General features: G+C 53.4%; 63 protein-coding genes and 1 tRNA gene (2 of these 64 running past the window's edge). 17 read left to right on the forward strand and 47 right to left on the reverse strand.

Translation table 11 applies throughout. The features are described from left to right. On the forward strand, positions 1–891 hold the 3' portion of the coding sequence (locus OKX01_RS16630) for an EpsG family protein (RefSeq protein WP_264672088.1). Its footprint begins 186 nt before the window's first position; the window shows 891 of its 1,077 coding nt (coding positions 187–1,077); its start codon lies off the left edge, out of view; its stop codon occupies positions 889–891. On the opposite strand, the gene OKX01_RS16635 is transcribed toward OKX01_RS16630, so the two are convergent. Both OKX01_RS16635 and OKX01_RS16640 read right to left on the reverse strand, forming a co-directional pair. Beyond that, the gene (locus OKX01_RS16635) at positions 892–2,079 is read right to left on the reverse strand and encodes a glycosyltransferase (protein ID WP_264672089.1); all 1,188 of its coding nucleotides are present in this window, start codon (positions 2,077–2,079) and stop codon (positions 892–894) included. It abuts the gene before it with no gap. Positions 2,080–2,084: 5 nt separating this feature from the next. Next, positions 2,085–3,497: a mannose-1-phosphate guanylyltransferase/mannose-6-phosphate isomerase gene (locus tag OKX01_RS16640; protein ID WP_264672090.1), complete on the reverse strand. Its 1,413-nt coding sequence runs from the start codon at positions 3,495–3,497 to the stop codon at positions 2,085–2,087. 344 nt (positions 3,498–3,841) lie between these two features. On the opposite strand from OKX01_RS16640, the gene OKX01_RS16645 reads away from it, so the two are divergent. Next, positions 3,842–4,600, forward strand: coding sequence for a glycosyltransferase family 2 protein (locus tag OKX01_RS16645; RefSeq protein WP_264672091.1), 759 nt, complete (start codon positions 3,842–3,844; stop codon positions 4,598–4,600). 4 nt (positions 4,601–4,604) lie between these two features. Next, positions 4,605–5,465 carry a glycosyltransferase family 2 protein gene (locus OKX01_RS16650; RefSeq protein ID WP_264672092.1) on the forward strand — a complete coding sequence of 287 codons (861 nt, stop codon included), beginning with the start codon at positions 4,605–4,607 and terminating at the stop codon, positions 5,463–5,465. On the opposite strand, the gene OKX01_RS16655 is transcribed toward OKX01_RS16650, so the two are convergent. Then, positions 5,462–6,733 (reverse strand): exopolysaccharide biosynthesis polyprenyl glycosylphosphotransferase, encoded by a 1,272-nt coding sequence (locus OKX01_RS16655; RefSeq protein ID WP_264672093.1) that lies wholly within the window; start codon positions 6,731–6,733, stop codon positions 5,462–5,464. The two genes, OKX01_RS16650 and OKX01_RS16655, sit on opposite strands and share 4 nt — an antisense overlap. 265 nt (positions 6,734–6,998) lie before the next feature. Here OKX01_RS16655 and OKX01_RS16660 point away from each other — a divergent pair, with 265 nt between their 5' ends. The 6 genes from OKX01_RS16660 to rfbD are packed head-to-tail and all read left to right on the forward strand — an operon-like array spanning position 6,999 to position 12,966. After that, the gene (locus tag OKX01_RS16660) at positions 6,999–8,270 is read left to right on the forward strand and encodes an O-antigen ligase family protein (protein ID WP_264672094.1); all 1,272 of its coding nucleotides are present in this window, start codon (positions 6,999–7,001) and stop codon (positions 8,268–8,270) included. After that, complete coding sequence (locus OKX01_RS16665) at positions 8,267–9,502, forward strand: flippase (protein ID WP_264672095.1); 1,236 nt, start codon at positions 8,267–8,269, stop codon at positions 9,500–9,502. The genes OKX01_RS16660 and OKX01_RS16665 overlap by 4 nt, the downstream gene beginning before the upstream one ends. A gap of 53 nt (positions 9,503–9,555) precedes the next feature. Further along, positions 9,556–10,620: a dTDP-glucose 4,6-dehydratase gene (gene rfbB / locus OKX01_RS16670; protein ID WP_264672096.1), complete on the forward strand. Its 1,065-nt coding sequence runs from the start codon at positions 9,556–9,558 to the stop codon at positions 10,618–10,620. Beyond that, complete coding sequence (rfbA, locus tag OKX01_RS16675; RefSeq protein ID WP_264672097.1) at positions 10,617–11,498, forward strand: glucose-1-phosphate thymidylyltransferase RfbA; 882 nt, start codon at positions 10,617–10,619, stop codon at positions 11,496–11,498. Before rfbB ends, rfbA begins: the two co-directional genes overlap by 4 nt. Continuing rightward, positions 11,485–12,033, forward strand: a complete 549-nt coding sequence (gene rfbC / locus OKX01_RS16680) for a dTDP-4-dehydrorhamnose 3,5-epimerase (protein ID WP_264672098.1) — start codon at positions 11,485–11,487, stop codon at positions 12,031–12,033. The genes rfbA and rfbC overlap by 14 nt, the downstream gene beginning before the upstream one ends. 6 nt (positions 12,034–12,039) lie before the next feature. Continuing rightward, on the forward strand, positions 12,040–12,966 hold the full coding sequence (gene rfbD / locus OKX01_RS16685; RefSeq protein ID WP_264672099.1) for a dTDP-4-dehydrorhamnose reductase: 927 nt from the start codon (positions 12,040–12,042) through the stop codon (positions 12,964–12,966). A 314-nt stretch (positions 12,967–13,280) separates the two neighbouring features. Here rfbD and OKX01_RS16690 read toward each other — a convergent pair whose 3' ends face one another. The 10 genes from OKX01_RS16690 to OKX01_RS16735 all read right to left on the reverse strand — a co-directional run bounded on the left by OKX01_RS16690 (position 13,281) and on the right by OKX01_RS16735 (position 21,770). Further along, complete coding sequence (locus OKX01_RS16690; RefSeq protein WP_094197897.1) at positions 13,281–13,703, reverse strand: F0F1 ATP synthase subunit epsilon; 423 nt, start codon at positions 13,701–13,703, stop codon at positions 13,281–13,283. A 12-nt stretch (positions 13,704–13,715) separates the two neighbouring features. Then, positions 13,716–15,137, reverse strand: coding sequence for a F0F1 ATP synthase subunit beta (gene atpD / locus OKX01_RS16695; protein WP_042486019.1), 1,422 nt, complete (start codon positions 15,135–15,137; stop codon positions 13,716–13,718). A gap of 44 nt (positions 15,138–15,181) precedes the next feature. Next, positions 15,182–16,090, reverse strand: coding sequence for a F0F1 ATP synthase subunit gamma (gene atpG, locus OKX01_RS16700; protein WP_094197899.1), 909 nt, complete (start codon positions 16,088–16,090; stop codon positions 15,182–15,184). 94 nt (positions 16,091–16,184) lie between these two features. Next, the gene (gene atpA, locus OKX01_RS16705; RefSeq protein WP_094197900.1) at positions 16,185–17,726 is read right to left on the reverse strand and encodes a F0F1 ATP synthase subunit alpha; all 1,542 of its coding nucleotides are present in this window, start codon (positions 17,724–17,726) and stop codon (positions 16,185–16,187) included. Positions 17,727–17,761: 35 nt separating this feature from the next. Next, positions 17,762–18,301 (reverse strand): F0F1 ATP synthase subunit delta, encoded by a 540-nt coding sequence (locus OKX01_RS16710; RefSeq protein ID WP_094197901.1) that lies wholly within the window; start codon positions 18,299–18,301, stop codon positions 17,762–17,764. A 14-nt stretch (positions 18,302–18,315) separates the two neighbouring features. Next, positions 18,316–18,786 carry a F0F1 ATP synthase subunit B gene (locus tag OKX01_RS16715; protein WP_009464119.1) on the reverse strand — a complete coding sequence of 157 codons (471 nt, stop codon included), beginning with the start codon at positions 18,784–18,786 and terminating at the stop codon, positions 18,316–18,318. A 154-nt stretch (positions 18,787–18,940) separates the two neighbouring features. Next, positions 18,941–19,183, reverse strand: a complete 243-nt coding sequence (atpE, locus tag OKX01_RS16720) for a F0F1 ATP synthase subunit C (RefSeq protein ID WP_003805001.1) — start codon at positions 19,181–19,183, stop codon at positions 18,941–18,943. A 104-nt stretch (positions 19,184–19,287) separates the two neighbouring features. Beyond that, entirely contained in the window at positions 19,288–20,169 is an 882-nt protein-coding gene (gene atpB / locus OKX01_RS16725; RefSeq protein ID WP_094197903.1) for a F0F1 ATP synthase subunit A, read from the reverse strand. A 55-nt stretch (positions 20,170–20,224) separates the two neighbouring features. After that, positions 20,225–20,710: an ATP synthase subunit I gene (locus OKX01_RS16730; protein WP_230019341.1), complete on the reverse strand. Its 486-nt coding sequence runs from the start codon at positions 20,708–20,710 to the stop codon at positions 20,225–20,227. A 283-nt stretch (positions 20,711–20,993) separates the two neighbouring features. Next, entirely contained in the window at positions 20,994–21,770 is a 777-nt protein-coding gene (locus tag OKX01_RS16735) for an enoyl-CoA hydratase (RefSeq protein ID WP_094197904.1), read from the reverse strand. Between the two features lie 34 nt (positions 21,771–21,804). On the opposite strand from OKX01_RS16735, the gene OKX01_RS16740 reads away from it, so the two are divergent. From OKX01_RS16740 to ttcA, 3 genes are read left to right on the forward strand one after another with little or no spacing between them, the layout of a single operon-like run. After that, the gene (locus OKX01_RS16740) at positions 21,805–23,580 is read left to right on the forward strand and encodes a M61 family metallopeptidase (RefSeq protein ID WP_249460339.1); all 1,776 of its coding nucleotides are present in this window, start codon (positions 21,805–21,807) and stop codon (positions 23,578–23,580) included. A gap of 50 nt (positions 23,581–23,630) precedes the next feature. Next, positions 23,631–23,990 (forward strand): dihydroneopterin aldolase, encoded by a 360-nt coding sequence (folB, locus tag OKX01_RS16745; protein WP_094197906.1) that lies wholly within the window; start codon positions 23,631–23,633, stop codon positions 23,988–23,990. A 56-nt stretch (positions 23,991–24,046) separates the two neighbouring features. Then, a complete protein-coding gene (gene ttcA, locus OKX01_RS16750) occupies positions 24,047–25,102 on the forward strand; it encodes a tRNA 2-thiocytidine(32) synthetase TtcA (protein ID WP_094197907.1) in 1,056 nt (351 codons plus the stop codon). A 135-nt stretch (positions 25,103–25,237) separates the two neighbouring features. Here ttcA and OKX01_RS16755 read toward each other — a convergent pair whose 3' ends face one another. From OKX01_RS16755 to hemA, 6 genes are all read right to left on the reverse strand, one after another. Then, on the reverse strand, positions 25,238–25,444 hold the full coding sequence (locus tag OKX01_RS16755) for a hypothetical protein (RefSeq protein WP_264672100.1): 207 nt from the start codon (positions 25,442–25,444) through the stop codon (positions 25,238–25,240). Between the two features lie 94 nt (positions 25,445–25,538). Beyond that, on the reverse strand, positions 25,539–26,120 hold the full coding sequence (locus tag OKX01_RS16760) for a UbiX family flavin prenyltransferase (RefSeq protein WP_264672101.1): 582 nt from the start codon (positions 26,118–26,120) through the stop codon (positions 25,539–25,541). Beyond that, complete coding sequence (gene grxD / locus OKX01_RS16765; protein ID WP_094197909.1) at positions 26,117–26,443, reverse strand: Grx4 family monothiol glutaredoxin; 327 nt, start codon at positions 26,441–26,443, stop codon at positions 26,117–26,119. Before grxD ends, OKX01_RS16760 begins: the two co-directional genes overlap by 4 nt. A 21-nt stretch (positions 26,444–26,464) precedes the next feature. After that, positions 26,465–27,331, reverse strand: coding sequence for a peptide chain release factor N(5)-glutamine methyltransferase (prmC, locus tag OKX01_RS16770; protein ID WP_264672102.1), 867 nt, complete (start codon positions 27,329–27,331; stop codon positions 26,465–26,467). Positions 27,332–27,333: 2 nt separating this feature from the next. After that, the gene (gene prfA, locus OKX01_RS16775) at positions 27,334–28,413 is read right to left on the reverse strand and encodes a peptide chain release factor 1 (protein WP_125277953.1); all 1,080 of its coding nucleotides are present in this window, start codon (positions 28,411–28,413) and stop codon (positions 27,334–27,336) included. A gap of 98 nt (positions 28,414–28,511) precedes the next feature. Next, complete coding sequence (gene hemA / locus OKX01_RS16780) at positions 28,512–29,786, reverse strand: glutamyl-tRNA reductase (protein WP_094197912.1); 1,275 nt, start codon at positions 29,784–29,786, stop codon at positions 28,512–28,514. 296 nt (positions 29,787–30,082) lie between these two features. On the opposite strand from hemA, the gene OKX01_RS16785 reads away from it, so the two are divergent. After that, positions 30,083–30,158: transfer RNA gene (locus OKX01_RS16785), tRNA-Phe, on the forward strand. Positions 30,159–30,349: 191 nt separating this feature from the next. Further along, positions 30,350–31,627, forward strand: a complete 1,278-nt coding sequence (locus OKX01_RS16790; protein ID WP_264672103.1) for a tyrosine-type recombinase/integrase — start codon at positions 30,350–30,352, stop codon at positions 31,625–31,627. Between the two features lie 283 nt (positions 31,628–31,910). Here OKX01_RS16790 and OKX01_RS16795 read toward each other — a convergent pair whose 3' ends face one another. From OKX01_RS16795 to OKX01_RS16810, 4 genes are read right to left on the reverse strand one after another with little or no spacing between them, the layout of a single operon-like run. After that, the gene (locus OKX01_RS16795; protein ID WP_264672104.1) at positions 31,911–34,592 is read right to left on the reverse strand and encodes a toprim domain-containing protein; all 2,682 of its coding nucleotides are present in this window, start codon (positions 34,590–34,592) and stop codon (positions 31,911–31,913) included. A gap of 6 nt (positions 34,593–34,598) precedes the next feature. Further along, positions 34,599–34,787: a hypothetical protein gene (locus OKX01_RS16800; protein ID WP_264672105.1), complete on the reverse strand. Its 189-nt coding sequence runs from the start codon at positions 34,785–34,787 to the stop codon at positions 34,599–34,601. Next, positions 34,774–35,058: an ogr/Delta-like zinc finger family protein gene (locus OKX01_RS16805; RefSeq protein WP_319802192.1), complete on the reverse strand. Its 285-nt coding sequence runs from the start codon at positions 35,056–35,058 to the stop codon at positions 34,774–34,776. Before OKX01_RS16805 ends, OKX01_RS16800 begins: the two co-directional genes overlap by 14 nt. A gap of 4 nt (positions 35,059–35,062) precedes the next feature. Continuing rightward, a complete protein-coding gene (locus tag OKX01_RS16810) occupies positions 35,063–35,257 on the reverse strand; it encodes a hypothetical protein (RefSeq protein ID WP_264672106.1) in 195 nt (64 codons plus the stop codon). A 22-nt stretch (positions 35,258–35,279) separates the two neighbouring features. On the opposite strand from OKX01_RS16810, the gene OKX01_RS16815 reads away from it, so the two are divergent. Both OKX01_RS16815 and OKX01_RS16820 read left to right on the forward strand, forming a co-directional pair. Further along, on the forward strand, positions 35,280–35,735 hold the full coding sequence (locus tag OKX01_RS16815) for a helix-turn-helix domain-containing protein (protein ID WP_264672107.1): 456 nt from the start codon (positions 35,280–35,282) through the stop codon (positions 35,733–35,735). A gap of 243 nt (positions 35,736–35,978) precedes the next feature. Further along, positions 35,979–36,932, forward strand: a complete 954-nt coding sequence (locus tag OKX01_RS16820; protein WP_264672108.1) for a toll/interleukin-1 receptor domain-containing protein — start codon at positions 35,979–35,981, stop codon at positions 36,930–36,932. 141 nt (positions 36,933–37,073) lie between these two features. On the opposite strand, the gene OKX01_RS16825 is transcribed toward OKX01_RS16820, so the two are convergent. After that, entirely contained in the window at positions 37,074–37,445 is a 372-nt protein-coding gene (locus OKX01_RS16825) for a hypothetical protein (RefSeq protein ID WP_264672109.1), read from the reverse strand. Between the two features lie 91 nt (positions 37,446–37,536). Here OKX01_RS16825 and OKX01_RS16830 point away from each other — a divergent pair, with 91 nt between their 5' ends. Continuing rightward, positions 37,537–37,677, forward strand: coding sequence for a hypothetical protein (locus tag OKX01_RS16830; protein ID WP_264672110.1), 141 nt, complete (start codon positions 37,537–37,539; stop codon positions 37,675–37,677). Positions 37,678–37,761: 84 nt separating this feature from the next. On the opposite strand, the gene OKX01_RS16835 is transcribed toward OKX01_RS16830, so the two are convergent. The 23 genes from OKX01_RS16835 to gpM all read right to left on the reverse strand — a co-directional run. Then, positions 37,762–38,787 (reverse strand): contractile injection system protein, VgrG/Pvc8 family, encoded by a 1,026-nt coding sequence (locus tag OKX01_RS16835; RefSeq protein ID WP_264672111.1) that lies wholly within the window; start codon positions 38,785–38,787, stop codon positions 37,762–37,764. A 13-nt stretch (positions 38,788–38,800) separates the two neighbouring features. Further along, the gene (locus OKX01_RS16840; protein ID WP_226349135.1) at positions 38,801–39,232 is read right to left on the reverse strand and encodes a phage tail protein; all 432 of its coding nucleotides are present in this window, start codon (positions 39,230–39,232) and stop codon (positions 38,801–38,803) included. Positions 39,233–39,242: 10 nt separating this feature from the next. Then, on the reverse strand, positions 39,243–42,407 hold the full coding sequence (locus OKX01_RS16845) for a phage tail tape measure protein (protein WP_264672112.1): 3,165 nt from the start codon (positions 42,405–42,407) through the stop codon (positions 39,243–39,245). A gap of 23 nt (positions 42,408–42,430) precedes the next feature. Continuing rightward, complete coding sequence (locus OKX01_RS16850) at positions 42,431–42,547, reverse strand: GpE family phage tail protein (RefSeq protein ID WP_115634321.1); 117 nt, start codon at positions 42,545–42,547, stop codon at positions 42,431–42,433. A gap of 14 nt (positions 42,548–42,561) precedes the next feature. Continuing rightward, entirely contained in the window at positions 42,562–42,885 is a 324-nt protein-coding gene (locus OKX01_RS16855; protein WP_264672113.1) for a phage tail assembly protein, read from the reverse strand. Positions 42,886–42,906: 21 nt separating this feature from the next. After that, positions 42,907–43,416 (reverse strand): phage major tail tube protein, encoded by a 510-nt coding sequence (locus OKX01_RS16860; RefSeq protein WP_264672114.1) that lies wholly within the window; start codon positions 43,414–43,416, stop codon positions 42,907–42,909. A 12-nt stretch (positions 43,417–43,428) separates the two neighbouring features. Next, entirely contained in the window at positions 43,429–44,613 is a 1,185-nt protein-coding gene (locus OKX01_RS16865; protein WP_264672115.1) for a phage tail sheath protein, read from the reverse strand. A 111-nt stretch (positions 44,614–44,724) separates the two neighbouring features. After that, positions 44,725–45,489: a DNA adenine methylase gene (locus OKX01_RS16870; protein WP_264672116.1), complete on the reverse strand. Its 765-nt coding sequence runs from the start codon at positions 45,487–45,489 to the stop codon at positions 44,725–44,727. Positions 45,490–45,667: 178 nt separating this feature from the next. Next, a complete protein-coding gene (locus OKX01_RS16875; protein ID WP_264672117.1) occupies positions 45,668–46,096 on the reverse strand; it encodes a phage tail assembly chaperone in 429 nt (142 codons plus the stop codon). Positions 46,097–46,108: 12 nt separating this feature from the next. After that, entirely contained in the window at positions 46,109–48,562 is a 2,454-nt protein-coding gene (locus tag OKX01_RS16880) for a phage tail protein (protein ID WP_264672118.1), read from the reverse strand. Next, entirely contained in the window at positions 48,559–49,173 is a 615-nt protein-coding gene (locus OKX01_RS16885; protein WP_264672119.1) for a phage tail protein I, read from the reverse strand. Before OKX01_RS16885 ends, OKX01_RS16880 begins: the two co-directional genes overlap by 4 nt. A 2-nt stretch (positions 49,174–49,175) precedes the next feature. Beyond that, a complete protein-coding gene (locus tag OKX01_RS16890) occupies positions 49,176–50,105 on the reverse strand; it encodes a baseplate J/gp47 family protein (protein WP_264672120.1) in 930 nt (309 codons plus the stop codon). Then, on the reverse strand, positions 50,102–50,452 hold the full coding sequence (locus tag OKX01_RS16895; protein ID WP_264672121.1) for a GPW/gp25 family protein: 351 nt from the start codon (positions 50,450–50,452) through the stop codon (positions 50,102–50,104). The genes OKX01_RS16890 and OKX01_RS16895 overlap by 4 nt, the downstream gene beginning before the upstream one ends. Next, on the reverse strand, positions 50,449–51,084 hold the full coding sequence (locus OKX01_RS16900; protein WP_264672122.1) for a phage baseplate assembly protein V: 636 nt from the start codon (positions 51,082–51,084) through the stop codon (positions 50,449–50,451). The genes OKX01_RS16895 and OKX01_RS16900 overlap by 4 nt, the downstream gene beginning before the upstream one ends. Before the next feature lie 67 nt (positions 51,085–51,151). After that, positions 51,152–51,610 (reverse strand): phage virion morphogenesis protein, encoded by a 459-nt coding sequence (locus tag OKX01_RS16905; RefSeq protein ID WP_264672123.1) that lies wholly within the window; start codon positions 51,608–51,610, stop codon positions 51,152–51,154. Then, the gene (locus OKX01_RS16910) at positions 51,603–52,109 is read right to left on the reverse strand and encodes a phage tail protein (protein ID WP_264672124.1); all 507 of its coding nucleotides are present in this window, start codon (positions 52,107–52,109) and stop codon (positions 51,603–51,605) included. Before OKX01_RS16910 ends, OKX01_RS16905 begins: the two co-directional genes overlap by 8 nt. Continuing rightward, on the reverse strand, positions 52,093–52,362 hold the full coding sequence (lysC, locus tag OKX01_RS16915) for an Rz1-like lysis system protein LysC (protein ID WP_264672125.1): 270 nt from the start codon (positions 52,360–52,362) through the stop codon (positions 52,093–52,095). The genes OKX01_RS16910 and lysC overlap by 17 nt, the downstream gene beginning before the upstream one ends. A gap of 261 nt (positions 52,363–52,623) precedes the next feature. After that, positions 52,624–53,424 (reverse strand): N-acetylmuramidase family protein, encoded by an 801-nt coding sequence (locus OKX01_RS16920; RefSeq protein ID WP_264672126.1) that lies wholly within the window; start codon positions 53,422–53,424, stop codon positions 52,624–52,626. After that, complete coding sequence (locus OKX01_RS16925) at positions 53,421–53,792, reverse strand: hypothetical protein (RefSeq protein WP_264672127.1); 372 nt, start codon at positions 53,790–53,792, stop codon at positions 53,421–53,423. The genes OKX01_RS16920 and OKX01_RS16925 overlap by 4 nt, the downstream gene beginning before the upstream one ends. Before the next feature lie 13 nt (positions 53,793–53,805). Further along, on the reverse strand, positions 53,806–54,297 hold the full coding sequence (locus OKX01_RS16930) for a hypothetical protein (protein ID WP_264672128.1): 492 nt from the start codon (positions 54,295–54,297) through the stop codon (positions 53,806–53,808). Beyond that, complete coding sequence (locus OKX01_RS16935) at positions 54,288–54,497, reverse strand: tail protein X (RefSeq protein ID WP_115634172.1); 210 nt, start codon at positions 54,495–54,497, stop codon at positions 54,288–54,290. The genes OKX01_RS16930 and OKX01_RS16935 overlap by 10 nt, the downstream gene beginning before the upstream one ends. After that, a complete protein-coding gene (locus tag OKX01_RS16940; protein ID WP_264672129.1) occupies positions 54,494–54,943 on the reverse strand; it encodes a head completion/stabilization protein in 450 nt (149 codons plus the stop codon). Before OKX01_RS16940 ends, OKX01_RS16935 begins: the two co-directional genes overlap by 4 nt. Positions 54,944–55,040: 97 nt before the next feature. Continuing rightward, a protein-coding gene (gpM, locus tag OKX01_RS16945) for a phage terminase small subunit (RefSeq protein WP_264672130.1) crosses the window boundary here: on the reverse strand, positions 55,041–55,469 show its 3' portion. It continues 234 nt past the right edge of the window; 429 of the gene's 663 nt are visible here — the last part of the coding sequence; its start codon lies beyond the right edge, outside the window — the gene reads right to left on this strand; it ends in the stop codon at positions 55,041–55,043.

Raw genomic sequence — 55,469 nt, forward strand, 5'->3', positions numbered from 1 at the left:
CCTTTATCCCGTGTTCTTATGGATATTGGCTATCACACTGATCCTGTTCTGTTATTTATTCTATCCAGTACACTGATCGCAACATTCTATTATCTTGCGTTCGATCGCTACAGTCGGCTCTACCAATGGCACCCGGTAGGTCTTTTTGCCTTTCTAGGCCTACCTATCGCATTTCTGGATAGCTTAGGGGTGATTCGTCAATTTATCGCCATCGCTATTTTTGTTTATGTTGCCAGCAACATCCATCGTCGCACATTAATTTCTATGGCCTGGCTGCTAATTGCAGCTCTGTTTCATAAATCAATCCTGGTCCTCTTCCCTCTGGTGATACTAAGACGTTGGCTATCCAAGCCGCACTCTTGGCTCATCTATGTGCTAGTGTGGGCTTGCTTCCTAACAGTAGGACCATTGCTAATTACCGCTGTCTCGCAATACACAGGCCTATACACCAGCTACTTTACCTTGCACCTCTCAAGCAGCGGCCTCAAGATTTATGCTTTACTTTCTTTGATATACCTCTTCTTTTTAATTAATAGAAAATATATATTAGAAAATAGCAATCACACCTTCTTATTCCATTGTTATTTTATTGGGATTCTGCTCTTCTCAGCAGCCCTTCCTTTTGGAATTCACATATCAAGAATAAGTTGGGCACTACTGGCTGTTCATCCCCTTTTATTCGGAATAGTATTTTACAAAAAAACCCCACTTCTACGCGGGGCTTTCATTACATCCTGTGCACTTACAATGAGCCTGTCGCTCTTTCTTGCACATAAAAATCCAGAACGGGATTTTTTGAACCAGTACCAGCCTTTTTTCCTTTTAGATAAATTCGAACGAGATTTTATCGTCGAGAAATCCTTACAAACAGAAATCCAGCGTCAAGACTGATTAAGTGCTGCTTCCAGACTCAAGACCTATGGCTGCTATCAATGCGTGCATCCTGCGAGCCTGTGAAGCCGGTGACAAATACAAATGAAAGGCCTCCAAAGCCAACTGGCGACGGCGTAAAAGCTCATCCGGATCCGCAAACAAGGCCGCCAATCCACGGACCATCTGACCAACATCCTTCACCACCTCAATAACACAACGGTGGCGATCCGAAGACAACACATCTTCGTAGCCCTCTGCTGCATTTGCCAAGCAAATAACCGGCAAGCCGTAGGACAACGCTTCAGCAACCTTGGTTTTCATACCACTTCCCCAAGCGACAGGTGCCAAATACACAGACGCACCACGGAAAAAAGCTTGCATCTGCACACTACTTGGCGACTCCAGCCTCTCAAAATGCTCTCCTGCCATAGAACATTTCGACAGGTTTGCCCCAGCAGCGGCAAAGCTCACCTCATGCCCCACAGCAGACAAGCGGAACTGCTCAGCAGCCTGAGCAAACATCTGTAATGCACTGACGTTGGGAGCAAAGCCAAAATGGCCGGTAAAAATAACGCGGGGACGTTGAGTAGGCCTTAAGTCGGCAGCAGATATACCGGCCTCGACGGTGATCGGCAAGATTTCATGTACTGCTGGCTGTCCATATCGAGCGATATACACATCCCGGTCTTTACGCGTAATAAACGAAATAAAATCCGCTTGTAAACAACGTTTTTCAGCTGCATGAATCTCGCAACTGTCTATTCTCCGCTCCAGCTTACGCAGAAAACTATTTGCCTCATGCTGCCTTCTCAAATCGTATTCTGAATTATCAGAAATAATACCGAACCGCTTGCCTGGCAACTGACGCTTCAACGTACTCAGAATGCGGCCACACCGAGAATTATGCAGGACAACCAGGTCAGCTTTTTGAGCATGCTGGGCAATCAGCCCAGCACTGGTTCCAAGAAAGGTAGGATTGAGCATCGCTCGGGAAACGATATCCGAACGTACCGTTTTCGGCACATAAACATATCGTACGTTGTCAGGCAACGTGACACTTTTCTCTCCGACCTCTTTGGAGATGACAGTCACTTCACTCACCTGGCCCAAGCCGGCAAATGCCGTCACTACAGAGCGCAAATAAAGCCCGCCACCAGACAGTTCCTGGACGCCATTTAAAGAAACAATCAGAACTTTAATGCTCACCGCTTTCACACCCGGCCATATGTATCTTCGAGACGAACAATATCGTCCTCACCCAGATAAGCCCCCGTCTGCACCTCAATCAGTTCCAGAGAAATCTTGCCTACATTCTCTAAACGATGAGTTGTTCCCAAGGGAATGTAAATAGATTCGTTCTCGGATAACAGATGCTGCTCTTCACCCCTGGTCACCAGGGCCGTACCTTTGACGACAATCCAGTGTTCGGAGCGCTGATAGTGCTTCTGCAAGCTCAATGCAGCTCCCGGCTTCACAACAATACGTTTGACCTGAAAGCGATCACCACTATCAATGCTGTCATACGAGCCCCAGGGGCGCACGACATTACGATGCGTATCGGCTTGGGCAACATTGGACTTTCTCAGATCCTCAACAACGTGTTTGATTTTTTCTACTTCCGAAGCCTGAGCTACCAGCACAGCATCTGCCGTTTCCACTATCTGCAGGTCTTGCAGCCCCAGACCGACAACCACACGATGCTCAGCTCGAATGCTGGTGCCCGAACAGCCATACGCATAGGCTTGACCCGACAGACGATTGTTTTCCTCGTCAGGCTCCTGGACTGCTGACAAAGCATTCCAGCTACCCACGTCACTCCAGGCCCCGCGAAACGCGGTCATCATGACCTTGTCACTTTTCTCCAGCACAGCATAATCGAAACTGTCTTCAGGGGTCTGGGCAAAGACTTCTGCATCTGGACGGAAAAACAAGCCATCCACCTGCCCTGCTTGGAACGCCCGGGAGACATGATCCAACATGTCAGGAGCCAAGGTCCCCAACTCGCTCAACAGTACATCTGCTTTGGCCAGAACCATGCCTGAATTCCAAAACACATTACGGTTGGCCAGCAACTGAGTGGCAAGCTCCAGTGACGGCTTCTCGATAAAAGCCTTGACCGGCACAGCAGATTCTTCACCCAGCTCATGCTCACTTTCTATATAACCGTAGGCAGTACTAGGGAAGGTAGGCTGCACGCCGAAGATCACGATTGCTCCCTGCTCGGCAGCAGGCACCGCTCGACGTATACACTCCTCAAACAACTGCCCGTCCGGGATAAAATGGTCTGCAGGACAAATCAGCAATAAGTCATCAGGGCCAACGGCCATTGCCGCCAACGCCACAGCAGGGGCCGTATTCTTGGCAACAGGTTCCAATATGATTTGGCCCAGCAAGCCCACTGCCTCCAGCTCATTGCTGATCAGAAAGCGATGCTCCTCGGAGCCAATACAGACCAAAGATCCACCCTGCATCAAGGGGCTCAATCGCTCCAGTGTCAACCTGAGCAAGCTGCGATCATGAATGACAGGAGCAAACTGTTTTGGAAAACTTTTCCGGCTAAGTGGCCATAACCGGGTTCCTGATCCACCACACAGCACTACCGGAGAAATCACAGGCTTAGTCATCAATTACCTACTTCAAAGTACGCTATATTATAAAGTCCGGCGGATTCCGTTCCTGCGTAGAAAACGCACCTCATCATAACCGGACTGTCCCGAAGGTCGGAGTATGGCATAGGCGCCCATTTACCACTTGTATCGATACACTCTTAATTGCATCCTTACCTGTAGACGCCCAATGACAGCCGTGTCGTTTTTTATGATTCAAATAGTGTTCTGGCACAACTCATCTCCACCTCAGCCCTGAAACACCACCTTACCGACCACCACTATTGCCAGATAAAGTGTGGCAGACCAGCAGGCGAGAAGTTTGTGACTCTTTGCCAAAGCGCCCTCACCCTCAAATATTCATGTCCTTAAAAAACGAATTCGCCCTTGTCAGTGTCATCATGCCAGCCTACAACGCTCAAGCTACTCTGGTCGATTCTGCTCGCTCTGTGCTCGAGCAAACTTACCCCCACCTTGAGCTTTTGATCATTAACGACTGTTCAACCGATAACACTAGTCAGGTGATGCAGGATCTAGCACAAGAGGATGCCAGAATCCGTTTAATACAGTGTGAAACTAATGGGGGCGTTGCGCGGGCCCGTAATGCCGGGATAGCGCTTGCCCAAGGACAGTACATCGCTTTTTTGGACTCAGACGACTTATGGCTACCTGAAAAGCTGGAAAAACAACTCGAGCTAATGCACGCCACCAAAAAACTGGTTTGCACTAGCGCATATTACCGGTTCCGAGAGCCTGGACAGTGGCTGAGCACCTCATCTCCTCCTCAATACACCAACTATCACCAACTTCTTCAAGGCAATGTCATCGGCAATCTGACCGGACTGTATGACTGCCATGCGCTGGGCAAATTTTATCAGCAGTCCATTCGCCACGAAGACTATCTCATGTGGCTGGAAATCACGCGCAAGGCAGGCACAGTCTGCGCAGTACCTGAACCTTTGGCTGCTTACCGGGTGGGCCATCCCTCACTATCATCAAACAAATTTAAATCGGTTCAATGGACCTGGGAAATCTATCGTAAGCACCTAGGCCTGTCTGCGCCATACAGCACGTATCTGATGCTGCACTACCTCAGCAAAGCCATCCTCAAAAGACTTTAATCCCATGAATGTTTCATCGCAGACCGCAGCCTGGGTAGACATACTGCTCGTCAATTACAACGGTGGTAGCCAAATTCTGGAGACCATAGCGAGTATCGAGCAGCACAGTACACCAGCTACTTATCGCATTACCGTCGTGGATAATGGCTCCAGTGATGATAGCTGTGATCAGATCGAACAACGCTACCCGCAGGTTCAATTGCTGCGCACAGGAGCAAACAACGGGTTTGGCAAAGGCTGCAATATCGGCGCACGCCACACCGATGCACCTCACATCCTGTTGCTTAATCCAGATGCTCAGTTGCTGTGCAATGTAATTGAAATCTTTCAGCAGTATTTGGCAATCCCCCGCTCGGGACCACAGCCCATCCTGGGAGGCTTATCTGTCGATAGCCAAGGCAGACCAAGCTATGCCTATGAGCACTTTCCCACGCCACTGTCACTAGCTCTCAAAGCGCTCGGGCTGGGGCGCTTGCTGACTCCTTCGTACACCCGCACAGAACCTCACCAGGTGGACTATGTTTCGGGCTCCTTGCTGCTAATCGGTCGCGAGCAATTTCAACAGCTTCACGGCTTTGACGAGTCGTTCTTTCTCTACTTTGAAGAGACAGACCTGCAATATCGAGCAAGGCAACAAGGCATTGCTTCCATCCATATTCCTGCCGCGCGTTACTTGCACGAGTCAGGCGGCACATTTACAGATGAGTCATTCCGGGGCCGTTGCTATAGCGACGGGATGCAAGTCTATCTAAACAAGCACTACAAGCACTGGGGGCCACTCTTACATCGCCTCTACCATCTGATCCACGGCACTTTGCAACCTCTGAAAAACTGGGTCAAGAAGCGCTTGTCATCAAGAACCTAACGTGCTCCAAAACCTGTAGCCATCGTCTTTAGTGTCAGAAAGGTAATGTAGAGATCCAGCATGATTGAACAGTTCTTAATATAGTAAAGATCGTGCTGAATCTTGACCCGGGTATCTTCTGCATTGGAAACATACCCATGACGAACCTGTGCCCAGCCCGTAATGCCAGGTTTGACGACATGACGATAACTATAAAAAGGAATCAGTTCGTCAAACTCCTTCACAAAAGAGGGTTGCTCGGGCCGCGGCCCGATCAGACTCATATCCCCGCGCAATACGTTGTAGAACTGCGGTAACTCGTCAATACGCAGTTTACGAATAATCCGCCCTACTCGCGTAATACGCGGATCATCTTCCCCTGCAAACTGCTCACATGCGTCCCGATCAAAACGCATGCTGCGCAGCTTGTATATGGTGAACGGACGGTTACCCTGCCCCACTCGCACTTGCGAGTAAATTGCCTTGCCCGGACTTTCCAATCGAATCGCCAATGCTGTCAGCAGGCACACGGGCACCACAACAACAGCGCTCAACAAGACAATCGTGTAATCGAAAACGGCCTTGCTTATCTCATATTGACGCGAAGGCAACAAAGAGCCGATATTATTCTCAGACATTCGATCAATCCGCACGCGTCCGGTCACCGACTCAAAAACCTGCCTAGCACTGTATACAGCAATCCGTTGCAATGCACAGCGAGTGAGAAAGCGTTCGCCATTTGCATCCAGACACGAAAAATCTGCCACAACCCCATCGAACCGCCGCCCGGTAAGATCAAAATCAGAAATATAACGAGCATCCAAACCTGGCAGCCCAGTCAGCAAGTCCGCCTCGCCACCCGGCAACACAGCTAATTTGACAATACGATATCGACTGGTCAAAAAATACTCAAGATGCAACCAGCACACGGACAAAACCCCGCTGCTTAGCAACAGAGCCCGCGATGCATCAAAGCGCAAAAAAAATGTCACCACATACAGCAGGATGTATACACAAAGCACCGTGGGCGCAATAAGCCACGCACTATGAGCCCCCGGATAGTCAGAGGAACTTTTATTAATACTTAGCTTGCTGACGACAAAAGCACAGCTGGTTAATATCCATGCTGTTAACTGCCCCACATCCGGATGAAGCAGAACGCGTGTTCCCCACAAGCCTAAGGCAGGGGTAACAACAGTCACCAACAGGCCGCACAACAGGGAAATAGGCAGAGACAGCAACAGCAACTCATGCAAGCGCTGAAATCGACGAATTTTTAACTGGCTCATTCTGAATCGGTGGTCCAATATTTCAAGTTGGAGTCAAAAAACATTATACGCATAGGGTGTTACAACTAAATATTGGTCGTATCGCGAAAACGCTTATATTTATCTAAATAAATGAGAATCACTACTATTAAAATAATTCCTAAGTTATCTCATCTTCACGATTGTTGCGGATGCTAAGCTTTGTAAATTGTAACCTACAGCAACCTTTTTCTGACCGTTTAAATGGTCAACATCCAATAAACCGACGCGTACAATACAGCCCACCATGCAACGACCTTCTTTCAATTTTGCCACATACGCAAATTTAGGTATTAACCTGGGTTTTTCACTGTTTTTCGCCAGTATCCTATCTACACGAAGTGTATATGCCGTTGCGGCAGGCTTATTGCTAGTGAGCTCGCTGCCATTGTGCTTTCAACGCCCCCTCCAACCCTACGCGGAAAACTCAGTTAACAGAGGGCTGAATGTACTGCTGCTCTTGATCTTCCTGAACGGGCTTACCATGTGGCTTTATCACGATGATGCCGTCCGTCAGCTTGACCTGATCAGCCGCTACCTGTTGCTACTGCCCGTTCTGTATGCCTTGAGCAAGGCGACACTCAAACCTGGCTGGATCTCAGCTTCCTTTGCATTGGGCAGCCTGTCTTGTCTATGGCTAGTTTACGCACAATTAGGAGGTGAACTTCACAATGGCAGGGTTTATGGCTATACCGGTGCAATTCAGTTTGGCAATATTGCCCTCCTGCTTGGGCTATTTTGCCTGACTGCTTTACTTGCGCAATGGCGCACCAAGGAGTTCAGACGTGGCCCTGGCGCTCTCTATGCCTTGGGGGCCCTCGCAGGCTTGTTCGCCTCTCTGGCCTCTGGAAGCCGAGGAGGATGGATTGCGTTACCCCTCGCCCTTGCCATACTGATTATCGGATACACACCCAAACGCTATGCCGTACGCGGCATCACAAGCTGTGCGTTGGTGGTACTCCTTGCCGGTGCCCTCCTGACACAAAGTTCCTTTGTTCAAGAACGATATAAGCTGGCTGCCCAAGACATTACCCAGTTCCAGGAAGGCAACGCCAATACATCAATAGGTGCTCGTCTAGCAATCTGGCAAGCCAACTGGGAACTAATCAAGCAACGTCCTATTGTGGCCTGGTCCAATATTGAATATCAAGAAGCACTAGAACAACTTACACAAAACAGAGCTGACGCTCCAATTATTCTCGGCCTGGCAAACTCACATAACAACTATATTGAAACATGGTTACATTTTGGAATTAGCGGCTTATTTCTTTTAATTTCTTTATTTTCTTTCTGCTTTTATCACTTTATCACAAATATTTTCCATAAAAACCCATTAATAAAGCAATCTGCCATTAACGGATCTATTCTTATAGTAGTTTATTCAATTTCCAATCTCACACAAAACATGATGGAAAGAAATAACACGTTATTATTTTTTCTATTATCTCTTTCCGTTTTTTGGAGTTTCATGAACTTCAATAAAAAAAATCATTCATCTGTTTCTTTATCCACACAATGAGTTTAATCAAAAACTCCTTCTGGAATTTAGCAGGGTATGCTGCTCCACTCATTATTGCCATTCCGGCGATGGGTGTTATCGCTCGTCTATTGGGAGTAGAGCAGTTTGGTATTTTCACCTTATTTTTTGCTGTCGTTGGCTACGCCAGTCTGTTTGACCTGGGCATCAGCCGTGCCGTCATTCGTTCCGTTGCAATAGAGCAAGACAACCCGGCAGGCATCCATAGCATCCTGGGTACCTCAACTATCCTGGTCGCGGCAAGCAGCCTGCTCGCATTGCTACTTATCACCGGACTCAATACCACGCTGGTGCAATGGCTTTCAATCAGCCCTGAATATCAGGCAGACAGTGCACGAGCTTTTTCCATACTAGCCGTGACTCTTCCTCTCGTACTACTGAGCTCGGTATGGTTTTCCTACTTGGAAGGCATGTCCAATTTTCGCCTTCTTAATATGCTCAGGACTCTCAGCGGAATTTTTCTCGCTATTTTTCCATTGATTGGCGTCTGGGTGCATGCTGATTTGAGCCACGCTGTCTGGGGGCTGTTCTTTGGCCGTTTACTAACTGCCCTGATCGCCTATATCTGGAGCTTACCCGGCCCATCTCGCAAGTATCTGTTGCAGTGGAAAACGGCAACAGCTTTTTCCCTTTTCCGTTTCGGCGGCTGGCTAACCGTCAGCAATTTAATCAGCCCCTTAATGGTGTATTTTGATCGCTTTTTGCTCTCTACAATGAATGGAGCCAAAGTCGTGGCCTTTTACACTGGGCCAGCTGAAGCGATCACCCGACTACTAGCCATACCTGGGTCAGTGGTCAGAGTCATCTTCCCCGTGCTCAGCGCACGCAGCGGCACTGGCAATGAAACGCGGTTATCCTACCTGCTGCTATGTGGTGTATGTGGCGTCATTTCACTAGCAGGCATTTTGCTGGCAAAGTGGATTCTGCTTTTATGGCTAGGACAAGACTTTCTGGGAGACGCCGTTCCTGTACTGCAGATTCTTTTGGTCGGTTTTTTCTTTAATGCCGTCGCGCAAATCCCGTATACCGTCATTCAAGCAGCAGGCCACTCACGCGTCACAGCCTTGTTGCACCTGGCCGAGATCATGCCCTATTTAGGGCTGCTCTATTTGAGTATCAACCAGTGGGGCGTCATCGGCGCTGCACTGGCATGGACGATACGAGTCGGCATAGATTGCCTGGCACTTGTTCTGTTGTCTAAACGATATCGCTAACTCTCACTATCCGAGTCTTATCTTTTGTCTAACCGCACTAACGAGATCACCTTATGCGCATTCTAGTCACCGGCGGAGCGGGCTTTATCGGCTCGGCAGTTATCCGTCACTTGATCCTGGATACGAATCACAGCGTCCTTAATGTTGACAAGCTAACTTACGCCGGGAATCTGGAATCAGTTGCTCCGGTAGCGAGCAATCCCCGATACCAGTTTGCTCATGCCGATATATGCGACGCCTCCCAGATGAGCCAGTTGCTCACGCAGTTTTGTCCTGATGTGATCATGCACTTGGCCGCGGAATCCCATGTTGATCGTTCTATCGACGGACCCGCTGCATTTATTCATACTAACATCATGGGCACTTACACCCTACTGGAAGCAGCACGACACTACTGGTCAAGCTTGCCGGTTGAGGATCAAGCCAGATTCCGCTTCCATCATATCTCTACAGACGAGGTGTATGGCGATCTGGATGGAACGGATAAATTGTTTGTGGAAACAACACCATATGCGCCCAGCTCGCCCTATTCTGCGAGCAAAGCCAGCTCCGATCATCTGGTCCGCGCCTGGCACCGTACTTATGGGCTACCCGTACTGATTACCAACTGCTCCAACAACTATGGGCCTTACCACTTTCCGGAAAAGCTCATTCCTCACGTTATCCTGAATGCCCTGAAAGGTAAGCCCTTGCCGATCTATGGCAAAGGCGATCAGATCCGGGATTGGCTATATGTCGAAGACCACGCACGTGCGTTAGTACTGGTGGCTACAACTGGCAAGGCGGGTGAAACCTACAATATTGGCGGCCATAACGAAAAACAGAACCTGGAAGTCGTACAAAGTATCTGTACTATTCTGGAAAAATTGGCTCCTGGCAAACCCAAGGGAATCAAACAATACGCCGATCTGATCTCTTTTGTCACAGACCGCCCAGGTCACGACAAACGCTACGCAATCGATGCAAGCAAAATTGCCAATGAACTAGGCTGGCAACCCAAAGAAACATTTGAAACAGGACTGCGCAAGACCGTGGCCTGGTATCTGGAAAACACGGACTGGTGGGAACGAGTACTTAGCGGCGACTACCGTCTGGATCGTATAGGAAACAAGGCATGAAAGGCATTATTTTGGCAGGCGGGTCAGGGACTCGCCTTCACCCCATCACCATGGGCGTATCCAAACAACTGCTGCCCATCTACGATAAACCGATGATTTTCTATCCTTTATCGGTTTTGATGCTGGCGGGCATCAGGGAAATCTTGATTATCTCCACCCCTGAAGACCTTCCTAATTTTCGCAAGCTACTTGGAGATGGTTCTCGCTACGGCTTGTCTCTGTCTTACGCCGAACAACCCTCTCCGGATGGATTGGCCCAAGCCTTTATTATTGGTGCCGACTTCATCGGCCAAGACAATGTCAGTCTGATTCTCGGAGATAATATTTTCTACGGATACGGCTTTAGCCAAATGTTGCGCGAAGCTGCAGAACGAAAAACAGGCGCAACTGTCTTTGGCTATCAAGTCAGTGACCCGGAACGCTTTGGCGTTGTCGAATTCGACGCCCAAGGTAAAGCGATTTCGATTGAGGAAAAACCCTCCAAACCCAAATCCAACTTTGCTGTAACTGGCCTGTATTTTTACGATAACCGGGTAGTCGACATCGCCCGTCAAGTCAAACCTTCTGCCCGCGGCGAGCTGGAAATCACAGACGTCAACAATGCCTACCTGGAGTCCGGCGAATTACACGTAAGCCTTTTAGGCAGAGGCTTCGCTTGGCTGGATACAGGCACTCACGAAAGCCTGCAAGAAGCTGGCACTTTCGTGCGCACAATTGAACATCGTCAAGGCCTGAAAGTCGCCTGCCTGGAAGAGATTGCTTTCAATCAGGGGTGGCTCAGTCGTGAACAGCTACACAAACAAGCCCAGACATTATCTAAAACTGGCTACGGCCAATACCTACTGAAACTGGCTGGAGCACAAAATGAAGGTGATTGAAACGGCACTGAATGGCGTCCTGATCATCGAACCACGTGTCTTTGGCGACGAACGAGGGTTCTTTAAAGAGACATTCAGTGTCGAACGGTATCGTGATCAAGCCGGTATTACATTGCCATTCGTTCAAGATAATCACTCCCGTTCGCAGCAAGGCGTTTTGCGTGGGATGCATTTTCAGCGCACCCGGCCACAAGGCAAGTTAGTCAGCGTAACACGGGGCACAGTTTATGATGTCGCGGTCGATATCAACCCCTCCTCACCTACATTTGGCACCTATGTCGGAGTAGAACTTAGCGACAGCAATCACCGCCAGCTATGGGTTCCCCCAGGCTATGCACACGGATTCTGCGTTCTGTCCGAAATGGCCGACTTCACCTACAAATGTACCGACTACTATTTCCCCCAGGACGAGGCCGGACTTGCTTGGGATTGTCCTGAAGTGGCAATAGCATGGCCAATCCCAAACCCGAAACTATCTGATAAAGATACACAGTATCCGGGCCTCCAAAAACTGGCGACACAGCAAAGAACCTAAGCTCCCATGTCACGCACCCTAATTCTTGTTACAGGAGCTCAAGGCCAGCTTGGACAATCCTTCCAGTGGATACACAAGTTCGGGCCTAAGAGCAGTGACCTGATTCTGCTCGGCCGAGATAAGCTCGATATCACCCAAACAGATTCAATCGCACGCGCCTTAGATCAGTACAAGCCAACAGTCCTAATCAATGCAGCGGCTTACACAGCAGTGGATAAAGCCGAGTCCGAACCAGAGACAGCACATCTGATCAACGGTATAGCTCCCGGCATTCTGGCCGCTGCCTGCGCCGAACGCGGCATAGCGCTTATTCATGTCTCCACTGACTATGTGTTTGACGGCCTGGCAAGCCAGCCCTATGCCGAAGATGCTCCTACCTGCCCTGCCAGCGTTTATGGACAAAGTAAGTTGGCGGGCGAGCAAGCAGTCCTGACCGCCCTGCCCTCGTCCATCATTTTGCGCACCAGTTGGGTATTCAGCCAGTTTGGAAACAACTTTCTGAAGACCATGCTACGCCTGGGGCGGGAACGCACTGAACTGAGCATTGTTGATGACCAGATTGGTGGCCCTAGCTACGCGCCACATATTGCTCAAGTGTTACTTCAACTGGCAGAACGGCTGTGTGAGTCCAAACAGGACACCGGCAAGCAGCAGTCTCCATCAGGTGTCTACCATTTTGCTGGCCAACCCTCTGTAAGCTGGTATGGCTTTGCCCAAGAAATCTTTGACCAGGCAGTCAAACTTGATCTGTTGGCACAAGCACCAACGTTGACCGCTATCTCTACTAACCAGTACCCAACACCTGCCAAGCGGCCGGCGCAATCCAGTTTGCAACAAGGCAGGCTGGATGCTTTGCTAGGGGCACAAGCTATCGAAAGAGACTGGCGGCGCGGCATCAAGCAAAGCCTGCTTGCCCTGAAACAGATGCGGTGAATCATGCCGCATGACTGCAACAGGCCAAGCTGATGGTGTGCTTATTCTGTGCTGCGATAGCTGGGTCCAATAAATCAGGCACACCAACTACCACTTGGTATCCCCGCCCATATCTCTGACATAGTCGCCGCTGAGGCGGGCGGGCGCAGTAGCAGTTGCAGTTACAGTTGCAGTTGCAGTTGCAGTTGCAGTTGCAGTTGCAGTTGCAGTTGCAGTCAGAAAAAGTAGATATTCAACCCCACCCTTCTGTCTACACCAAACACAAAAAAGCCACCCCTAAGGGTGGCTTTTTTGCGGATGCTACCGACTTGAGATCAGTGCTTGCGCACGTCACGCAGGCGTCGTGCTGCAGCAGCTTGAGCGGCCAGCATGGCCAGCTCGGCTTCCACAACAGCGATGTCGGCCTTGTCCTTGGTGTTGCGCAGGGCCTCTTCCGCATGTTTGCGGGCTTCCAGGGCCTTTGCTTCATCCAAGTCGTGTGCGCGAATCGCGGTATCCGACAATACAGTGACTTTCCCAGGCTGAACCTCGAGTATGCCGCCAGCGACAAAGATATGCTCTTCGCTGCCATCGTCCATAACGATCTTCAGCGTGCCGGGACGAATCCGCGAGATCAGTGGAGTGTGTCCGGGCAAAATACCCAGCTCTCCAGCCTCGCCAGGCAGCGCCACGAACTTTGCCTCACCGGAAAAGATCGATTCTTCGGCACTGACCACGTCAACATGAAGCTTAGCCATGAGTAATCCTTATTACTGAATAGTCTTGGCTTTTTCGAAAGCCTCGTCGATGGAACCGACCATGTAGAATGCCTGTTCTGGCAGAGCATCACACTCGCCGTCGACGATCATCTTGAAGCCGCGCAGGGTTTCAGCCAGTGGAACATATTTACCAGGCGAGCCGGTAAACACTTCTGCCACGTGGAAAGGCTGAGACAGGAAGCGCTGGATCTTACGAGCGCGGGCAACAGCCTGCTTGTCTTCTGGAGACAGCTCGTCCATACCCAGAATGGCGATAATATCGCGCAGTTCCTTGTAGCGCTGCAGCGTTTGCTGAACACCGCGAGCCACTGCGTAGTGCTCTTCACCCACAACTTGTGGATCCAGCTGACGGCTGGTGGAGTCCAGAGGATCCACAGCGGGGTAAATACCCAGAGCAGCAATGTCACGAGACAACACAACGGTGGAGTCCAAGTGCAAGAAGGTCGTAGCAGGCGATGGGTCAGTCAAGTCATCGGCTGGAACGTAAACGGCCTGGATGGACGTAATCGAACCGGTCTTGGTGGAGGTAATACGCTCTTGCAGCTTACCCATTTCCTCGGCCAGCGTAGGCTGGTAACCCACTGCGGAAGGCATACGACCCAGCAGAGCGGACACTTCGGTACCGGCCAGCGTGTAGCGGTAGATGTTGTCCACGAAGAACAGGATGTCACGGCCTTCGTCACGGAACTTCTCGGCCATGGTCAGACCGGACAGTGCCACACGCAGACGGTTGCCTGGAGGTTCGTTCATCTGACCGAACACCATGGCCACTTTGGACTCGCTCAGGTTGTCCATCTGGATAACGCCAGCATCAGCCATTTCGTGGTAGAAGTCGTTACCTTCACGGGTACGCTCACCCACACCGGCAAACACGGACAAACCGCTGTGTGCCTTGGCGATGTTGTTGATCAGCTCCAGCATGTTCACGGTCTTGCCCACACCGGCACCACCGAACAGACCAACCTTACCACCCTTGGCGAACGGGCAGACCAGGTCAATCACTTTAATACCGGTTTCCAGCAGCTCTACGGAAGGCGACAGTTCGTCGAAAGTAGGAGCAGCCTGGTGAATGGCGCGACGCTCGTCAGACTGGATAGGGCCGACTTCGTCGATCGGGCGACCCAGAACGTCCATAATGCGGCCCAGGGTGCCAACACCCACAGGTACGGAGATAGGAGCGCCCGAACCGGCCACTTCCATACCGCGACGCAGGCCGTCGCTGGAGCCCATGGCGATGGTGCGAACTACACCGTCACCCAATTGTTGCTGTACTTCAAAAGTCAGGCCTTTTTCTGCGAAAGCCGAACTTTCGTCAACGAGAGTCAATGCTTCGTAGACTTTAGGGATGCTGTCGCGGGGGAACTGAATATCCACCACGGCGCCGATGCACTGAACGATGGTACCGTTGCTCATGTTGAGTCCTTGCAATATAACTTTGATGGTGTGCCTTGCCGTGATTACACAGCGGCGGCACCCCCCACGATTTCAGAGATTTCTTTCGTAATCGCTGCCTGGCGAGTCTTGTTATAGACCAGCTGAAGATCACCGATAACGGTCTTGGCATTGTCCGAAGCGGCTTTCATGGCCACCATACGGGCAGACTGCTCAGAGGCCATGTTCTCGGCAACGGCCTGATACACCAGACCCTCTACGTAACGCATCAGCAAATCGTCAATAACCGACTTGGCATCGGGTTCGTAGATGTAATCCCAACCGTACTCGGAAGCGTTAACACTTTCTTGAGCGTCTACCTGATCGCCAGCCTGGAAAGGATCTTTCAGACCGGAAGGCAAAGGCAACAAGCGAATAAATGTTGGGTCCTGCTTCATCGTATTGACAAAGCGGCTGGTCGCCAGATAAACAGCATCAATACGGCCTTCCACGAAGTCATCGATCTGCACTTTAATAGCGCCAATCAGACGTTCCAGGTTAGGCGCATCGCCCAAGCCCACTTCCTGAGAAACCAGATTGGCACCAACACGCGCCAATGTTCCAGCAGCTTTACCACCCAGAGCCGTTGTCTGAACGCTAATACCTTTGTCTTCAAACTCGCGAACACGCGCAAGTACCAGACGCAGAATATTGGTGTTCAGGCCGCCACACAGACCTTTGTCCGTGCTGACAACCACGATACCTACCGATTTGACTTCGGCGGGCTCAACCATGTAGGGGTGAGTGTAGTCGGGGTGCGCCTGCATCAGATGCGAAGCAATCTCGCGCACCTTGTCTGCATAGGGACGGCCAGCACGCATCCGCTCTTGCGCCTTGCGCATCTTGGATGCTGCCACCATCTCCATGGCTTTGGTGATCTTGGACGTGTTTTGCACGCTCTTGATCTTAGTACGAATTTCCTTGATTCCGGCCATCACACTTTCCTGTAAGGGCATTATCGGGAGCCCAACTAGGCTGTCGACTCCCGCTAATCATGACGCCGGGGTTTCCGGCGCCTGCCAACAATGATTAGAAAGCGCCGTGCTTTTTGAAGTCCTGGATGGCTGCAACCAACTCAGCCTCGTCTTCTTTACCCAGTTCCTTCTTGCTTTCGATACGCTCAACCAGAGCAGCGAACTTGCTGCGCAGGTGATCTTTCAGGCCTTTTTCGAAAGGCAGAACCTGAGCGACTTCCAGATCGTCGAAGTAACCGTTGTTCACAGCGTACAGGCTCACGGCCAGTTCCCACACAGCCAAAGGCTGGTACTGGGGCTGCTTGAGCAGTTCGACCACGCGCTTACCACGCTCCAGCTGGCGACGGGTTGCGTCATCCAGGTCGGAAGCAAACTGAGCAAACGCGGCCAATTCACGGTACTGAGCCAAGTCGGTACGAATACCGCCGGACAGCTTCTTGATGACCTTGGTCTGAGCAGCGCCACCCACGCGGGACACCGAAATACCGGCGTTAATAGCAGGACGAACACCCGCGTTGAACAGGTCGGACTCCAGGAAGATCTGACCGTCAGTAATCGAAATCACGTTGGTTGGAACGAAAGCGGAAACGTCACCGGCTTGCGTTTCAATGATAGGCAGTGCGGTCAACGAACCGGTCTTGCCCTTCACTTCACCGTTAGTGAATTTTTCTACGTACTCGGCGTTCACACGAGCAGCGCGCTCGAGCAGACGGGAGTGCAGGTAGAACACGTCGCCAGGGTAGGCTTCACGGCCTGGTGGGCGACGCAGCAACAGGGATACTTGACGGTAGGCCCAAGCTTGCTTGGTCAAGTCGTCATAAATGATCAGGGCGTCTTCGCCACGATCACGGAAGTATTCACCCATGGTGCAACCGGAGTAAGGAGCCAGGTATTGCATGGCGGCGGACTCGGAAGCCGAGGCGGCCACAACAATCGTGTACTCCAGAGCACCGTGCTCTTCGAGCTTGCGCACCACGTTGTTGATCGTGGAGGCTTTTTGGCCCACGGCAACGTAGATACATTTAACGCCATTGCCCTTTTGAGCAATGATGGTGTCCACAGCCACGGCAGTTTTACCGGTCTGACGGTCACCAATGATCAGTTCGCGCTGACCACGGCCAATTGGCACCATGGAGTCCACGGCTTTCGTGCCGGTCTGCATGGGCTGGGAGACGGACTCACGGGCAATAACGCCAGGAGCCACTTTCTCGATGACGTCTGTCATCTTGGCGTTGATCGGGCCCTTGCCGTCGATAGGCATACCCAGAGTATCAACCACACGACCCAGCAGTTCGGGGCCAACGGGTACTTCCAGAATGCGGCCAGTTGTTTTAACTGCGTCGCCTTCGGAAACACCGGTGTATTCACCCAGAATCACGGCGCCGACAGAGTCGCGCTCGAGGTTAAGGGCCAGACCGAACGTGTTGTTCGGAAATTCGAGCATTTCGCCCTGCATCACATCGGACAAACCGTGGATACGCGTAATACCGTCGGTCACGGATACGACCGTACCTTGTGTACGAACGTCAGTCGACGCGCCCAGGCCTTCGATGCGGCTCTTGAGCAGTTCGCTGATCTCGGACGGATTAAGTTGCATGTTCAGACTCCTGAAATCCTGTTTACTGACTCGCGCTATGCGGTCAGCGTATCGCGCATGCTGGCCAGCCGGGCCTGCACGGAAGTGTCGAGCACCTGGTCACCAACAATCACCCGAATACCGCCGATAAGGTCAGTGTCGACGGTCACAGTCGGTTTTAGCTTCAGGCCAAACTTTTTCTCCAGCCCAGCGGTCAGCTCAGCAACCTGAGCCTCAGCCATCGGGAAAGCACTGATGATCTGTGCCTGCGCCGTGCCTTCGAGTTGGTGTTTCAATAGATCAAACTGTTCTGCAATTTGTGGCAGCAGCAAGATGCGCTGGTTATCCACCAACAATTGAAGAAAGTTGCGAGCCTTTTCGGTGACCTGTGACTTAACCAGGCCCGTAAAGAGTTCGAGTCGCTGCCCGTTATTCAGGCGCGGATCGTTCAGTGCCTCGCGCACATCGTGGAGACCGGCCACCTGAGCCATTTCGGACAACAGGGCCGACCACGATTCGAGGCCCTGGCTGTCGTCGCGTACGGCGGCGAACAGGGCTTCGGCGTAAGGTCTGGCAATAGTCGATAGTTCAGCCATGGCCTGCCTTGATGTTAAAGTTCTGCCTTGAGCTGCTCGAGCAGCTGGGCGTGCGCATTCGCGTCAACTTCGCGTCGCAAGATTTGCTCGGCACCCTTGACAGCCAAGGCAGCCACTTCGCTACGCAAACCTTCACGTACGCGTTGCACTTCTTGGTTAGCGTCTTGCTGGGCCTGCGCAATAATGCGGGCTTTTTCGGCTTCGGCTTCACGACGAGCTTGCTCCAAAAGAGCAGTCGCTTGTTTTTCAGCGTCGACAATGCGTTGATGGTTCTCGGATTTAGCCGAAGCATCCATCAGGCTGATACGCGCTTGGGCCTGTGCCAGATCGGCCTTGCCTTTATCGGCAGCAGCCAAACCATCAGCGATTTTCTGACGACGATCATCGATTGCTTTCGTCAGTGGCGGCCATACGAATTTCATCGTAAACCAGGCCAAAACGAAAAACACGATCATCTGAAAAAAGAGAGTCGCGTTTAAATTCACGGTCGTATCCCTTCAATACCACGTGTGTAGGAAGCGGTATGCGTCCTGACACATGTATGTTCAAGTCGACAAGCGGTGCATGATCAAACCGAGCAACACACCGCTAACGACGACTGCCTGTCCATCTGCCAAAAGCGGCAACGGACTCGCCTTTTTACCCAACAAATGGGTTGGCGAATGCAAACAACATGGCGATACCGACACCGATCAGGAAAGCAGCATCGATCAGACCGGCCAACAAGAACATCTTGGTTTGCAGAGCGTTCATCAGTTCTGGCTGACGAGCGGATGCTTCCAGATATTTACCACCCATCAGGGCGATACCAATGCAAGCGCCAAAAGCGCCCAGACCGATGATGATACCGCAAGCAAGAGCAACGAAAGCTACGTTGGTCATGACAACTCCTTGGTTAAAAATCAGGTGTAATTCAAAAAAATCAAAGCGTTAGCAAGCTAAGCCTGCTCCCCCCAACCAGACACCATTGTCCAGTCGGAATCGGATTAATGGCCTTCGTGTGCTTGTCCGATATAGACAAGGGTGAGCATCATGAAGATGAACGCCTGGAGCAACACAATCAGAATGTGGAAGATTGCCCACACAGAACCGGCCAGAATGTGACCGAGACCCAGTCCCAGGCTGGCGCCATTAAACCCTGTCCATGCGCCACCCAGCAGAGCGATCAACATGAAAACCAATTCACCGGCAAACATATTGCCGAACAACCGCATGCCCAAAGACACAGACTTGGCCGCGTACTCGATGCAGTTCAGCAAGAAGTTGAAAGGTGCGAGCAATACAGCCATCAGGCCAGTCGCGGTGAACGGTGCAGTAAACAGCTCTTTGACGAAACCGCCTGGATGCTTGATCTTGATGCCGTAGTAGAACATCAGCAGCAGCACGCCCATGGACATGCCCATTGGCACGTTCAAGTCAGCGGTTGGCAAAATACGGTGGTAGTACAGAGGGTCGCCATGTTCGGAGGCCAGACCGGTCTGGATGAAAATCCAACCCAGGCCATCAACCGGCAGCAAGTCCAGCACGTTCATCATGAGGATCCACAGGAACACGGTCAGCGCCAGAGGCGAGACAAACTTCCGGGACTCGGCATTGGGAACAATGGATTTGGCCTGATCTTCAACCCAATCGACCAGCATTTCTACGAAAGACTGCAAGCGACCTGGTACACCGGCTGTTGCGGCCGAAGCGGCACGCCACAGAAAGAAAACCACAACCAAGCCCATCAGCAGGGACCAGAACATGGAGTCGTAGTTAATGACACCGAAGTTGGCCAGAACATCCTGTTTTTCACCCACGTTATTCAAGTGAACTAAGTGATGCTGGATGTACCCTGACTGAGGCGAAATATCACTAGCAGCAGCCATCTGTATTTACCCTGTGATGTATATGTTATGGGACAAGCCCGTGAAACAAAATTCGTTATGGCAGCTTGCGAAAAAACAGCAGCAGCACATATCCCTTCAAGACACATAGCAAGCCAAAGAGCAAGGCAGGCCAAACCAACCAGCCTGTGTTTGCCATGGCAGCCGCTGCCAGTGTCAATACCGCAAAGCCAAGCTTGAATGCTTCCCCCCAAAAGAAGGAAAGGGCGCCGGCGTTGCCACCACCCATCAAACCTAGCAAAAGACGCAATGCGAACAATGCGTTAGGCACAAAATAAGCAGCCGCACCGATAAGTGCCGAGGCTGCTGCATATGCGCCGGAAATCCATGCCGACAGGCCAATGGCCAACAGGCCCATAAAAGCCTGGGCAAACAGTGTGCGCACAATTCCTTGCCCTGCCCGGCGAGCCATGCGGCTACGTTGCTCGGGCGTCAATACGACGGGTTCGGGAAATGGTGCTTTGTCCCCTGCTGCCTGCACCGTGGCTGTGGTGCCTGTTTGCTGATAAAACGGCTGATTCATAATAGGAAACTATCAGATAACGTTGTGTGGGTGGATGTACTGCAAAGGCCTTGGCCAATCCATCCGCGCAATATTATCGGCCCCTTTTAAAAAGCCGGTGTCGTCAAACCCATAAAGTATAGCGTCTTTTTTTTGTTGTAAGCAAATTCAGCCTTGCTTGTTTGATACTTAATGCAAGGCTGATATACGCAATCCCAATGGCATCAAGGGGTACGCTTATTTTGTAACATTGCAGCGCAGCAATTTTACAACACACCCCCTGATTTATCAGCGATTGGGAAACTTAGCGATGCTTAAACTCAGGCTTGCGCTTCTCGACAAAAGCACGCATCCCTTCTTTCTGATCGTCAGTGGCAAACAAGCCGTGGAAGTTGCGGCGTTCAAACAGCAAGCCCTCTTCCAAAGACGATTCAAAAGCGCGGTTCACGCACTCTTTGGCCATCAAGACCGACGGCAGCGACATGCTGGAAATAACCGTTGCGGCATCAAGCGCTTCTTCCAACAATTTGTCGGCAGGCACCACGCGCGAGACCAGACCGGAACGCTCAGCCTCTTCGGCATTCATCATGCGTGCAGTCAGAATCAAATCCATGGCTTTGGCCTTGCCCACGGCCCGAGGCAGACGTTGCGTACCACCGAAACCGGGAATTACGCCCAGTTTGATTTCTGGTTGACCAAAACGGGCAGAGTCAGCCGCAATGATGAAGTCGCACAACATGGCCAATTCGCAGCCACCACCCAAAGCATAGCCAGCAACGGCAGCGATGATGGGTTTGCGGAAACGGCGCAGTTCTTCCCACTGGCCACCTAGATAGTCCTGGGAGCTGACATCGTGGTAGTTCCAGTCTTTCATGGCACCAATATCGGCACCGGCCGCAAACGCTTTTTCGTTACCGGTCAGCACGATACAACCGATTTCGTTGTCGGCATCGTATTTCTTTAACAGGGCATACAACTCGGCGATCAGCTCGTTATTGAGCGCATTCAAAGCCTTGGGCCGATTTAATGTCAATAAAGCAACACGACCATGCACCTCTGCTTTGACTAAGGGTTCGTTCATGCTGACTCCCAGAAAAATTAAATAGAATAGGGGAATGGAACCTACACCCGTACTTTACCGTGCCGAGCCGACAGATCTCGCCGGCCACCGCCTGACTGTCCAGATACAGATCACTTCTCCCCAAACCAATGGCCAGGTATTAAGCCTTCCGGCCTGGATTCCTGGCAGCTACCTGATCCGCGACTTCTCGCGTCAGATCGAAAGCATAGCCGCCTTCTGTGGCGAAAAACCGGTTTCCATCCACAAGCTGGATAATCACCGTTGGCAGTGCGAGCCCTGCAAGGGTCCCTTGAGTGTGCAATATCAGGTCTACGCCTGGGACCTATCCGTGCGCGGCGCGCATATTGATCAGACCCATGCTTTCTTTAATGGCACCAGCGCCCTGCTGGCCGTTGAAGGTCAGACCGAACAGCCATGTCTACTGGAGCTGGTGCCCAACCAGGACATGGAGGATTGGCAGGTTTACACCAGCCTGCCCGAGGCCACTGGCATGCCCGGCGCGGCCGAACGTTATGGTTTTGGCCTGTATCGCGCCCGCAATTACGATGAGCTGATCGACCATCCCATTGAAATGGGCACCCCACAGGTCATCAGCTTCTTTGCGCACGGCGCCGAACACGAGCTGGTTTTTACCGGCGTCATTCCCAATCTGGATTTGCCTCGTATCGCCCGCGATGTAGAGAAAATCTGCACCGAACAAATCGGTTTTTTTGAGCCTGAAACCCGTCGCGCGCCCTTTCTGGACAGCAGCTCGCGCTACGTGTTCATGACCATGGTGACCGATGACGGTTACGGCGGTCTGGAGCATCGCGCCTCGACCGCCCTGATGGCTTCGCGCCGTGACCTCCCCACCCAGGGCCAGGACAAATCGATAAAAAGCGCGGGCTACCAAACCTTTTTGGGTTTGGTCAGCCATGAATACTTCCACACCTGGAACGTCAAGCGCATCAAGCCTGCCGCATTTGCGCCCTATGACTTGAGCCGCGAAAACCACACCCGATTGCTGTGGGTGTTTGAGGGCTTCACCTCTTACTACGACGATTTGATGCTGCTGCGTTCGGGCGTGCTGAGCGAACCAGACTACCTGAAGCTGCTGGCCAAAAACATCAACGCCGTCGAGCGTGGCCCTGGCCGCCTCAAACAGTCCGCCGCGCAAAGCTCTTTTGATGCATGGACACGCTATTACAAGCAGGACGAGAACTCCCCCAACGCACTGGTCAGCTATTACAGCAAGGGCGCCTTGATTGCACTGGGCCTGGACCTGTGCATCCGCAGCCATACCCGGCAAGCCAAGGGCCTGGATGATGTCATGCTGCTGATGTGGGAACGCTATGGCCGCGACTTCTATCAAGGCAAGCCACAAGGCATTCCTGAAGATGCCATGTCTGCCCTGATTCTGGAAGCCACCGGCTACGACGCCACAGACTTCATTGCCCGCTATGTTGAAGGTTGCGAGGACCTGCCCTTGAAACCCTGGCTGGCCGAACACGGCCTGAAGCTGGAATGGCAAGCCTCCTCCAAGCTGCCCAGCCTGAACGCCCGCTTGCGCCAAAGCGCGGGCCAATGCCAGTTGGCCACTGTGTTTACCGATGGTGCAGCGCACCAAGCCGGCCTGTCCGCCGGTGACACCCTGGTCGCCATTGACGGCTTACGTGTCAACGACACCGCCAGCCTGGAACGCCTTCTGGCCGCGTACGAGCCCGGCCAGACCGTTCAGGTCCACGCTTTCCGCCGCGATGAACTACACTGCTTCACGCTGCAACTGGCACGCCCTGCATTGGACGAATGCGTCCTGAGCCGCCAGTCCTGATTGACTTCACAGGCCCGCCCCACCCGGCGGGCCTGCTCCTTTTTTTTGCCATGACGACACGCCGCATATTTATCAACAATCTGGTGGTGCAAGCCTCTATCGGCATGCTGGACCACGAGCTGGTTCACCGCCAGCCCCTGCATATTGACGCCGAATTCGACACCACCATTACGCAAGACGTAGAGGACAGCGATATTGGCACCGTGCTGGACTACCGCCAGTTGCGCGAGGCGCTGATTGAAGTCAGCACCACCGAACACACCAATCTGCTGGAAACGCTGGTGGAACGCCTGGCTGATCGCATCCAGAATGACTTCCCGACCGTGGAACGCGTTAAAATTCGGGCCAGCAAACCCGAGGCCTTTGCCGATTGTGATGCCGTTGGCATCGAGATCGAACGCCACCGCTAAAGCCCCCGCCCCGCTTCCAGCCGGGGCCTCGATGATACTTCTCTCCGCTTTCCCTTATGTCCCAAGACACCAGCCCCTTACCTTCTTCCGAAACCGATACGCCCGTCTTTGCCAGCAAGGCCGAACGCAAGCAGCGTGTTAACGACAACAAGCTGAGCAAACGCATCATGCGTGAAGTAGGCCGCGCGATCGGGGACTTCAACATGATCGAAGAAGGCGACAAGATCATGGTCTGCCTGTCCGGCGGCAAGGATTCCTACGGCCTGCTGGACGTGCTGATGACATTGCAAAAGCGCGCTCCCATCAAGTTCGACATCGTGGCCGTGAATCTGGACCAGAAGCAGCCCGGTTTTCCTGACCACATCCTGCCAGAGTATCTGGAAAAGCTGGGCGTGCCCTATCACATCGAAACCCAGGACACGTACTCGGTGGTCACTCGCGTCATTGCCGAAGGCAAGACCATGTGTTCTCTGTGCTCGCGCCTGCGCCGTGGGATTTTGTACCGTGTCGCCAAGGAGCTAGGCGCCACCAAGATCGCCCTGGGCCATCACCGGGACGACATTCTGGCTACCTTCTTTCTGAATCTGTTTTACGGTGGCCGTATGAAAGGCATGCCGCCCAAACTGATGTCGGATAACGGCGAACATATTGTGATCCGCCCTCTGGCTTATGTGCCCGAGAAAGACCTGATCGCCTACGCCAAGCTGAAAGAATTCCCCATCATCCCCTGTAACTTGTGCGGCTCACAAGAGAACCTGAAACGTCAGGAAATCAACCGCATGATTGCAGACTGGGACAAGAAATTCCCGCACCGCTCCTGGAACGTCTTTGGCGCCCTGACCCGCGTGGTGCCATCGCACCTGATGGATCCCAAGCTGCATAACTTTGCAGATCTGAAGGTGACAGGACAGGCCGATCCCGAAGGAGACAAGGGCTTTGACCAGGATTACTTCGACGATCACCTGCCTGAGAGCCTTTTGGCCACAGGCTTTGAAGAAGAAGCCGATGATGCCGCACCTACTGTGCGCCAGGATGCCTTCACTCCCGCCCAGCCAGCCGCTTCTGGCGAGCAGCAGATTGTGTTCATGAGCAAAAGGCGCTCCGGCCAATAAAGCGAGTGGTCGACGCTCCAACGCCGACAGTCCTCTGGGCCATGGAACGGATGGTCTGTGCCCAGAAAAAAACACCACTCCAAGCTGTAGAGCGGATCATCTTTTTCGATCGTGGCACCAAAAGCCCTCCAAACCCTAGCGCCTACAGATCAGAGATCGCCACTGCTTGGACTGCTTGGACTGCTTGGACTGCTTGGACTGCTTGGACTGCTTGGACTGCTTGGACTGCTTGGACTGCTTGGACTGCTTGGACTGCTTGGACTGCTTGGACTGCTTGGACTGCTTGGACTGCAACTTAGCGTAGCGCTTACCGCCAGCAAACACACCAACGACGGACAACAAAAAGCCCCGATATAAACCTTCAAAACCTGGATTTAACGCCAGATGCCAATGGTTTATATCGGGGCTTTTATACCCACTGAACGGCTATCCAGCCTTAGTTCGGCGTTTGCGAACCATCCCAGCGTTCACCGGGCACCTGAATATCAAACAGTTCCAGCACCCGCATCACCGTGTGATCGACAATATCGTCGATACTTTTGGGACGCAGATAAAACGCGGGCATAGGCGGGAAAATAATCCCGCCCATTTCCGTGACGGCGGTCATATTGCGCAGATGCGCCAAATTGAATGGCGTTTCACGCACCATCATCACCAAACGGCGACGCTCTTTCAAAGTAACGTCTGCTGCCCGGGTAATCAGGTTATCGGACAGACCATGTGCCACAGCAGCCAGAGTGCGCATCGAACAGGGCACAACCACCATGCCAGCAGTCGGAAAACTGCCACTGGCCAGGGTTGCTCCCACATCGCGAAAGCTATGCACCTGATCGGCCAGAGCCTGGATCCCATGCCTGTCGATATCCAGCTCATACTTGATGTTCAACACCCCGGAGGGCGAGATCACCAAATGGGTTTCCACATCCGGACAGGACTGCAGCACCTGCAGCAAACGCACGGTGTAGACTGCCCCGGTGGCCCCGGTCATGCCAATGACCAGGCGTCGCTTGGTGCTCACTCCAGAGCCCCAGCCTCGCGCAGCATGGTTTCCAATTCGCCGTTTTCGTACATTTCAGACACGATGTCCGAACCGCCGACGAATTCGCCCTTGATATACAGTTGAGGAATGGTGGGCCAGCTGGAGAAATCCTTGATGCCCTGACGCACTTCGGCGTCGTCCAGCACATTGACCACAACCACTTGGCTCAGACCAACAGCGCGCAGGATCTGCACGGTACGGGCGGAGAAACCGCACTGAGGAGCTTGAGCTGTGCCCTTCATAAACAGCACAACAGGGTTTTCCGTGACGGTTTCGCGGATGAAATCTTGAACTTCACTCATGATGTTCTCTTAAGAAAAGAATTAACACTGTCCACCTGTGACCCGCCGGATTCCTGCCAGATCTTCATAACTGACGATCTGTTTGAACCCTGCCTGCCGCAGCATATTTTGCACATGGTCGGCCTGATCCCAGCCGTGCTCCATGAGAAGACTAGCACCGGGGCGTAGATACGGCCCGGCTCCCTGAACTATTGTACGCAAATCCGTCAAGCCGTCAGAGCCATCTGTCAGTGCCTGACGCGGCTCGAACCGCACATCGCCCTGCGCCAGATGTTCGTCATCCACTGCAATATATGGAGGGTTGGACACGATCAGGTCAAAAGGTTCCTGGCCTGTCACGGCATCGTACCAACTCCCCAGGCAAAACTCGACTTTCCCACACAAACGCTGAGCATTTAGGCCGGCCTGCGCCAAGACCAGCGTGCTGATGTCACTGGCGACCACCTGGGCATCGGGGCGTGCCAACGCCAAAGAAACAGCAATGGCACCGCTGCCACAGCCCATATCCAGAATGCGGGGGGCTTTGATGTGCTGCACGCGCTCCAAGGCACGCTCGACCAGGGTTTCCGTATCGGGGCGCGGAATCAGCACCGAAGGCGATACCAGAAACTCATGGCCCATGAATTCGCGGACACCGACGATATAAGCCATAGGCTCACCCGCTACCCGCCGGGCCTCCAGGGCTTGATAGCGTTGAATCTTGTCCAGTGGCAACTCGTCCGTGTCGTGCGCAATCAGCCAGGAACGGCCAACACCCAGCACCTGCATCCACAGCATGTCACGCTCCAGACGCGGCAAGGGGCTGAGCCGCTGCAAAGCTCGCAGAGTACGAGGGGAATCGGCAGGCGTGACCGTTTGAGGCACGGCCTGCTCACCGGATAGGCTCATGCTCACGCCTGCGCCAGATCAGCCAGCAAGCCGGCCTGATGTTCGGACAGCAAAGCCTTGATCAGCTCGTCCAGATCGCCGTCCATGATGTAGCCCAACTTGTACAAGGTCAGGTTGATACGGTGATCCGTCATGCGGCCTTGCGGGAAATTGTAGGTGCGAATGCGCTCGGAGCGATCTCCCGTGCCGACCAGGCTCTTGCGCTCGGCAGCTTCCTTGTCGGATTGCTCACGCTGCTGCTTGTCTTTCAGACGCGCAGCCAGCACCTGCAAGGCTTTCTCACGGTTGCGGTGCTGAGAGCGATCATCCTGACACTCCACTACCAGCCCGGTAGGCAAGTGAGTCAGACGAACGGCAGAGTCCGTCTTGTTCACGTGCTGACCACCGGCACCACTGGCGCGGAAGGTGTCCACACGCAAATCAGCGGGGTTGATGGTGATCTCAGCCAAGCCTTCAGCCTCAGGCAACACGGCCACCGTACATGTAGAGGTGTGAATGCGGCCCTGGGCTTCAGTTTCCGGCACACGCTGCACACGGTGCGCGCCAGACTCGAATTTCAGGCGACCATAGACATCCTGGCCTTCAATACGCACGATGACTTCTTTGTAGCCACCCACCTCCGACTCGCTGGCAGACATGATTTCCGTGCGCCAGCCACAGTTTTCGGCGTAACGCATGTACATGCGCAGCAAGTCCCCGGCAAACAGGGCACTTTCATCACCACCGGCACCGGCACGGATCTCAATAAAGACGTTGCGGGTATCATCCGGATCACGGGGCAACAAGAGGATTTGCAGCTCGTCTTCCAATTGAGCAATACGCTCTTTGCCCAGCTTGTATTCTTCCTCGCCCATTTCCTTCAATTCAGGGTCGGACATCATGTCCTGAGCAGCCTGCAAATCGCCCTCGGCCGCTTCATAGCTCTTGAAAGCCGTAACGACAGGGTCCAGCTCGGCACGCTCACGCGACAGTTTGCGAAACTCATCCATATTGCCGGCAATTTCTGGCTCGGCAAGCATGGCATCAACCTCATGCAGACGGCGAGACAATTGCTCAAGCCGACCGCGCATAGAGTCTTTCATAGGGAACAGCCTAAAGGGAAAATCAGAAGGTCTGGGCGCAGTTCAAAGCAAACGGGCTGCACCGCAGAAAAGTCGGTGAACAGACAGCAGCCCAGACGCTAACGTCGACGGGTAGTCGAGGGCAACAGGCGAGGCAACAGATCCAGCAACTGTGCGCGCTCCGCACCTTCGCTGCGCGTCAATTCGGCCATGGGGCCATGCATATACTTTTGAGTCAGGCCATGCGCCAGCATTTCAATGACCTCTGCCGGATCATCACCGCGAGCCAGCATACGACGCGCACGCTCCAGCTCGTGTTGGCGTACTTTCTCGACCGACTGCTGCACATTCAAAATAGCGGGCACAATCGCCCGGGTGCCAAGCCAGTGCATATAGTGCTGCACCTGGGTGTCGATAATGGCTTCAGCCTGGACCACCGCAGCCTGACGGGCATCCGCACCGCGCTGTACAAAGCGGCCCAAATCATCGACGGTATACAGGTAGACGTCATCCAGACGGCCTACTTCGGTTTCAATATCGCGTGGCACGGCCAGATCGACCATGACCACAGGGCGGTGACGACGCGAACGCACGGCCCGCTCCACCATGCCCAGACCCAAAATGGGCAAAGTGCTGGCCGTACAGGACACCACCACATCAAAATCTGCCAGACGCTCGGGTACATCCGCCAGCTTCATGGTGCTGGCCATAAAGCGAGACGCCAGGTTTTCAGCACGTTCCTGAGTACGGTTGGCGACCACGATGCTACAGGGGTTCACCGCCGCAAAGTGCGTGGCGCACAGCTCGATCATTTCGCCGGCACCAATAAACAGCACCTTGGCTTGGCCAAGATCACCAAACACGCGCTCGGCCAAACGAACTGCTGCTGCCGCCATGGACACCGAATGCGCACCAATCGCGGTTTGCGTACGTACTTCCTTGGCCACCGAGAAGGTACGCTGGAATAATTGATGCAGCAACGTACCCAGCGAGCCGGCCTCGTTGGCGGCTCGCACGGCGTCTTTCATTTGACCCAGAATCTGGGGCTCGCCCAACACCATGGAATCCAGACCGCTGGCAACGCGAAACGCATGGCGCACGGCTTCATTCTGGTTGTAGCGATACAAATGAGGGGTCAGCTCGGCAGAGCGCAGGCTGTTGAAGTCCGCCATCCACTCGGGCAGACGTTCGGCCACATGAGGCTCGGCCGCACAGTAGATCTCGGTGCGATTACAGGTAGACAGGATGGCTGCTTCACGTACACCTGTGCCAAAAGTGGCACGCAAGGTATCAAGCGCAGGCTTTAACACATCGATCGGAAACGAAACGCGCTCGCGCACGGCAACCGGCGCGGACACATGATTCAGACCGAAGGTTAGAACATCTACAGACATGAGCAGTACAGGCTATAGCCTTGAAAAGACCAAGACAGGCAGTTTTTGCAAACGCAAAACGCATGAAATTGAAGTGATTTTACGCCGCAAGCCGCAGTTTTGCCAAAAATGTTACTTGAATTGCCTTTTTGTGATTACAATTGCACTCCTTTATGCAGCCCTCTTTTCGCTGAAAAGGGCCTCCCCCTAGGGGTACGGCAAATTTGAAGTCGAAAAGATGCATAAATTTTTTGTTGTACTATGTGCACAAATAAAAAAACGTGGTATAGTTTTATTTTTACCGAGCAGTACACGTTGGCCTGGTAGCTCAGTCGGTAGAGCAGAGGATTGAAAATCCTTGTGTCGGTGGTTCGATTCCGCCCCAGGCCACCACCCGAATTCCCAACGTTGCCCAGCAACGCCAACAAACCCGCATAAGCATTGGCTTTGCGGGTTTTTTGTTGCCCAACGATGCCCAGGTTTGCCCAAGGACAGCAAACTGTTTTGACAGTACAGTTGACAGTACGAACCCTGAATCACTCGGGTACATCAAAAAAATACTGTCTTTTCACTGCAAAACGCTTATGGCCACCCTGGCAAAATTGACTGACCTGGCTTGCAAACAAGCCAAGCCAGCCGAGAAGGTCCGCCGCCTCACAGATGGCGGTGGCCTGTATCTGCTCATAGACCCAAAAGGATCCAAATACTGGCGCTACGACTACCGCTTCCACGGTCGCCGCCAGACTCTCGCCCTGGGCATCTATCCTGAAGTCAGCTTAATCCGCGCTCGCGATCTACACACCAGGGCGCGAATGCTCCTTGCGGATGGCGTCGACCCAATGCAACAACGCAAAGTCGACAAGGTGCGCTCCGCCCTTTCAGCCAACAACACTTTTCAAAGCGTGGCTGAGGAATATCTGGCAAAAAGAAAGCTTGTGTGGGCAGCTAGCCATTTCGAGAAGATTGATGGCAGGCTAAGAAGGGATGTGTTCCCATGGATAGGCTCACTCACCATGGACAACATTAAAGAGCCGGAACTACTAGCTGTCTTAAATCGTATAGAGGGACGTGGGGTAATCGAAACAGCTCACCGTGCTCGCGAGAACTGCGGCCAAGTGTTTCGATACGCAATTCAAACTGGCCGGGCCTCCTATGACCCCACCGTTAACCTACGTGGTGCCCTGGTCACTGCCAAGGCCAAACACTTTGCCGCTATAACCAATCCTCGCGATTTTGCGAAGCTCTTGCGCAGCATGTACAGCTACAAAGGCGAGCTGGTGACCAGGTGCATCCTTCGCTTGTCCGCCCTGCTATTCCAGCGCCCAAAGGAACTGCGCCTGGCCATGTGGTCTGAATTCGATTTAGAAGGGAAGAATTGGGGTGCTCCGATGTGGGAGATCCCGTCTGAAAGAGAGGGTCAGTTGGGCGACACCAAAATATCACTGACCGGCTGGGAGTCGCACTTAGTGCCTCTGTCGCGTCAGGCGGTCGAGATTCTGAAGGTACTGCAGCCAGTTACTGGCCGCAGCGGCATGGTGTTTCAGTCACCGCTCAAACCAAGGCAGCCTATTTCAAACAACACACCAATGGGCGCGATCAAGCGGCTTGGGTTTCAAGGGCAAATGACAGTACATGGATTCCGAGCATCTGCCCGGACGATGGCTGTCGAGCTGCTCGGTATTGATCAGGATCTGCTGGAACTACAAATCAGCCACAAGGTCTCTGACAGCCTTGGGCGGGCCTACAACCGCACAACTTGGCTCAAAGAACGTGTAGAGCTGATGCAGACCTGGTCCGACTACTTAGACACGCTGGCCACCGGCAACAATGTGGTCCCATTGTTACGGGCAGCCAACGGATAATGTCCTATTGCTTCGGTGGATCCTGACGGTAAGCCCCAGGATCCTGTAGCCAGAGCAGCACGTCCTGGCCACGGTAGCATGTGCAACGCAGGCTGAGCCGGACAGGAGCCGGTGCTGTCCCTGCTGTCACCCGCTTGCGCCAGGTCTCCCTGGACACTGGCACCATACCTGCAATGTCCCTCCAACGGTACAAGCCGTCAGGATTGAGCTTTTTTTCAGACATTACACCCTCCCTCGGCGTGTTTGATCATTGACTTCAAAGTTTCTCTGTTCTGCATAACGCCTACTCTTTTGAGAAGACCCAGCAGCTCATAGAAGTGCTGGTACCGGCTGGCTGGCTTTCGCGCTCTTTAATTCCGCTATTGACCACACGCCGATCTAAAAACTTATGCTGCCTGCTGGTTTTCAAGACCTTTTTCAAGTCGCGAATGGCAGGGATCTGCTGCCGAGCCTCTGCAGCTGCCTGAATAAAGTGGTTCAAATTGATGGCTATCAACCCAGGATCACGGGAATGGTTCAATCGCGGTGCCACCGGGTCTGAGCCGTTCAGGTAGTCATATGCCTCCCAGAACTCCTGGACCAGCGGATGATCGGCGCTCAAGGCTTGCTCACGCTGCTTGGCCAACAATCGAAAATGCTCATGCAACTCATGCAGCTGGTTATCGGTCATTGGCACGATCAATTGCAGTGCTTCTGCAAGCGCCATCATCTGGGCATGATTTAAAGCAGTACGCACATTCTTAATACCTTCTTCCTCAAGAAGCGCTGTTTTATGCTCCTCAGTTTTTGACACAACAAGCTCGAGCACGTCTTTGGTGCGCAAAATCGACCTTAATGTGAAGCCGCTGAGCTCCTCGACTGTCATGCTGCTTATTCGTTTGTAAGCGGCAGCTGAGCCTTTCGTGTGGTTAGATTTGTCAAAATACAAATGCACGATCCGAGAAAGAATCGCCTCAGAAGCACTGACGACATTGTTTTGAGCAATAACAATCGCACCTCGAAAAGGTGGCTCATAGGTCTCGTTCCCGCTTGTAGCCATACCGCGCGACCGCAGGCTGCGACCGTTGTAGGCCGTCTTTAGCTCGTCCCAATCAAACGACTTAACGTGAGCCTTGCCGTCGCCACTTTGCTCCCGCTCGGACTCGATCAGCACCGATGGCATATTTGAAATTTGGGCAAGGTTACGCGCCCTCCCAGCATTCGTGGATTTTGAAGGGTCCCACCCCTCATGCTCATCACGCCCAAGCAACTTCCACAGGAACTCAATCACTGTAGTTTTGCCGGCGCCCGCCTCCCCTACTATTTCTAAGAATGGATAGCTTTTTTGCTCCTTGCGGATTTGCTCGGCAAAAAGCGATCCAAAGAAAAAGGTCAGCGCAGCCAGGCCTTTACTCCCAAACGCCTCTGCATAGAACTGAAACCAGTCGGACCTATAGTCGCGCAGGTCACTATTCAACTGAACATCCACTGATTGCAGTAGGCTTTTTATAGATAGCTTGCCGACGTCGAAATAGTCTTCTTCATTTAGGGGATAGACCCTGCCATCCCGCACAGCCACATTTTTGTACACATAGGTATCGTGCTCACGCGAATAGCCAATGAAGTCCACGGTCTCCACTCGCTTAATATCGAACAATTGATGCCGCATGGTCCGTTCTAGCATGGAATTGGAGCCGGTATAGACGGCCCCAGGTGCGATACCTAGCAGCCGTTTCTTGAACTCACTCGCTGTAGAAATTTGCCCAGCAGTAAAAGTATTTTTGATGGCTGCGCCATCGTGTGGAAACTCCACTCTGAAGTAGTACCAGGACTCATCAGTGATTTTGTTCTGTTGAAAGTACAGGGGTGTAGGCAAGCAATTGGCAATTTCACGAACGCTTCCAGACTCACGCATGGCCTGCTCGCGTAATTCCTCCTGGTCCAGGCCTGATTTTTCTTCTGAGATTCGATCAATTGCCTTGTTGTATTTCTCAATGTCCAGGTCAAACCAGTACTGACGATTGCCAAAGCCAAACTCAAAGGAGTTATGGCCTTTCTTCTCATAAATCAGCCGACCACGCTCTGCAGCTGTTCTAGACGTTAGAACTGCGCCTTCGTAAAGAAACTCCTCAAGCCCTTTGCTGCTTAGGTAGTGCCTGGCCGGATCCTCCTGGTTACGGTCAAAAAGCAGGAGGTCACTCCAGTCTCGTTTGACCTTTCCTTGCGGAATGATGGCTGCCTGACAAAGCCACCCTTCTTTCTCTGCACGGGCCTTCCACCTCGGAATGTATGTGCGTCCTGATTTATCACCATCCAAGGCCCAGACCAGGCTAGGCAAACGCCCCTTACGGGTCTCCCGCAACTGATCCAGGAACAATGCTGGGTAAACATTGCTGGTCATTGCCGCGATCGCTGGCGCCCCTGCCTGAGTCAGCGCGATAGCATCAAAAATCCCTTCCACAATCCAGAGTTTGCGAACCTCCTGGAGCCTGACTGACGGAGGAACAAAACAATGCCCCTTGAACGGTACCCCGAACTTGAAATTAGCTTTTTTCTCAAAGCGGCCTGGCTCATCAATAAGACGCTCCCACCAGGTATCGCCAACAGCAAAACGCACTGTAGCCGTACCTATATTCAGGTTCTTATCGTAGTAGCTCTCTTGCGTGTAGCAGCCTTTAATCAGCGATAAATCAAACCCACGACCTATGTTTAAGTAGGCATCTGCAGCTGCAGTGGGGCTTTCCTTTGTTTGGGGGTAACGACGAGACCAATGTTCAAATAGGTCCGGGTACAACTCCTTGATTGGCACCTCATAGCCGCATTTATTTAAGCGGCCGCACTTAATGACCCAGGGATTATCAGCTTTGGTATACAGCTCCTTTTTGCCGCAGGAAGGGCAGCGCCCCTGCCGCAGCCAGCCGGAGCGCTCCTTGAAGTCAAACTCACCCAGCTTGATCAAGGCTTCGTTCAAAATGTCAGGGGACATGAGCATTTAACGGTCAACCAATTTGCGGAACTCAGCAACGCGAAAAGCGCTCCTGGCCTCCATATTTATCAAAGACTTGTGCTCGTAAACTGCGCTGGCTCGATCCCAGTTCGACTCCAGCTCTTTACGAGCCTGCCCCACCAACTCAGCCACAACAAAGGCAGCACATACGGTCTTGCGCTCATTCGTCAGCATCGAAGAAGCTCCTTTGAGGTGACTGGTTCAAAACGTCGAAAACGTGCTCGACCTCAGATCGCTCCATAACTGGAAGATCCACACTTGGATCCGGCAGGCCGGATGGGGAAATGGTGCGGACTGCTTCTAATGTGGCGACCCAGGAGTGGCCGCAAGGCACCTTGTTGCACAAGAAATAGACTTTGCGCATCGTTCGGGAAACGCCAGTGCTGGTTCGGATCTGCGCACGACTACCGCAGTGTGGGCAGTCCATGCCTACGCGTAGTGCCATAGCGCTACTCCTTCTTGCCCTGACGCATCTGCTCTAGGCCTAAGCGAAAGCAAATACGGGCAAATTGTGCAAGGGTGCGCTCGTCAGCAGCTGCCAACTCGCGTACCTGAGCCATCTCCGCAGGCGGCAAACGAAGACCAATCATTTGAGGGGTGGTGTCGGGGCTAGTGCGGGCTACCCCCTTAGTGGTATGTTTCATGGCGTGACTCTCGATAACAGAAGTGACATTCGTTATTGTGGTAAACAAACGTTTACCTGTCAATCGAAAAAGGAAAGAAATGCTTACCTTTGGGCAGCGCTTGAAAGAAGAACGGGAAAGGATGGGACTGTCGCAATCGGACTTTGGTGCTTTGGCCGGAGTCTCAAAGGTGAGCCAGATCAACTATGAAAAGGACGTGCGAAGTCCTGACGCCAAGTACTTGTGCGCTCTGCATGAGAACAAGATTGACACCTGCTATCTACTGTCAGGTGTACGGGCGGCAAATAGGTCAACCATCGCAGCAGAGCTGGCAGGTTTATCTAATGCTTGGGAAGCTGTGGATTGGGCGCTGGCGGAAGCTAAAAAGACTTTGCCGCCCGAGAAGAAACGTAAAGCTGCTGAAGCACTCTACATGGCTGTAAAGCATGGCGAAGGGGAAGCTAAGCCCTTAGCCCGATTGATGAGCAAAACTGCATAAGGACTCCTCGTGAGAACAGTTGCATTCAGATGTATTAATACAAACTTAATCTGACAGAGCCTATCTGAAATGTAATACAGGAAATACCTCATAGAAGATGGCACCAATCAACGCCCCAGCCGGTCAATGACTTCCAAATTGACCCCTCCTGGTAAGGAGGAAACTGTGTACAGAACAATCCACTACACTCAGCTCGCCCCGCAAGTTTTTCGGTGTTAATGAAGGCTTGAATTAAAATAATTTATGGCAAAGATCTACATTTCCTACCAACGAACTGACCAAATGTTCGTCACTCAACTAGCTCAGCGACTTAAGGCTGCTGGGCACTCACTTACCTATGATATCGACACACTTGCGCCTGGAACGGATTGGCGCACTACTCTGGATCAGGGACTAAAGACATCGGAAATATTTGTCGTTGTTATTTCGGAGAGTACGTCAAAATCACAGTACGTATTAGCCGAGGTTGGAGCGGCCAGAGCATATGCGGCCGATTCAGGCCGCATGTTAATCGTACCGGTAATCATTGACGACAGCCCACTACCGCTTTCACTCCAAGATATCCAGGCGATTATCCAGCCGGATAAAAATATTGATGAGATTTCGCAGAAGATCGAAGTAGCTGTATCTACTTTCATTGGGCGACGCGCAGCAATAGAAGTTAAAGCCTCTGCTGTAGCCCAGCAGCTCCAGAAGAATGCAGCCAGCTACATACAGGTTGCAATAAACTCTCTTGCTGGTCTGGAAGTCCGCGATCGTCGGCTAGGCTACCTTTGGTACATGCTCGGCTTCTTGTCGCTCGTAGCTGGTATCTGGTTCGCGGTGCAAAGCCTCACAGCTACAACTCAGCAAACAACACTGCCCACTGAAAGTCTAATCCTTGCTGCACTCAAGGCACTTCTTGTAATTGGCCTACTTGGAGCGTGCGCCAAGTACGCCTTTTCACTCGGCAAGTCCTATGCAAGCGAAGCCCTGAAGTGTTCAGATCGAATTCATGCTATTCGATTTGGAGAATTTTATCTGCAAGCTTTTGGGGAAAATACCCAATGGGCGGAACTGAAGGAAGTATTTCAGCACTGGAATATTGACCGAAACTCTTCTTTTTCAACTCTCGAATCTTCATCTTTCGACCCGAAGTTCATCGAATCAACGATTGAGTTTGCCAAACTATTGCAGTCGAAGTCAGGGAGAAATTGAGTCTTAAGCATTTATAGTGAATCCACTTTCTCAATATGTCGCCGTCTACTCAATGCCTCGAATCCAAAACCGAAAGTGGATGCTCTGATATTTGATCATCCACTATTTTTCATAGTCAGACATAAGTTACCATCGGACAGATCAATTTCTTAGCATCCCATTGGCTATCATCAGCATGAGCGCTGCTTCAACCACCATGTGGTCAGGAGACGCAACTGTAGGATCGTTAGCTATTTCATCCATCTGACCTACAAGCGTTTCAGCAATTTTCTTGATCGCTGGCATGCGGCCACTACTAATAGTGTTCTGCACAAGTGGAACAAAACTTTCTCGATTGTAGGTAGCGGATACCATATCCGCTATCGTGGCTAACTTATTTTCTGGAGTCGCCTGCTTCCACTCTAGCAAGGTTGCATCGTGTAAGGTACCGCCCTCATACCACTGCTGAGCTAAAGCCATGGCTGCAAACAGCGCCAGCCAAAGAGTAACAAAACCACGGAATATAAGACGCATTAATTTTCCTCGTTAATAGATCTGGCCGATGTTAATAAAGTAATCTTTTATAACATTTTAATTTCTTCAACTAACGAGCTGTAAAACCCGAATGAACGTGCATTATCTTTTTGGTGAGCCGCCCGCAGAGGTCGAGCCATACCGTGATTTTTTAAGAGAGCTTCTGGCTGAAGCCACGCCAATGGAAGCCGACCACCACCTGGTTGAAATAAAAAAAACGGCGCAAGATTAATCGCACATCAAGTCAGTTTGACGTTTGTATTTTGATTTCAAACACTTTAAAAAAAGCCCCTTTAAGGAGGGGCCTATTCTAACTTTATTGCTTTTCTTCTTGGTCATCCAGCTCCTCGATTCCCTGAGTTTCCAGATCTAAGGTCAGCCGTAAACCACCAGAACCATCCAGACTGTGTTCCAAGTTTTTCACAAGCCACTCAGTCTCTCGAATGGGCGGTTTCATATTCGTAAATTTGACCCGATACTGTGGGGTCATTTCGGGACGGCTCACTGCCATACTGAATTTCATACTTGCTGTACCGCGACGAATCCGCTGCCACTCAGCCTGTGCAGCCTGTAAAGCGTCTGTCTCGTTGGCATATGTCTCGCGCAGGTGCTTTGCATTGCCCAGAACCCCTACGACCACAGAACGCTTCTTGCTTTTACGGGTATCAAGCCACATTGCTTTAACGCCGGTGTACGAATCCCGACCGACCTGCTGGAAGTTATGGCTATCCCCATCACTTCGTAGCAGCTCCAGCAAAGGCATCTGTTGCCCGTTCTGAGTTCTAGCACCCGTAATCACCAAGAATACCAGTCGCCCATCTTTAACATTGGCCACGGCATCGTAGCGCTTACCAATACGATTCAAGAAAGCCAGGTCAGACTCATTTGTTTGATCAATGTGCTCCACCTTGATTTTTGCGAACATCAGGTCCACAACCGGCTTTAAGCCATGATCTGCCGCCACAGCCTCCACAATTTCCTTTACGGTCTTTTTATGAAAGCTGCGCTCAGTACGCGTGCGTAGCGGACTAGTCATATCCGCAGAACGGCCACGCAACGTGATGATGTCGGGTGTGCCGCTATGCGTCAGCTCGTCTACCGTGAACGTACCTTTATCGACCAGGCCGATATGACTCCAGCCAATTGAGATTGCAAGCACGGCTCCCAATGGCGGGATCTCCAACAAACCATCGTGATCACTAAGGGTAATGTCGAGCTGGTCGGCCTCATCACCACGACACTCTCGAATCGACAGACTGATCAAACGCGGATTAAGCGCCGGTGCCAGATCTTTACCATCCAACAGCACGCGCCAAACCGCACGAGGATAAAGGGGATTCATAAAGCATGCCGCCTTACAGTAATACGTGTGAGGGGAGTTTCAAATCGCCCAGGAAGGCGTCGGCTTTATCTTCATCAATGCGAGTCAATGACACACTGAACTCGATACGACGCGCCTGGCCAAATTGATTGTGTACTGACTGGCTTTCCGTCAGATTTGTAATCACATAAACCCCATGGAAAAAACCCAGGCCATCCACCAAAGTGAAGGCCTTACCCGTGTCACCCATGTTCCGTAAGAAACTGATAGACGCAGCCATGCCCATCTGGCCAGGGGCGAGCCACCCAGGCAAAGTAATGGTTTCATCGCCTACGCCCAGGTACTGAAAAGCAGCTCTGGCACCTACACGACTGCTTTGTGCGTGACGCCAGGATGTCTGCCGCTCAAGAGTTTGATACGCTGCCGTGTTCATTCCGAACATGAACAGACCCAATGCCATCATCATTTTGGGATCCTCAATAGTCGTTTAGGCTGGAACGCTGCCGGGCACGCTGCTCGTTCTTGTACCGCTCCAGCTCGAGGCGCACTGCCTGTGCGATGTCCGTAGGACTTTGGCCAGCCTGCGGATAAATATTGATCTCGATGTGATCGCCTCCCTGGCTATACCGAGAGTTCGTGGACTCTTGTCTATAGGTGTTCTGCTGGACCTGGTGCTGGATTGATGGCCGAGTGTCGAACACCAAAGCACCCACACGCTGCAAGGCCTGCTCCACGGTCTGGCCAACGCGAGAAAGAACATCACCGGCTGGGGCCAAGAAACTGCCCAGACGCTCGCGTAATTGATCCAGCATAGAGACGGGCTGACTACCCGCCTCATTGACAGCAGGGACCACCGGCGGCGGCAACACAGGCAGCTTTTCCTGCCAGCGGATCGTCCCCTCATCTTTCACCTGTTGTGGGATAGGATCCTTACGAACGATTGGCTTACGCACCTTTGGAACCGTTCGACTCCGCTCACGCAGCTCCTGCAGTTTCTCCAAAGGCTTCGCTTGCTCCACTGCCTCAACCGCTTTAGAGATGTACTTGTGTGCCTGGGCTTGCAAGGGATTTGCGCCAGCGGCCATTGCCACACCAGCAGACAGCACGGTTGCGACAAGCCCCTTAACAGCCTTGCCTACAGTCGGCTTACGCTGCGTCACACCGATAGCCGCGCCCTCAGAAATATTCTGGCCAAAGCCCATAAAAACACGGCTGGGCGAGTGAATCCCCAACTTTTCTTTGAACCAGCCGGTGACTTGGTCGCCCAGGCCGGTGATCGAGTCCTTTACGGCACCGGCCATTCCCTGGATGCCGTTGACTAGGCCCGACAGCATCATCGAGCCAAAGCCCGTAAATTTTTCAGGCAGCTCCACACCAAAGTAGGACATGACGCCAGACATCACCTGGTAGAACAGCCCCAACGGGGACCAGTTAAGAATGACTGCACCAATGCCAGCCAAACCTCCCGATGCGCCCATCGACAAATCAGACCAGAACTTTGTGAATAGCCCCTGTACTGCCGACCAGGCACGGCTTGCACCATCGCCCAAAGCTCGGAGCATCGCCATACCCGCTTCGCTTAGCGAACCTGGCACCTCGACACCTAAATAGCTCAATACGCCCGCCCAGGCCTTGTATATCCACCCCAAAGGCGACCAGTTCACCAGGAGTGAAATTACGGCGCCTACGCCTTGGTCAAACGCGGATCGAATCTGGCTCCAAAGCCCAGCGAAGAATTGCCGGATCGGCTCCCAGTACTTGATGATTAAGTACGCGCCGAGTGCTATTGCTGTGATCGCCAGGCCAATCGGATTGAGCAACAACAAGCGGCTGAATGCCAAGAAACCCCGCGCCAGCATGGAAAAGGCTCTACCACCGACTTTCGCGAGCAGAGATAGAGCGCCTCCTCCCTTGATCCCCAACATGCTTAGCCCAAACCGGACCATGACTATGGGGCCAAGAATGGACGCCAGCATAAGCGTCAACGCCCCACCTGCCGCAATAACAACCGCCAGGACAGCCGCCACACGCACCAGCCCTGAAGTCAGTTCAGGATTGGCCACCATCCAGGACTTGATACTCCCGACAACACCCGTGACCCACTTCACCAAACCACGCAAGGCACCGTTCTGCTGCTCCTGCAACTGGATACCCAGATCCTCCCAGCCGCTGCTTAACTCATCCAAATCCCCCTTCAGGTTGTCGCCCATAATCTGGGCCACCTGCCGCGACTCTCCCGAGGCCTGCCGCAAAACTTCGATCAGGGCTTGCAATGCTCCGTTACCAGCCTGTTGAACCAGGACCGTCATTGCCGCACCTGCTTCTTCGCCCGCAATGGCCTTTAGAAGGCCGCCGCGCTCCACATTACCCATTTTGGCTGTGCGTTCATGTATTTCTGAGAGCAAGTCAGGCAACTGACGCATATTGCCTTGAGCGTCTTTAACTTTGATCCCCAACTGCTCCAAAGCCTTAGCCGCCTCTTTAGGCGGTGCAGCCATACGGCTAAGAATCGCGCGAAGTGCAGTCCCGCCCATCGACCCCTGGATACCGGCATCCCCCAGCTTGCCCGCAGCCGCCGCCATAATCTCGATGTCTTGACCGTAAGCCGCTGCATTGGGCGCGGCATATTTCATGGTCTCACCCAGCATGTGGATCGAGGTGTTGGAGCGTGTGAATGCCGCAACCATCACATCACCGACCTTTGTCATGTCGGCGGCCTGCAAGTTGAAGCCGGTCAGAATATTGGAGGCAATATCGGCTGTCTGACCCAAGTCCATATCCCCCGCCTTGGCCACGTCCAGCATGGCAGGCATCGCGGCGATGATGTCCTCGGGCTTAAACCCAGCCATCGCAAAGAAGCTCTGCCCTTGCGCCGCCTCTGTTGCGCTGAACATGGTCTTTTCACCCAGTTCCCGCGCCTGCTGGCGCAATGCCGCCAATGCCTCGTCGTTGTTACCCAGACGAGACAAAGCCTGCACCTTACTCATGGTGGCATCAAACTCAAGACCAGGAGCCATCATCTTCGCGCCGGTGTACAACGCACCAGTCCCCACGGCCAGGCCGGTCGCGCCAGTGGCCGCCATGCTTGAAGTCAGAGCTTGGCCACGAGCCAGACGCTCTTTGGCCGCATTGACACGCTGCTGCTGCCGGGCAACTTGATCCAGGCGCGATTTCTGTTCAGTCAACGCACGATTGGTTTGAGCGATGTTTGAGCGCAGCTCACGTTCGCCAGAGGACAGTTGACGGGTCGACATGCCAGCAGAGTTGAGTCTGGTGCGCAATGTCTGCAGCTCATTGCTTTGCTGGCCATGCGTCTGTTTAAGCCGCTGCGCGTCTGCTACGGCACGCTTGAACTCTTGCTGCATAGCTCGGGTAGGCTGTGCGACTCCACCCATTGCGCGGGCCAACTGCTGCACCCGGCCCTGGGCCTGCTGCAGCTCTGTTCTAGTTTGATTGAGTCCAGCCGACAGCTCCCGAAAACGGCCTACGTCCTTCTGTGTGGCCTCCAGGCCGCGCAGTCGGTCTCGTAATTCTTTCAGGGATTGAGAGGATGTGCCTGCCCCGCCTCGGATCCTCTGAAGTGGAGCGGAGATCTTGTCTTGCAGGGCAGTGAGAATTTTGAGTTGTAGGGTCTTGCTCATGTCGATTCCAGACCCTACATCCGTCAGGATTCGGGCTGAGTGCGCTCGCGGGCGCGTTCATGCCAGTCCATCAGTTCAGACACGGTCATGTCTGTCATGGCCGACGGCGGCCAGTGAAAGACCACGGCCAGGTCGGCCATGATCTCGTCCACACTTAATGGAAGTCCTGCTGCAGCTTCTTCTGTGCCAAAAAAGTGGCAACTTCCACACCCAAAGCAGTCAAATCAGCCGGATCCAAACTTGCCACCTCCTGCTCTACCAGCGCTGGCTGACTGATACGGGGAATCAGCTTGATCAGACTGGACACATCCAGGTTAGCCAGGTTGGCCAAGTTCAAACCGCGCAGCTCGCCGGACTTGGGTTTGCGCAACTGCACATGCGTGATCACTTCTGCTCCGCGCTTGATGGTGGTCTCCAGCTCGACTTGGCCAGGCTGGGTAGCGACCGGGGTTTGTGTCTTGATCGTCTCGTCTTTCATAGCTTTCTCTTCTGAAAAAAGTTAAATGCCCAGAGCGGCACGGATGCCCTGGCTTAGGTCATTGCCACCAATGCGTTTGATCAGATTGATGGCGTCGATCTCAATCAGCTCTTCGCCATTTAGCGTGAGCTTGTAGTAGCTCAGTGAGGTCGTGATCTTCTTCTTGGTGTCTTCACCGGCCTTGGCCGTACCCATGTCGATCTCGCTATGACGGCCACGCACCACAATTTCGAGTGCTTTCACTTCGGCCACATCATCGCTTTGCACGGCACCGGCGAAACGCAGCCCGAAGGAGCCATGTGTCATAGATCCAAATTGACGGAACACCTGGGGGTCAAAACCGCCCACAGTCCACTCCATCGTCATTTTCTCCATGCCAAAGTCGATGTCGACAGGCACGTCCATGCCGCCACCGCGCCACTCTTCCATCTTTGCGGTCAGCTTGGGCAAGACGATCTCTTCGACCTGGCCAATGTAGTTCTGGCCTTCATTGAACAAATTGAAGTTCTTGAGCTTTGCAGGTAATGCCATCGTTAGCCCCTGTTATGCCGCCTGGGAGACGCGCTGAGCGAAGTCCACCAGGTAGCGGTTAGTGATGCGCTGACGGAAATTCAGGTTTTCCAGCGGTGGGACCGGCGTGTAGTCGTAGTCGATGTAGGCCTTGCCCGACTGCAGTACCTCAGCGGTGTTGGGCTCCTCATCAAACCAGGCCTGGCCATCAATGATGTAGCCCAGGGACTTCAGCTCACGGAACTTGGCATTGATCCCGTCGATGATGTCCTTGATCAAGGATGGGTTCATCGGACCGTCAACCGCCCACATATGGCCCTCGGCCATCGTGTCGGCCAGGACTTGCGCCGTGCGTGTGTAGTTCTCAAAGGGATAGAGGCTTTGCGGACCGGCGCAAGTGCGGGATCCCCAGAACCGGAAGCCTTGCCGGTTGATCAGGGTGGTGATGTCCTTTTCGTTCAGATAGCCCGCATCGGTCGCTGGATCCTGCAGATCCCAGAACACATCCCGAGAGATACCCGTCGCGCCATTGATGACGATATTGGACAGCGTCTTATGCCAGCCCACCTCCTCGTCCAGCTTGGCACGTAAACCCAAGGCGAAAGCGGATGCAGCGATGGCCGATTCCTTCTTGGATGCCGTATCAAAGCGCATCAACTCAGGCCAAATCAGCATCAGCTCACGCTGCCCGAATGTCTCACGGAACGCAGCGGCCTCCTCTTTGGTCTGGCTGACCAGGTCAGACGCGTAAGCAAAGCCACGCAGCTTATTCGCGATTGTGGCCAGCTCGGCGGTAATGGCGGCATTCTCCAGGCCTGGAGCGCCAATAATGCGGGGTTTGACGCGGGGACCAGATGACTGCGCCGCTAGCAAGGCCTGCATGCCGGTGTAGCGACCGGAGGCATCGGCACCACCGATCACATTGGCCGTCGTCTCTTCTGGCGTTACGCCTTCGGCCACACGAACGACCACCGTAGTGGGCGATGCCTGGGCACCCATTGCATCCAACGAGCGTGCCAGCGTGCCCTTCTCACCGGCCTTGCCCACGGCAGATAGAACATTGGTCAACAGAACCGGGCGATTGAGGGGGAAAAGTTCAGCATCAGCATCGTCAGCCGTGGCCACCATGCCGACAATGCCGGTAGAAATAGTGCGAATGGGTCGTGTGCCACCTTCAATTTCAGTGACACGGACGCCGTGATGATAGTCAGCCGCCATGCGGGCCTCCCTAAGAGCGTGATCGGGTTAGAACAGCTCTATGGTGGCGTGCATAGCGGCGTAGTTCACCGCTGGTGATTTCTCAGATAGCCGTTACGAAGAAGCACCACGCTACCAGTTGCAAATGATCAGCTCGGAGGACTTCTTACGTTCGGCAACTTGACCTACCGTGTACTCGATACCCACCTTCTGCTGTCGGAACTCCTGGAACAGTTCGGCTATATCGGGATGGTCATTGATCGTCAAAATAGCTTTACCTTTCATGCTACGCATGACGGTGGCCATCTCTTCATACTGATCCCAGGTGAACTCCGCTCCGTATCCTGAGAGCTGCCAATAAGGCGGGTCCAGAAAGAAAAGCGTATGCGGTCGGTCATAGCGCTTCACGATCTCCTGCCATGAAAGATTCTCAATAAACACTTGTGACAACCGTAGGTGGGCGCTCGATAGCGCCTCCTCAATACGCAGCAAATTCAGACGTGGCTTAGACGTAGTAGCGATCCCGAACGATTGGCCATAACTACGGCCACCGAATGCGGTGTGCTGCAGGTAGAAGAACCGCGCTGCACGCTGAATGTCAGTCAGAGTGCGCACATCTGTCAGTTTCAACCAGGTGAACATCTGGCGACTGACTAGGGACCATTTGAACTGGCGTACCAGTTCCTCCAGATGATGCTGAACAACCCGGTACAGATTGACCAGGTCACTGTTAATGTCATTCAACACCTCAACCTTGGCTGGCTCAGGTCTGACAAAGAACATGGCAGCACCACCAGCGAAGGGTTCGACGTAGCACTGGTGTTCGGGGAAAAGGGGCAGGATATGTTTGGCCAGACGGCGTTTGCCGCCCATCCAAGGAATAATGGGGGAAGTCATTGTGTTACGGTGTGTTATGTATGTTAACCTTTGCCCCGCCTGTCGACAGGTGGCGCGGCCTTGGCCAACTCATGCAGCTACACACTGCTGAAGCGGGCTGCACCTGGTGCTCGAACACCTGGTGCAGCGCCGCGTCTTTTTCACACTTGTTCAGAGTGTATTTAGATAATTAGGGGTTTCAAACTCTAGCAATGCACGCTGGCTTTTGAGGCCAATCGATAGCATTGGGAAACCCAGCTTGTTGCGGAACGTCAAGCAGCGCTTGTCGATACTCGGCCAAGCTAACCTGCTCAACCGCTTCAAACGAAGCAAAACGCAATGGGTTGTTCACGATGGAGTCCAACTCCAGTAACAACGCATCACGCTGTGCACGAGCATTGGTAGAAAACTCATACGCAAGCGCTTCTTCGCCATACTGCTGCCACAGATCGGCAATATCTTCTGAAGTGGGCATCAGGGTATTTTCTAACCGCCAATCCATGATGAATGGCGCACCACTTTGCTCACCCGTTGCGCGATTAATTGGGTGACCCACCCAAAAATCCTGGCCGTGGACAGCAGCAGGGAATTTTTTCAATAAAACATAGATCAGATTGTCGTGTCGCATTTCACTGTCCTATCAGGCTTGAGGGGTGCCGATTTTGACGGCTCGAAACCACATGGAGTTAACGCCTGACTGCGTTCGTGCGCCTACCACAACATACCCGTCAGGTACGTTGTACGCATAACTTCCACCAGGAGAGACACTGCCACCCGTCTCAACCGCATCAGACTGCCAGACGCAGTCTTTACCGGTTGGCGCTTTAGTGTTTGGGTTAAAGTTCCCAGCATGCCAAGCGCGATGTCCTCGCACAAAAACTTCTTTCTGCCCATCGCCGCCAATACGAAATATCTGCTCTTTCTGTCCAACGTTTACGAACTGGAGCCCGTAGTCTGTTGCCCCACTGATGTTGCCAACAATCTCCCAAGCCGCACCTCCGGTTTCCGAGACAAGGCCAATGGTGGGGACTTTCCTCTTGATAGTCAGATTGCCGGTCATCTGATCGCCGGTCTTATTGACAGGCACGTAACCCAAAGCAGTTTGGTAATTTCCAGCAGGTTGATAATCCCCTTTTGGCTGAAACTCAGAGGGATCAAAATTCTTGTTATGCCAGAGCTTGCAGCCATCGCGCCAAGTCTCGCCCGGTACGTCCCAGCCATGAAAATAGAAATTGTCACTGTACGGTTCGGTGGAAATGCGCATACCACCACGCTCATTCGATCCGTACTTGTAATCAACGAAAAATGAGCCGCCAGCAAACGAAACAGGTGTTGTGGAGTAGTACCACCCGGTAGGGTTTGCTTTTGCACGCCCATTTGGCGGACTTGCCTGCTGCCCACCCCAACCATAATCACCAACAGCTAAAGACGTCTTCCACGCTTGCCATATTGAGTTTGCCCGGCCACGGTAAAACATAACCCCGGTGCTGCCATTAATTAAAATCTGAGCACCCGTTGAACCTATCTGTCGATGAATTATTAGACCGCTTCCAAAACCTTCAGGTAGATCTGCTACGGAGCTGTTTGCCCAATACAGCCCAGACGGGACCCCTGCATCATTGACAGACGCGGAAGGGAACTTATCGTAGCTACTACCTGCGCCAATGCTGCCCAGGCCAAACGCCATACCAACAGCGAGTAACTTGCCATCCGCATTATCGTTCGGACTTGATTGCACATTCTGGCCTAAGCCGTGCGGCGTCAGTGCTTTAGTTTTGCTGGCCCGCGATACCGCTTCTGTATCTGTCGCATATGCGGTAACCCCCTTCACAGAGGTAGAGGCATCAGTCTTATCCGCTTTTTTAGCCAGCAGATCCTGCATGGTGCTTGCAAAATTGGGATCATTACCCAGCGCCTGGGCCAGTTTTTTCAACGTATTCAGGGCGGCTGGGGCCGAATCAACCAGTAGGGCCATCACTGCATGCGCAAATGCAGTCGTCGCCAGCTGAGTTGTCTTCGTTGCCGTCGAGGCTGTGGGAGCAGTAGGCACACCCGTTAAGGCCGGACTGACCTTCGTCGCATAGACACTGAGCTCACTCTTATCTGCTTTTTTTGCCAGCAGGCCCTGCATAGTGGCAGCAAAATTGGGATCGTTCCCCAGCGCCTGCGCCAACTTCTTCAAAGTATCAAGAGCTGCAGGAGCAGCATCAACCAACATAGCTGACACAGCATGCACGAATGCGGTCGTCGCCAGCTGTGTTGTCTTCGTTGCTGCCAAGGCTGTGGGCGCTGTGGGTACACCCGTTAAGGCTGGACTGGCCTTCGTTGCATAGGCACTGAGCTGACTCTTATCTGCTTTCTTAGCCAGCAGGTCCTGCATAGTGGCAGCAAAATTGGGATCATTGCCCAATGCCTGTGCCAACTTCTTTAAGGTATTTAGGGCTGCCGGACTGGAATCGACCAACAGGGCCACCACAGCATGCACAAAGGCAGTCGTCGCCAACTGTGTGTTCTTAGTGGCTGCCGAGGCAGTAGGCGCTGTAGGCTTTCCCGTTAACGCAGGGCTTGCCTTGGGCGCGTATTGAGGGTGCGGGTTACCTGCATCAATATGCTGAGTTAGTGCGGTCTGAACAGCCAGCACATCCTTCCTGGTCGCTAATACCACCGCCGGGTCAATTTTTAGTGATACGACTGATGCGTTAGACAGGAGTAACACAATACGAATGACTTGAGTGCGGCCAGACCCCTCTGCCATTTGCGGCTTGTACGTAGGAGGCAGACTGGCCACCGCGATCAGATCACCAGCATCGTCAAAAATGCCCGCCTCCCGGATCCACCACCCGCCATCGCCTTCGGGGATAACCTGCTCTACGATAATCTGAGATGGGTTTTCAGGGTCTATGGACGCTCGGTTAATTGCTTCTCGGCGAATTTGATTAACCAATTTACGCTGCTTACGATCCGGCGTAGGCACCGCTCCATTACCATCACCTACCGCCATTGTGGCGTAGTTCACTTTAACGCCCAGCACGGCAGCATTCTGATGCTTGGCCTCTCCGATTTCTGTCAAGATTGCGAAATAGGGCTGATTCATAACTGTTTCACCGTCATTGTGTCAATAATATGCAAGGCACCAATCGCGCCCGGTTTCATTACCACCTCGATATCCCTCTGGTGTGGTGGATACACTGTCAACTCGTCGCCCAAGAAAGCCGCAGCCCCCATGTAAGCTACCCCTCGCCCAACGAGTGATATCTGTAATCCCTTCAGATGACGGGACAGCGGACGAGCTTCATCTATCAACCGCACAAGCTCTGCGTAGGTTTCATCCGTTATGCCTTCGTTGTTCACCCCAATCACTAATTGAAAGGTGCCTCGTCGGGCTGGAGGCACCATCTCATGCCACTCAATCACATCGAGCAGATAGCCAAACGGCTCTACAACACGACGTAGAGACGCGATTGTTCCCTTATGCTTATGCACATAGAACGAGTCGCGTATCACCTGAAGTTTTGTCGCCAGAGGCCAGGCCTCCGACCACCTATCGACTGAGACCTCCCAGGCGAGGTACGGCAAGGCCCACTCGGGTGCTAACTCCGGTCGCGTCACATCTGCAATCACATTGACGGGTAGCGCATCGATTGACCGGCAAGTAGCCGCAATACTGAGTTCGAGTGCAGTGCTGCCAGGTGGCAAAATATTCATGTTCACGCACCTGTACCCGGCGGATCCAGAAGGTTAATGTCGACTTCAACACAACAACCTGCCTGGGCCGCTGACAGCAGCAGATCGGTGGACGGCTGGTGTAGCGAGACATGCTCGACACCTTCCACATACATCAAATGCTCAAGAAAATTTCGCCAGACTGGTTGACCTTGGCGTTTGCGACGACTGACGTATTTTTTGATGTTGTTGACGGCTTCCGCTAATGCCAACTCCCCTCCCGGGCCGCTGGATTTCAGAGTCAGCGTTGCTCGCACCGAGTAACGAACGATCTGTGACGACAGAACAGTCAAACGATCCCCGACAGGTCGGATCTCCTCATCATTAAGCGCATCAAAAACCACACTCAGTAATTCAGGACTGGCCGTTCCGTCACCTTCCGATGAAAGTACATACACAACAATGTCACAGGGTTCTGGACTAACAGCCAGCGCATCTACAACACGTCCATCCGCTGACCGAGCGTGAAACACATACGCACCCCGAGGACCAGCCGTAGACAGCCCCTCATAAGCATCCTGGATCCGCTCTCGCAATGCCTCGTCTGATTCCATAATCAAAGGTTTCGGCGGATTAGCCGTCAAATCCTCTGGTTGTACGACGAGACGTTCGATGTAGTACCGCGCTGCGATGTGGTCTAGATCGGATCGCTTTGCAAATGCAAGCAAAACTCGACGGACACGCTCATTAATCCGTTCGCGCAATAGCATCTCGCGATAGCTATTCTCTTGTAGCAGCATGGCTAATGGCTCCGAATCCATGTCGATAGCTACTTGAATGCCTGGCCGTAACTCTGGTGGAACCTGTTGCAAAAGAGCCGATTTCCGTTCAGCCAGAATTTGCTCAAAATTAATCTCTTCAATAGCCTCGGGAGCTGGGAGCAGCGACAGATCAATGGGCGATGACGTTTTCACGGCAACCTCACAGGAATTGAAAGCGGCCAGTCCTGATCCCGTTCATAGCCGTTAACAATCAAGTCACTGCGGCCCGGATCTTGATCGCTGGGCTGCAATTGAACTCGCGTCAACCGCAAGCGCGGCTCTTGACGTACCAATGCAGTGGCGGATGCCGCATACAGCAGCACGACCGTGGAATCGTTCAAGGGATGGTCCAGCAGCTCAGGCAGTAAGCTGCCGAACTCTCGACGCATCACGCGGGAGCCGATCGGCGTGGTCAGGATTTTGGTAATGGACTGCGTCAGATGGTCGTGATCCGCCACGGCGCGGCCAGTCACCATGTTCAGGCCTAAATAACGGCTCATCGTGGTTTCTCCGTATTGCTATCGCCCGAGCGAACCCCGCCATGGACGTGGATGTGCAACACCACGCCATTGGAGGAAAGCTCGCCACCACTATGGCTGAACTGGCCGGTAATACTGGTACTGCCACCCTGACCGCCCTGGCCAGACATACCCGCCAGGTACGTCAACAGGCCTTCAATAGTGTGCTTGCCTGTAGACACGACCTGGTCGGCATCCAAGATGATCAGAGGGGCTTTGAGGGTAATGGAGTCGGACGCCTGCAAAAGGCGAGTCTTCAGGCCAGTGGTCGCCAAATGGCCTGCTGCTGCGTCATGCTCATGACGAGTGCCGTCCTTGTGAGTCGTGACGATGGCGTCAGGGTTTGACGATGGCGCGGGTCGTTCATCGGAGGGCAGACCGGCCAGCACGACACCTGCAGATAAGTCCCCCTCGGGGGCCAAGACCACGACCTGCTCGCCCACCGTCAGCGGGGACCAGGTGCGGGTGTCACCGGCACGTAATTCCAGCCAGCGCAACCAGTTGGTTGTCAGATCACCAATGGCGACACGGACGCGGGACGGATGGGCACAATCAACCTCGGCGACGTTTCCGACGCGGATCAGATTGGCGAGGAGGCGGGCGATGTCTTCCATGCCTCCATGATGCTGGGCGAAGCCCCAATGCACCACGACGGCAAGTTGGCAATGTCAGATCACCAAATCACGGCTCAAGATGGCGCAGGTACGCATCTTCAATCAGCTGCAGCTCGGCGTCTGTCAGCCCCAGCAATTCGCGTTGTGGCATGCGAAAACGCCGCCCACGGTTTGACGTGGCCAGCTCACCGTACTGGTGAACAAAAGCCACCATGGCATCACGCCCACGAAAGCCTACCGCCAGATCATCCGCACTGGATTCAGCCTTCAAGTACCGCGATGTGCGCAACCGAGCGAACATGGCACGCCTGCGGATCGTGCCTTTCTTGCTCCGTAGCTGCTTTCCTTGCTGACGTGGGGTGTAGGCTGTGCCGTCTGGATTGCGCTGCGCGGCGATACGGGAGGCCTGGCTACGGCGCAGCTCGACTGCTACGCGCCGGTTCACGGCTCTACGCTGGCCAGGCTCCAGCTTGCCCAGCATGCCCGACAGCCAGGACTCCAGCTCGTGAAAGTCCTGGTCAGCCAAAACGTGGCTCCCAGGCAGGGACGGTGTAACGCCCCAGTTCCTGCCCATCACGCCGGTAAATGACCGTCATTTCATACGGCTGTTCAGGAAACTGTGGGTGTGGCGGCTCGCCTACGTGCTCAAGCGTCAGTACGCCACCCGCGTCCTGCTTGACGATAACGCGCTCGGTCAAATCAACCTGCAAAGCCAAATCCACCTGGCTGGAGCTAAGCACTTCAGCATCAAACCGAATCAGCTTTGCCGCCCTTTCTGGATTCTCAAACAATTCTGGCTGCTCGGTACGCAGCAAGGCCAGCAAGGGCAAGATCAACTGATCGGCATGATGAGGGTAGTCTTGCACGATGACGCTCAAGGTATAGCGATACTCGTAAGACAGGCTGGTGCTGCCACGGCAAGCGATTGAGCCACCCTCCAGGAACACCTGGAGCTTTTCTGGATCCCGGACCAGGTACGGGTTCGCACGCTCAATGACCTGGCGCACTTTATCGGGTTTGAGCATCCTGGGCCTCCTGCTGGCAGCGATAGATTGCATCTACCTGAGCCGCACACACGGCCCAATCATTCTCGACCTGGTCCAGCAACACGTTCAGATCACCGTTCGTCCGTGGCTGGCTCGCGGTCAGTGTGCAGGGCACGACTGGAGCGCATTGCATCGTGATAAGCCTGTGCGCCGGTGACGGCGGGACGCTCGCGCAAGCGCTGAATAGCACCGGGCAGCTGGCCCAGAGACCAATCACGTATTTCTTGAACATGTTGCTCTAGCTTCCTGAATTCGGCCTGGCGCTGAGCGAGCGTGCCGCGCAGCGCGGCCTGCTGGCTAAGAATGGCACCCGACTGGGAGTTAATGGTGGCTTGGTGAGTCTGGATGCTATTAAGCAGCTCCTCCAAACCGAGGAGCTGCTTCTTTTGTTCCTGGGCGATCTCAGTCTGCAAGCTGGCCCGCTGATAGGACTGCCAGGCCGCATAGCCCAGCAGAACAATGATGGCCAACTGCAAGATACTTTGACGCCAGCTCATGACGCATCCTTGATCCACTGCTCATAGCGTTTGAACGCCCTGGCCAGCTTCACGTCATACAAGTTATCGGCATAGGCTGGGCCGTTGTATAGCCGTGCGAACGTCGCCCATTTGCGACCAACTAGCGCCCGATGCAGGGCCGGGTCAGCCAAGATAAAGCGCACAAATGCGTCCAGATGGTTGCCCTCGGACTCGCGCATGTAAGCGACGAACTCACGCACGGACTCAAAGCCCAGGGCTTTCGCGTGGTAGCCCATGATCTGGAACGCACCCCAACTGCAGGCCTCATACGCCGCATCGGCATGGATCTCTACCGCCACCGCCAGGCGCGTATATTCAGAGCGCCCACCGGCATAGCCACCACGCTGCTGGCTGACGACACCGGGGAATTTAAGAGCCAAAGGCTTAGGATCCACGCCATGAACCACCAAACGCCGCCAGAACACATGGCGCTCAAACAAGATGCGAGGCATACCAGGCTCAATAAAGCCCGTCCCGGTACTCTCCACTTCATTGACGGCCATGACGCTGGCCAGGTCAACACCCAACTTCTGCGCAGCAGCAACCAGGTCGGACTGTTTCATGTACACGCCCGTTTCGCTGCCTTTGAGATAAGCATCGGTCTTGGGACCATAAATCCCATCGACCACCAAACCTGCACGGGCTTGAGTCTGACGAATCACCGCCTCGGTGCGCTCATCATAGACATTCGTGCGTTCAATCTTGAAGCCCTGGGTAAACAGTCGCTGCTGCAAGCTCCCCACATCGGAACCCACAGAATTTAGTCGCAGGATCATGGCTCCTCCTTGCCAAAATACTTACCGGAATAAAATTCAATAACCTTTGAACCCGCCCAGCCCGCAATGGTCACTAGGCCCAGCTGCAAGAATTTGTTTGTTTGTGCCGCCTCGCTAAGTGCGTAAGTGATGATCCCAGCGGTTATGCCCACCAGCAGCCCCACGGCCAGCTCTTTGAAAATACGTGTGACAACTACGATCTCGCTTTTCAGCCGAAACATCGTGTTAGCAGTAGAGGCGCAGGTCGCTGACATCAAATTAATCACCAGGTCCATGATCGTTCCACCTGTTGTCAGTTGCGCCCACAGCGAGACTTGAGACGCGTACACAGAAGCATGGACGCCATAGCAGGCCAGCACGATCAACATATCTCGCACCGTTCTACTCATAGCTACCCCGCATCGCGGTTTGGCTGACAATGCCGTCACGCAGACAGAACGCCACCCCAGCTGTCGCCAGCATGATGTAGTAGCCGTTCACAATAATTGCGCCTGGACCCACTTCTGTACTGACCACGACTAATGTGGCGAAGTAGCAAAAAACTGGGGGCAGAAATAGCAGGTGCCGCCAGCGATGAAATATCAGCATCAACGGTTTGACGGGGTCGCAACTGAAGGGTGTGCAGTACCGAAACATCGCCAGCACGCCATCAATCAAAAGCAGCAAGCCTGCGGCAAGGAGCACGCCAATGATGATGAGCGCCGCATCATGCAACTGAATCGCCCGATAGAACACCGAACCCGGTACGAAAAGGCCGTACAGCCCCTGATACGCCGTCACTAGGCCGTAAAAGATACGCACCGGCCAGTCAGCCGACATATTCAAACTCAGATAGCTGCGATGGCAGCCCATTTTTCTCAGACTCAGTCCCATAACTTCACCGTTTTAAGTGTGTTCACGCGGGCTACCGGCCTATCGGGCAACGTGACAGCCGTCCCGTGTTCCAGGATCGGTCCCTGCTCCGTCAAACCGGGATTGAGCAGCAGAGTCTGCTCCACCACGCCCTGGGTCTGGCCCAGGTAGCGCCAGCAAATTGCATCCAGCGTGTCGCCCTGGTGCGCATACACAATCACAAAGCCTCCACCACTAAACGGGGTAAGCCCAGAAAGTCGCGCACTGCCCACCGATGCACACGGCGAGCATCTTCAGCCATGCTGTCGTAGTCCTCTGCACGGCGCTGAGCACTTGCCGATGCATCCACGTCCAGGTAACGCTCATACAGCTCAGCCTGGGCATAGAAGTACACAGCCCGCAGATACAGATCAGACTGGCATTCGTCCAGCGATTGTGGATTCGCTGAACGCCAAGCCGACAACTGGTCATTGACCGCGTACACCGCATTGGTCAGACATTCGACCAGACGCTCATTCGTGACAGTGCCGGGTAGGCGCAATATCTCGCGGACATGGCTCGACTTGATCACTGGCCAGTCCCCTTTCTGAATCTCTATATCGGCTTCCAACTGGCCGGGTCGCTCTGTAGACAACTTGGGCTTGGCAGCGGCAACAGCAAAGCTCATGACACATCCTTGTGTGGTGGGCGGTGGGCGGGTCGTCCGCAGTCATACCATCAGGCGCTGCTTCAGACCCGCGCCGCCCAGGCTCGGGGAGCACGGTTTATGCAGACGCTTTAGCCAGCGCCGCATCAATCTCGGTCAGCAGGCGCTTAACGCCTATCTTGTCGTTCAACTCTAGCGCTCGGCTGTAGTGCCGGTGTGCCTCGCGCAGGTCGCCACGGTCATACAACGCAGCGCCTAGCGCCTTATGCAGCTTGGCGCGGGCCTCGTCGTGCATGTCATGGCTGGCGGTCAGGCGCTCAATCTCCAGCAGCACCTGCAGCGGGAATGATTTGCCCGCCTTTTGCTGGGCCAGTGCCGTATCGGCCACTTCATCAACCAAAACGGTGGCGACATTGCGCTGATACTGGTCGGGCAGGACCAGGTCATGCTGGAGCACGTAGTGACCGATGCGAAGCGCTTCATCAAAGCTGCCCACATCCAGATGCCAAACCATCGCCGTCACCAGGACATCGTCCTGGCCACCACG

Origin of the sequence: Alcaligenes sp. SMD-FA, from assembly GCF_025960365.1 — a bacterium.
Classification (GTDB): domain Bacteria; phylum Pseudomonadota; class Gammaproteobacteria; order Burkholderiales; family Burkholderiaceae_B; genus Alcaligenes; species Alcaligenes aquatilis.

Coding starts and splice junctions, on each gene's coding strand:
- OKX01_RS16640 (WP_264672090.1), bottom strand. CDS start 3,497: ATGACTAAGCCTGTGATTTCTCCGGTAGTGCTGTGTGGTGGATCAGGA.
- OKX01_RS16645 (WP_264672091.1), top strand. CDS start 3,842: ATGTCCTTAAAAAACGAATTCGCCCTTGTCAGTGTCATCATGCCAGCC.
- OKX01_RS16650 (WP_264672092.1), top strand. CDS start 4,605: ATGAATGTTTCATCGCAGACCGCAGCCTGGGTAGACATACTGCTCGTC.
- OKX01_RS16655 (WP_264672093.1), bottom strand. CDS start 6,733: ATGAGCCAGTTAAAAATTCGTCGATTTCAGCGCTTGCATGAGTTGCTG.
- OKX01_RS16660 (WP_264672094.1), top strand. CDS start 6,999: ATGCAACGACCTTCTTTCAATTTTGCCACATACGCAAATTTAGGTATT.
- OKX01_RS16665 (WP_264672095.1), top strand. CDS start 8,267: ATGAGTTTAATCAAAAACTCCTTCTGGAATTTAGCAGGGTATGCTGCT.
- rfbB (WP_264672096.1), top strand. CDS start 9,556: ATGCGCATTCTAGTCACCGGCGGAGCGGGCTTTATCGGCTCGGCAGTT.
- rfbA (WP_264672097.1), top strand. CDS start 10,617: ATGAAAGGCATTATTTTGGCAGGCGGGTCAGGGACTCGCCTTCACCCC.
- rfbC (WP_264672098.1), top strand. CDS start 11,485: ATGAAGGTGATTGAAACGGCACTGAATGGCGTCCTGATCATCGAACCA.
- rfbD (WP_264672099.1), top strand. CDS start 12,040: ATGTCACGCACCCTAATTCTTGTTACAGGAGCTCAAGGCCAGCTTGGA.
- OKX01_RS16690 (WP_094197897.1), bottom strand. CDS start 13,703: ATGGCTAAGCTTCATGTTGACGTGGTCAGTGCCGAAGAATCGATCTTT.
- atpD (WP_042486019.1), bottom strand. CDS start 15,137: ATGAGCAACGGTACCATCGTTCAGTGCATCGGCGCCGTGGTGGATATT.
- atpG (WP_094197899.1), bottom strand. CDS start 16,090: ATGGCCGGAATCAAGGAAATTCGTACTAAGATCAAGAGCGTGCAAAAC.
- atpA (WP_094197900.1), bottom strand. CDS start 17,726: ATGCAACTTAATCCGTCCGAGATCAGCGAACTGCTCAAGAGCCGCATC.
- OKX01_RS16710 (WP_094197901.1), bottom strand. CDS start 18,301: ATGGCTGAACTATCGACTATTGCCAGACCTTACGCCGAAGCCCTGTTC.
- atpE (WP_003805001.1), bottom strand. CDS start 19,183: ATGACCAACGTAGCTTTCGTTGCTCTTGCTTGCGGTATCATCATCGGT.
- atpB (WP_094197903.1), bottom strand. CDS start 20,169: ATGGCTGCTGCTAGTGATATTTCGCCTCAGTCAGGGTACATCCAGCAT.
- OKX01_RS16730 (WP_230019341.1), bottom strand. CDS start 20,710: ATGAATCAGCCGTTTTATCAGCAAACAGGCACCACAGCCACGGTGCAG.
- OKX01_RS16735 (WP_094197904.1), bottom strand. CDS start 21,770: ATGAACGAACCCTTAGTCAAAGCAGAGGTGCATGGTCGTGTTGCTTTA.
- OKX01_RS16740 (WP_249460339.1), top strand. CDS start 21,805: ATGGAACCTACACCCGTACTTTACCGTGCCGAGCCGACAGATCTCGCC.
- folB (WP_094197906.1), top strand. CDS start 23,631: ATGACGACACGCCGCATATTTATCAACAATCTGGTGGTGCAAGCCTCT.
- ttcA (WP_094197907.1), top strand. CDS start 24,047: ATGTCCCAAGACACCAGCCCCTTACCTTCTTCCGAAACCGATACGCCC.
- grxD (WP_094197909.1), bottom strand. CDS start 26,443: ATGAGTGAAGTTCAAGATTTCATCCGCGAAACCGTCACGGAAAACCCT.
- prmC (WP_264672102.1), bottom strand. CDS start 27,331: ATGAGCCTATCCGGTGAGCAGGCCGTGCCTCAAACGGTCACGCCTGCC.
- prfA (WP_125277953.1), bottom strand. CDS start 28,413: ATGAAAGACTCTATGCGCGGTCGGCTTGAGCAATTGTCTCGCCGTCTG.
- hemA (WP_094197912.1), bottom strand. CDS start 29,786: ATGTCTGTAGATGTTCTAACCTTCGGTCTGAATCATGTGTCCGCGCCG.
- OKX01_RS16790 (WP_264672103.1), top strand. CDS start 30,350: ATGGCCACCCTGGCAAAATTGACTGACCTGGCTTGCAAACAAGCCAAG.
- OKX01_RS16795 (WP_264672104.1), bottom strand. CDS start 34,592: ATGTCCCCTGACATTTTGAACGAAGCCTTGATCAAGCTGGGTGAGTTT.
- OKX01_RS16800 (WP_264672105.1), bottom strand. CDS start 34,787: ATGCTGACGAATGAGCGCAAGACCGTATGTGCTGCCTTTGTTGTGGCT.
- OKX01_RS16805 (WP_319802192.1), bottom strand. CDS start 35,058: ATGGCACTACGCGTAGGCATGGACTGCCCACACTGCGGTAGTCGTGCG.
- OKX01_RS16810 (WP_264672106.1), bottom strand. CDS start 35,257: ATGAAACATACCACTAAGGGGGTAGCCCGCACTAGCCCCGACACCACC.
- OKX01_RS16820 (WP_264672108.1), top strand. CDS start 35,979: ATGGCAAAGATCTACATTTCCTACCAACGAACTGACCAAATGTTCGTC.
- OKX01_RS16825 (WP_264672109.1), bottom strand. CDS start 37,445: ATGCGTCTTATATTCCGTGGTTTTGTTACTCTTTGGCTGGCGCTGTTT.
- OKX01_RS16830 (WP_264672110.1), top strand. CDS start 37,537: ATGAACGTGCATTATCTTTTTGGTGAGCCGCCCGCAGAGGTCGAGCCA.
- OKX01_RS16835 (WP_264672111.1), bottom strand. CDS start 38,787: ATGAATCCCCTTTATCCTCGTGCGGTTTGGCGCGTGCTGTTGGATGGT.
- OKX01_RS16840 (WP_226349135.1), bottom strand. CDS start 39,232: ATGATGATGGCATTGGGTCTGTTCATGTTCGGAATGAACACGGCAGCG.
- OKX01_RS16845 (WP_264672112.1), bottom strand. CDS start 42,407: ATGAGCAAGACCCTACAACTCAAAATTCTCACTGCCCTGCAAGACAAG.
- OKX01_RS16850 (WP_115634321.1), bottom strand. CDS start 42,547: ATGGCCGACCTGGCCGTGGTCTTTCACTGGCCGCCGTCGGCCATGACA.
- OKX01_RS16855 (WP_264672113.1), bottom strand. CDS start 42,885: ATGAAAGACGAGACGATCAAGACACAAACCCCGGTCGCTACCCAGCCT.
- OKX01_RS16860 (WP_264672114.1), bottom strand. CDS start 43,416: ATGGCATTACCTGCAAAGCTCAAGAACTTCAATTTGTTCAATGAAGGC.
- OKX01_RS16865 (WP_264672115.1), bottom strand. CDS start 44,613: ATGGCGGCTGACTATCATCACGGCGTCCGTGTCACTGAAATTGAAGGT.
- OKX01_RS16870 (WP_264672116.1), bottom strand. CDS start 45,489: ATGACTTCCCCCATTATTCCTTGGATGGGCGGCAAACGCCGTCTGGCC.
- OKX01_RS16875 (WP_264672117.1), bottom strand. CDS start 46,096: ATGCGACACGACAATCTGATCTATGTTTTATTGAAAAAATTCCCTGCT.
- OKX01_RS16880 (WP_264672118.1), bottom strand. CDS start 48,562: ATGAATCAGCCCTATTTCGCAATCTTGACAGAAATCGGAGAGGCCAAG.
- OKX01_RS16885 (WP_264672119.1), bottom strand. CDS start 49,173: ATGAATATTTTGCCACCTGGCAGCACTGCACTCGAACTCAGTATTGCG.
- OKX01_RS16895 (WP_264672121.1), bottom strand. CDS start 50,452: ATGAGCCGTTATTTAGGCCTGAACATGGTGACTGGCCGCGCCGTGGCG.
- OKX01_RS16900 (WP_264672122.1), bottom strand. CDS start 51,084: ATGGAAGACATCGCCCGCCTCCTCGCCAATCTGATCCGCGTCGGAAAC.
- OKX01_RS16910 (WP_264672124.1), bottom strand. CDS start 52,109: ATGCTCAAACCCGATAAAGTGCGCCAGGTCATTGAGCGTGCGAACCCG.
- lysC (WP_264672125.1), bottom strand. CDS start 52,362: ATGTTCAAGAAATACGTGATTGGTCTCTGGGCCAGCTGCCCGGTGCTA.
- OKX01_RS16920 (WP_264672126.1), bottom strand. CDS start 53,424: ATGATCCTGCGACTAAATTCTGTGGGTTCCGATGTGGGGAGCTTGCAG.
- OKX01_RS16925 (WP_264672127.1), bottom strand. CDS start 53,792: ATGTTGATCGTGCTGGCCTGCTATGGCGTCCATGCTTCTGTGTACGCG.
- OKX01_RS16930 (WP_264672128.1), bottom strand. CDS start 54,297: ATGGGACTGAGTCTGAGAAAAATGGGCTGCCATCGCAGCTATCTGAGT.
- OKX01_RS16940 (WP_264672129.1), bottom strand. CDS start 54,943: ATGAGCTTTGCTGTTGCCGCTGCCAAGCCCAAGTTGTCTACAGAGCGA.